51 protein-coding genes (1 of these 51 only partly in view) are annotated in these 56976 nt (G+C 66.8%); 29 read left to right on the forward strand and 22 right to left on the reverse strand.

Annotated elements, in window-relative coordinates; translation table 11 throughout:
- Positions 1-484 precede the first annotated feature (484 nt).
- From ACSFBC_RS15240 to ACSFBC_RS15250, 3 genes are all read right to left on the reverse strand, one after another.
- Positions 485-805, reverse strand: coding sequence for a hypothetical protein (locus ACSFBC_RS15240; protein ID WP_435511189.1), 321 nt, complete (start codon positions 803-805; stop codon positions 485-487).
- Between the two features lie 434 nt (positions 806-1239).
- Positions 1240-1485, reverse strand: a complete 246-nt coding sequence (locus ACSFBC_RS15245; protein ID WP_435511190.1) for a VOC family protein — start codon at positions 1483-1485, stop codon at positions 1240-1242.
- A 231-nt stretch (positions 1486-1716) separates the two neighbouring features.
- Positions 1717-2751 (reverse strand): LysR family transcriptional regulator, encoded by a 1035-nt coding sequence (locus ACSFBC_RS15250; RefSeq protein WP_435511191.1) that lies wholly within the window; start codon positions 2749-2751, stop codon positions 1717-1719.
- On the opposite strand from ACSFBC_RS15250, the gene ACSFBC_RS15255 reads away from it, so the two are divergent.
- A complete protein-coding gene (locus tag ACSFBC_RS15255) occupies positions 2717-3706 on the forward strand; it encodes an NmrA/HSCARG family protein (protein WP_435511192.1) in 990 nt (329 codons plus the stop codon). The genes ACSFBC_RS15250 and ACSFBC_RS15255 overlap by 35 nt on opposite strands.
- A 180-nt stretch (positions 3707-3886) precedes the next feature.
- Here ACSFBC_RS15255 and ACSFBC_RS15260 read toward each other — a convergent pair whose 3' ends face one another.
- From ACSFBC_RS15260 to ACSFBC_RS15275, 4 genes are read right to left on the reverse strand one after another with little or no spacing between them, the layout of a single operon-like run.
- Positions 3887-4885 carry an acrylyl-CoA reductase family protein gene (locus ACSFBC_RS15260; RefSeq protein WP_435511193.1) on the reverse strand — a complete coding sequence of 333 codons (999 nt, stop codon included), beginning with the start codon at positions 4883-4885 and terminating at the stop codon, positions 3887-3889.
- 4 nt (positions 4886-4889) lie between these two features.
- Positions 4890-5873 carry a tripartite tricarboxylate transporter substrate binding protein gene (locus tag ACSFBC_RS15265; protein WP_435511194.1) on the reverse strand — a complete coding sequence of 328 codons (984 nt, stop codon included), beginning with the start codon at positions 5871-5873 and terminating at the stop codon, positions 4890-4892.
- A gap of 59 nt (positions 5874-5932) precedes the next feature.
- Positions 5933-7102 (reverse strand): acyl-CoA dehydrogenase family protein, encoded by a 1170-nt coding sequence (locus tag ACSFBC_RS15270; protein ID WP_435511195.1) that lies wholly within the window; start codon positions 7100-7102, stop codon positions 5933-5935.
- Positions 7103-7115: 13 nt separating this feature from the next.
- Entirely contained in the window at positions 7116-8309 is a 1194-nt protein-coding gene (locus ACSFBC_RS15275; protein ID WP_435511196.1) for a CaiB/BaiF CoA transferase family protein, read from the reverse strand.
- 130 nt (positions 8310-8439) lie between these two features.
- On the opposite strand from ACSFBC_RS15275, the gene ACSFBC_RS15280 reads away from it, so the two are divergent.
- Complete coding sequence (locus ACSFBC_RS15280) at positions 8440-10041, forward strand: IclR family transcriptional regulator (RefSeq protein ID WP_435511197.1); 1602 nt, start codon at positions 8440-8442, stop codon at positions 10039-10041.
- 139 nt (positions 10042-10180) lie between these two features.
- Here the strand turns inward: ACSFBC_RS15280 and ACSFBC_RS15285 are convergent, their stop codons facing one another.
- Positions 10181-10969: an IclR family transcriptional regulator gene (locus ACSFBC_RS15285; protein WP_435511198.1), complete on the reverse strand. Its 789-nt coding sequence runs from the start codon at positions 10967-10969 to the stop codon at positions 10181-10183.
- 166 nt (positions 10970-11135) lie between these two features.
- Here ACSFBC_RS15285 and ACSFBC_RS15290 point away from each other — a divergent pair, with 166 nt between their 5' ends.
- From ACSFBC_RS15290 to ACSFBC_RS15340, 11 genes are all read left to right on the forward strand, one after another.
- Entirely contained in the window at positions 11136-12902 is a 1767-nt protein-coding gene (locus ACSFBC_RS15290) for an FAD-dependent oxidoreductase (RefSeq protein WP_435511199.1), read from the forward strand.
- Between the two features lie 29 nt (positions 12903-12931).
- Positions 12932-13708, forward strand: a complete 777-nt coding sequence (locus ACSFBC_RS15295) for an SDR family NAD(P)-dependent oxidoreductase (RefSeq protein ID WP_435511200.1) — start codon at positions 12932-12934, stop codon at positions 13706-13708.
- A gap of 60 nt (positions 13709-13768) precedes the next feature.
- Positions 13769-14968, forward strand: coding sequence for an ABC transporter substrate-binding protein (locus ACSFBC_RS15300; protein WP_435511201.1), 1200 nt, complete (start codon positions 13769-13771; stop codon positions 14966-14968).
- A 54-nt stretch (positions 14969-15022) separates the two neighbouring features.
- Positions 15023-15946: a branched-chain amino acid ABC transporter permease gene (locus tag ACSFBC_RS15305; protein WP_435511202.1), complete on the forward strand. Its 924-nt coding sequence runs from the start codon at positions 15023-15025 to the stop codon at positions 15944-15946.
- Positions 15943-17709, forward strand: coding sequence for a branched-chain amino acid ABC transporter ATP-binding protein/permease (locus ACSFBC_RS15310; protein WP_435511203.1), 1767 nt, complete (start codon positions 15943-15945; stop codon positions 17707-17709). Before ACSFBC_RS15305 ends, ACSFBC_RS15310 begins: the two co-directional genes overlap by 4 nt.
- Positions 17710-17719: 10 nt before the next feature.
- Complete coding sequence (locus ACSFBC_RS15315) at positions 17720-18430, forward strand: ABC transporter ATP-binding protein (RefSeq protein ID WP_435511204.1); 711 nt, start codon at positions 17720-17722, stop codon at positions 18428-18430.
- Positions 18431-18459: 29 nt separating this feature from the next.
- Positions 18460-19422 carry an MBL fold metallo-hydrolase gene (locus tag ACSFBC_RS15320; RefSeq protein WP_435511205.1) on the forward strand — a complete coding sequence of 321 codons (963 nt, stop codon included), beginning with the start codon at positions 18460-18462 and terminating at the stop codon, positions 19420-19422.
- Between the two features lie 317 nt (positions 19423-19739).
- Complete coding sequence (locus ACSFBC_RS15325; protein WP_435511206.1) at positions 19740-20900, forward strand: MFS transporter; 1161 nt, start codon at positions 19740-19742, stop codon at positions 20898-20900.
- Positions 20897-21823 (forward strand): DMT family transporter, encoded by a 927-nt coding sequence (locus ACSFBC_RS15330; RefSeq protein WP_435511207.1) that lies wholly within the window; start codon positions 20897-20899, stop codon positions 21821-21823. Before ACSFBC_RS15325 ends, ACSFBC_RS15330 begins: the two co-directional genes overlap by 4 nt.
- Before the next feature lie 9 nt (positions 21824-21832).
- Positions 21833-23026 carry an NADH:flavin oxidoreductase/NADH oxidase gene (locus ACSFBC_RS15335; protein ID WP_435511208.1) on the forward strand — a complete coding sequence of 398 codons (1194 nt, stop codon included), beginning with the start codon at positions 21833-21835 and terminating at the stop codon, positions 23024-23026.
- Positions 23027-23034: 8 nt separating this feature from the next.
- A complete protein-coding gene (locus tag ACSFBC_RS15340; RefSeq protein WP_435511209.1) occupies positions 23035-23718 on the forward strand; it encodes an EthD domain-containing protein in 684 nt (227 codons plus the stop codon).
- 112 nt (positions 23719-23830) lie between these two features.
- Here the strand turns inward: ACSFBC_RS15340 and ACSFBC_RS15345 are convergent, their stop codons facing one another.
- Positions 23831-24442, reverse strand: a complete 612-nt coding sequence (locus tag ACSFBC_RS15345; RefSeq protein WP_435511210.1) for a GNAT family N-acetyltransferase — start codon at positions 24440-24442, stop codon at positions 23831-23833.
- A complete protein-coding gene (locus ACSFBC_RS15350; protein ID WP_435511211.1) occupies positions 24439-25329 on the reverse strand; it encodes a LysR family transcriptional regulator in 891 nt (296 codons plus the stop codon). Before ACSFBC_RS15350 ends, ACSFBC_RS15345 begins: the two co-directional genes overlap by 4 nt.
- An 82-nt stretch (positions 25330-25411) precedes the next feature.
- Here ACSFBC_RS15350 and argC point away from each other — a divergent pair, with 82 nt between their 5' ends.
- The gene (gene argC, locus ACSFBC_RS15355) at positions 25412-26341 is read left to right on the forward strand and encodes an N-acetyl-gamma-glutamyl-phosphate reductase (protein WP_435511212.1); all 930 of its coding nucleotides are present in this window, start codon (positions 25412-25414) and stop codon (positions 26339-26341) included.
- Between the two features lie 235 nt (positions 26342-26576).
- Here the strand turns inward: argC and ACSFBC_RS15360 are convergent, their stop codons facing one another.
- The 5 genes from ACSFBC_RS15360 to ACSFBC_RS15380 form a co-directional block, all read right to left on the reverse strand.
- Positions 26577-27425, reverse strand: coding sequence for a CsgG/HfaB family protein (locus ACSFBC_RS15360; RefSeq protein WP_435511735.1), 849 nt, complete (start codon positions 27423-27425; stop codon positions 26577-26579).
- A 77-nt stretch (positions 27426-27502) separates the two neighbouring features.
- Positions 27503-28495 carry a hypothetical protein gene (locus ACSFBC_RS15365; RefSeq protein ID WP_435511213.1) on the reverse strand — a complete coding sequence of 331 codons (993 nt, stop codon included), beginning with the start codon at positions 28493-28495 and terminating at the stop codon, positions 27503-27505.
- Between the two features lie 82 nt (positions 28496-28577).
- A complete protein-coding gene (locus ACSFBC_RS15370; RefSeq protein WP_435511214.1) occupies positions 28578-30335 on the reverse strand; it encodes an ATP-binding response regulator in 1758 nt (585 codons plus the stop codon).
- Positions 30336-30346: 11 nt separating this feature from the next.
- Positions 30347-31057: a response regulator transcription factor gene (locus ACSFBC_RS15375; RefSeq protein ID WP_435511215.1), complete on the reverse strand. Its 711-nt coding sequence runs from the start codon at positions 31055-31057 to the stop codon at positions 30347-30349.
- A gap of 75 nt (positions 31058-31132) precedes the next feature.
- Entirely contained in the window at positions 31133-31348 is a 216-nt protein-coding gene (locus ACSFBC_RS15380; RefSeq protein WP_435511216.1) for a hypothetical protein, read from the reverse strand.
- 352 nt (positions 31349-31700) lie between these two features.
- On the opposite strand from ACSFBC_RS15380, the gene ACSFBC_RS15385 reads away from it, so the two are divergent.
- Entirely contained in the window at positions 31701-32756 is a 1056-nt protein-coding gene (locus tag ACSFBC_RS15385) for a ThuA domain-containing protein (protein WP_435511736.1), read from the forward strand.
- An 82-nt stretch (positions 32757-32838) separates the two neighbouring features.
- The gene (locus ACSFBC_RS15390; RefSeq protein ID WP_435511217.1) at positions 32839-35058 is read left to right on the forward strand and encodes an outer membrane protein assembly factor BamB family protein; all 2220 of its coding nucleotides are present in this window, start codon (positions 32839-32841) and stop codon (positions 35056-35058) included.
- A gap of 58 nt (positions 35059-35116) precedes the next feature.
- Here ACSFBC_RS15390 and ACSFBC_RS15395 read toward each other — a convergent pair whose 3' ends face one another.
- The gene (locus ACSFBC_RS15395) at positions 35117-35902 is read right to left on the reverse strand and encodes an IclR family transcriptional regulator (protein ID WP_435511218.1); all 786 of its coding nucleotides are present in this window, start codon (positions 35900-35902) and stop codon (positions 35117-35119) included.
- A gap of 215 nt (positions 35903-36117) precedes the next feature.
- Between ACSFBC_RS15395 and ACSFBC_RS15400 the strand changes: the two genes are divergently transcribed.
- Genes ACSFBC_RS15400 through ACSFBC_RS15415 form a run of 4 tightly spaced genes read left to right on the forward strand, consistent with a single transcriptional unit; the run spans position 36118 to position 39443 of the window.
- Positions 36118-37098 carry a TRAP transporter substrate-binding protein gene (locus ACSFBC_RS15400; protein ID WP_435511737.1) on the forward strand — a complete coding sequence of 327 codons (981 nt, stop codon included), beginning with the start codon at positions 36118-36120 and terminating at the stop codon, positions 37096-37098.
- A 20-nt stretch (positions 37099-37118) separates the two neighbouring features.
- The gene (locus ACSFBC_RS15405; RefSeq protein ID WP_435511219.1) at positions 37119-37562 is read left to right on the forward strand and encodes a type II 3-dehydroquinate dehydratase; all 444 of its coding nucleotides are present in this window, start codon (positions 37119-37121) and stop codon (positions 37560-37562) included.
- A gap of 19 nt (positions 37563-37581) precedes the next feature.
- Complete coding sequence (locus tag ACSFBC_RS15410) at positions 37582-38166, forward strand: TRAP transporter small permease (protein ID WP_435511220.1); 585 nt, start codon at positions 37582-37584, stop codon at positions 38164-38166.
- Positions 38163-39443, forward strand: coding sequence for a TRAP transporter large permease (locus tag ACSFBC_RS15415; RefSeq protein WP_435511221.1), 1281 nt, complete (start codon positions 38163-38165; stop codon positions 39441-39443). The genes ACSFBC_RS15410 and ACSFBC_RS15415 overlap by 4 nt, the downstream gene beginning before the upstream one ends.
- Positions 39444-39492: 49 nt before the next feature.
- On the opposite strand, the gene ACSFBC_RS15420 is transcribed toward ACSFBC_RS15415, so the two are convergent.
- Positions 39493-40473, reverse strand: coding sequence for a helix-turn-helix transcriptional regulator (locus ACSFBC_RS15420; RefSeq protein WP_435511222.1), 981 nt, complete (start codon positions 40471-40473; stop codon positions 39493-39495).
- 128 nt (positions 40474-40601) lie between these two features.
- Between ACSFBC_RS15420 and fauA the strand changes: the two genes are divergently transcribed.
- Complete coding sequence (gene fauA, locus ACSFBC_RS15425; RefSeq protein WP_435511223.1) at positions 40602-42791, forward strand: TonB-dependent alcaligin siderophore receptor FauA; 2190 nt, start codon at positions 40602-40604, stop codon at positions 42789-42791.
- Positions 42792-42823: 32 nt separating this feature from the next.
- Here fauA and tam read toward each other — a convergent pair whose 3' ends face one another.
- On the reverse strand, positions 42824-43588 hold the full coding sequence (tam, locus tag ACSFBC_RS15430; RefSeq protein WP_435511224.1) for a trans-aconitate 2-methyltransferase: 765 nt from the start codon (positions 43586-43588) through the stop codon (positions 42824-42826).
- Between the two features lie 284 nt (positions 43589-43872).
- Between tam and ACSFBC_RS15435 the strand changes: the two genes are divergently transcribed.
- A complete protein-coding gene (locus ACSFBC_RS15435; protein ID WP_435511225.1) occupies positions 43873-44067 on the forward strand; it encodes a hypothetical protein in 195 nt (64 codons plus the stop codon).
- A gap of 11 nt (positions 44068-44078) precedes the next feature.
- Here ACSFBC_RS15435 and ACSFBC_RS15440 read toward each other — a convergent pair whose 3' ends face one another.
- The 3 genes from ACSFBC_RS15440 to ACSFBC_RS15450 form a co-directional block, all read right to left on the reverse strand.
- A complete protein-coding gene (locus tag ACSFBC_RS15440) occupies positions 44079-44474 on the reverse strand; it encodes a hypothetical protein (RefSeq protein ID WP_435511226.1) in 396 nt (131 codons plus the stop codon).
- A 188-nt stretch (positions 44475-44662) separates the two neighbouring features.
- Entirely contained in the window at positions 44663-47251 is a 2589-nt protein-coding gene (gene cphA / locus ACSFBC_RS15445) for a cyanophycin synthetase (protein WP_435511227.1), read from the reverse strand.
- Between the two features lie 40 nt (positions 47252-47291).
- Entirely contained in the window at positions 47292-49544 is a 2253-nt protein-coding gene (locus ACSFBC_RS15450; protein ID WP_435511228.1) for a cyanophycin synthetase, read from the reverse strand.
- Positions 49545-49671: 127 nt separating this feature from the next.
- Here ACSFBC_RS15450 and ACSFBC_RS15455 point away from each other — a divergent pair, with 127 nt between their 5' ends.
- From ACSFBC_RS15455 to queC, 7 genes are all read left to right on the forward strand, one after another.
- Positions 49672-51951 (forward strand): cyanophycin metabolism-associated ABC transporter, encoded by a 2280-nt coding sequence (locus ACSFBC_RS15455; protein WP_435511229.1) that lies wholly within the window; start codon positions 49672-49674, stop codon positions 51949-51951.
- On the forward strand, positions 51951-52430 hold the full coding sequence (locus ACSFBC_RS15460) for a cyanophycin metabolism-associated DUF1854 family protein (protein ID WP_435511230.1): 480 nt from the start codon (positions 51951-51953) through the stop codon (positions 52428-52430). Before ACSFBC_RS15455 ends, ACSFBC_RS15460 begins: the two co-directional genes overlap by 1 nt.
- 446 nt (positions 52431-52876) lie before the next feature.
- Positions 52877-53563, forward strand: a complete 687-nt coding sequence (locus ACSFBC_RS15465) for a hypothetical protein (protein WP_435511231.1) — start codon at positions 52877-52879, stop codon at positions 53561-53563.
- Positions 53560-54105 (forward strand): GTP-binding protein, encoded by a 546-nt coding sequence (locus ACSFBC_RS15470; protein WP_435511232.1) that lies wholly within the window; start codon positions 53560-53562, stop codon positions 54103-54105. Before ACSFBC_RS15465 ends, ACSFBC_RS15470 begins: the two co-directional genes overlap by 4 nt.
- Positions 54102-54485, forward strand: coding sequence for a roadblock/LC7 domain-containing protein (locus tag ACSFBC_RS15475; protein ID WP_435511233.1), 384 nt, complete (start codon positions 54102-54104; stop codon positions 54483-54485). The genes ACSFBC_RS15470 and ACSFBC_RS15475 overlap by 4 nt, the downstream gene beginning before the upstream one ends.
- A 94-nt stretch (positions 54486-54579) precedes the next feature.
- Entirely contained in the window at positions 54580-54939 is a 360-nt protein-coding gene (locus ACSFBC_RS15480; protein ID WP_435511234.1) for a hypothetical protein, read from the forward strand.
- 85 nt (positions 54940-55024) lie between these two features.
- Positions 55025-55723, forward strand: coding sequence for a 7-cyano-7-deazaguanine synthase QueC (queC, locus tag ACSFBC_RS15485; protein ID WP_435511235.1), 699 nt, complete (start codon positions 55025-55027; stop codon positions 55721-55723).
- On the opposite strand, the gene ACSFBC_RS15490 is transcribed toward queC, so the two are convergent.
- Positions 55705-56976: the 3' portion of an ABC transporter ATP-binding protein/permease gene (locus ACSFBC_RS15490; RefSeq protein ID WP_435511236.1), read on the reverse strand. 519 nt of this gene lie beyond the right edge of the window; 1272 of the gene's 1791 nt are visible here — the last part of the coding sequence; its start codon lies off the right edge, out of view; its stop codon occupies positions 55705-55707. The genes queC and ACSFBC_RS15490 overlap by 19 nt on opposite strands.

The following is a 56976-nucleotide window of genomic DNA, read 5'->3' on the forward strand; positions in this document are numbered from 1 at the left end:
CTGCTGGACGTGGGCGCGATCCTCGTGCTCGGCAGCGGCCTGTACCTGTGGCTGGCGCGGGGCGGCCGGGCGGGGCAGCGAGCGCGTGATGGCTCGAAGGCCCAGTAGCGTCCGTCACCGATGACGATCGCGCGGCGCTTTTCTCCGGAGGGCGCAACGGGCGGCGGGCGGACGGTAGCGCGTCGTCGCGCGCGTTCGAAGCCTAGGCGCTGCAGCAGGATGCTAACGGTCGTCCCGATCGCCCCATGTCTTCCCGCTCTAGCCTGGCGCCGCGCTGTGTGAGGATGCCATGAAACAGGGCCAACCCGAGGCAGGTCACTTTCCATCTTTCCTTGGTCGTGAAGAAGAACCCGCTCGTCGGCATGGATGGCCGCCTCACACGAAGCATCCGTGTGAGTTTCAAACAGCGCGCCTACCCCTATGGCAGTCCACGGACTGCGTCACGCGCTCTGGGCAGCAGGTGAGTAGTGCTGGGTCATTTGGGTCACACGCTTGATGAAAGCGTCAAACCTGAAAGCCCGTCACAAGCGCGCATGTATCCGCAGCATCGACGGTGCCATGTGAGAAAGCTCCAGCCGCGCAACTCGGGCCAGTCCTCGCCAAGCTCAAATACGAATTCGATCGGGGTTCCCGTCGCCTTGGTGCGTTCAGAACACGCCAATCGATTGCTTCGTGCCGCTCGCTGAGAGTCGGTGATGATTGTCTGGTTCTGGCCGATTGCGGCCAGCCATGCATGCCATGCGCTGATCTCGAAGAGCTTGAGAGAAACGTTCAGCCTACCACTGGGCATACATGTCTCAGACATTGATGCGCTGCTTGGCCTTAGACTGTTCAGTAAGTGTCGGTGTCTCTGACTTTTCTTGGGGAAGCACTGCGAAAAGCTAGCTGGCGCCCTCGGAGGGATGTCTCGAACATTAATGGCAAGGAACAGTGGCTGTTCTTCGCCATCAATGTCTGAGACGGCGCATTGAAGTCCGAGACAGGGCATCAGAGCCTGAGACGACCAGCATACAAGCCGCTTCGCTGAAGCAAGCGCGCTCGGTAGCCCGCTTCCGGGCCGGAAGCGGACCTTCGATACGTCCGCCCCAGCTTGATGCTCGCCTCTTCGGCCTCGCCTCGTACTACTCCGCCGAAGACTCCTGCCCAAATTTGATTAGGTTGCCGTCCGGGTCGATAACATAGAGTTCATCCATACCCCATGCCGTGCGAATCACAGCCTGTAGCGCAGGTAGTTTCGGACTAAGCATCCCGATGCACGGCCGCGACGTCCTCCACGCGGAGGTAGCACGAGGTGTTCTCGGCAATGTGCTTGTCATCGCAGGTCCAGAAGTGAAGTTCCGTGTCGCCGCGCACCGCCATGCCGTACGAAAAACCCTCAAAGTGCTGAGTCCGGAAGCCGAGCACGTTCCCGTAGAAATCGAGAGTGCGCTTCATGTCGAGTGAAGCGAGAACAGGGATTGCCTTGCCGAAGCTCGGTCCAGTCATCACGATTTCCGGTTGCTTGAGTCAGCCATTGTGCCGCGGGCCGTCAGATGAATCAGTTAAAAACGTGTTGACTCCCGCCGGACGACCGCTTTCAGGATGATTCTGCTTCCGCTTGGGCCCATCGCAGACATTGCTTGCCCCGATCAATCGCCCGAAAGCGGCCATTCGGACGCTATGGATGGCCTCCAAACGTGGTGAGGATCCAGCCTGGTTCGCCATGGAATTTCGCGATCATCCGCTGATCGTCCTCAGCAGTTCACGCACCCAGCGTTGCCCCGCGTGGCCGTCGCTGCGGTCATGCCACAACATCGCAACCTCGAATCGCTGCACGGACACCGGGCAATCGACGACGCACAAGTCATCCGCGCGACCCCGCACCAGCCGTTGCGGCACCAAAGCGACAAGGTCGGAGTGAGCCACCATGCCGGGAACGAACAGGAACGACGCCGCGGACAGCACCACGTTGCGCCGTATGCCGGCGGCCGCCAGCACGTCGTCCACAGCCGTAGAGAAGTCTCCGCCACGCAAGGACACCACGACATGGTCGAGTTGCGCGAACCGCGTCGCCGTGAGCTTGCGGCGCAGTCGGGGATGATCCTTGCGTCCAATCAGCACATAGCGCTCCTCGAACAGGCGATGGCTGTGCAGCCCGGCGGGAGCGTCACTGGGCGTCATCAACGCAAGGTCGACCTCGCCGCGGGCCATCTGCATCGCCAGTTGAGGGATGTCCAGGATACGCAACGCCACCCGGATACCGGGAGCCCGTCGGCGCAGCTCCAGCACCAGGGGTTGCGCAAGCGCAACTTGAAGGTAGTCGGTGCAGGCGATGCACACGGTCAAGCGGGCCTTCGCCGGATCGAATGCACCGTCCTGGCCGACCGTGGCGCGTACCTGATCCAGTGCACTGCGGAGAGGCGAAAGGAGTTCATCGGCCTTTGATGTGGGCGTCATGCCGCGCTGCGCCGGGATCAGCAGCGGGTCGGCGAACAAGTCGCGCAGTCTCACGAGTTGCGCACTCACTGCCGGCTGGCTCAAGTGCAAACGGCGGGCAGCGCGGGTCACGTTCTGCTCTTCGAGCAAGGCTTCCAGGGTGACCAACAGGTTGAGGTCCAGACGCTTGGTATCCATCCGTTGGATGGTAGGGCAAAAAAAATGCGATTTCACCGATACCAAAGTTCTGCGCAAACTGCAGTGGTTGGCCCGCATGTCGCGTGCCTTTACAGAGAACCGCATGCTCTCTTCTTCCTCATCATTGCCCTTGATCACCGTTGCTGGCGCCTCCAGTAAACAAGGCCGCAGCGTGGCCGGGAGCCTCCTGGCCAGCGGTCGCTATCGCGTGCGCGCTTTGGCACGAAATGCCGACAGCGCGCCGATGCGTGAACTGGCCCAACGCGGCGCCGAGGTCGTCGTTGCCCCACTGGAGGCGGGCCATCAGGCGGCGCTTGCCGCGGCCATGCGTGGCTCGCACGGCGCTTTTCTGATGACACCACCCATGGCACCTGTGCCGCCGCCAGGTCGTCCCGAGCTGGCGCTTGGCGTCGAGTTGGCCGATGCGGCGCTTGCTGCAGGCGTACAGCATGTCGTCTGGAGCAGCCTGGAGAATGTTGAACGTCGCACGGGCGGTACCTTGTGGGCACCGCACTTCACGGAAAAGGCTTTGGTGGAAGCGCATCTACGCACACTGCCGCTGCGCAGTTCCTTTATCCAGCTCGCATTTTTCTACAGCAACTTTCTTGAATACTACGTGCCGCGGCAGCAGCCTGATGGGAGTCTGAGCTTCGCCGTTTATCTGCCGCCGGATGTGCCCATGCCGTTCGTGGACCCTCTGACTGCAACCGGCCCCGCGGTACTTTCGCTTTTCGACAACCCGGATTCGTATGCTGGCCAGACGTTGCCGGTGATCGGTGAGGTACTGACGGCGCGTCAGATCGTGGAGACCTTCGTCAAAGTGACAGGTCGACATGCGTACTACGCGTCGGCCTATGCGCGCAAGGAACTCTTGGCGCATTTTCCCGCGTTCGGGACCGACGAGTTGCTGGTGCGCGAGCTCGTAGGAATGGTGACCTATGCGGTCGACTTCGGGTACTACGCACCGGAAAGAGACTTGGCATGGAGTCGAAGGAACGACCCGAATGCGCTGACGTGGGACCGCTTTCTTCGGCGCAGTGGGTGGAGGGGTGAACCTGCCAGCTTTGGCGTTGCGAACCGCATCGAGCGATGAATGCGTCCCGGCCCACATTCGGCTCCTTGAAGTCGACTGCGCAGATCGCGCCAAGCTGTCACGCGTCGGTTTGCTCGGCCAACGCAAGCCCGCGAATTTCCGGATTTGGATCTGGTGCGCCAACCACCACGCGCTGTAGCTCGCGCCCGATGACCGGAAGATGCCATCGGTGAGAAATCCTCACGACATGCGCAGAACAATCCTCCCACGTGTCGTGCGCTCGCGCATGCGCGCCATGGCATCCGGCAATCGGTCGAACTGCACCACGGATCCGATGCGGTCGAGATGACGCGGTTTGAAGTCGCTTGCCAGGCGGGACCACACCGCCTGCCGGAGCGGCATCGGACTGTTGGCGTTGATGCCAATGAGCCGTATGCCGCGCAGGATCAGTGGCAGCACGGTGGTGTGAAGTTCCACACCGCCCGCATTGCCGAAACTGGTGATCACCGCGTCCGGCGCGGCGCTGCGCAGCAGCCAGGCCAGCATCTCCCCTCCGACGGCGTCCACCGCGCCTGCCCACTGGCCCTTGTCCAGCGCCCGGCCCGACGGCTCGCTCACCGTCGGTGTCAACACGCGGGACGCGCCCAGCGATTGCAGATAGCCGTCCTCGTCTCCTTTGCCGCTGATCGCCACGACCTCGTAGCCGCGTCCCGAAAGAATGTCGATCGCGACGCTGCCTACACCGCCGGTGGCACCGGACACGGCGACCGGCAGCCCGCCGGGCGCCAGGCCGTTGTGTTCCATCCAGTGAACACACAGCGCGGCTGTGAAGCCCGCCACACCGATGGTGGCGGCTTCCTGGAGGCTCAAGCCTTCGGGCAGCGGCAGGACCCAGTCGGCGCGCACGCGGGCGAACTCGGCATGACCCCCGTCGTGGTCCACGCCGACGCCGAAGCCATGCACCATCACAGGATCACCCGGGCGAAAGCGCGCGTCGCTGGAGTCCACGACGCGACCACTGAAGTCGATGCCGCCGATGCGCGGGTACTCGCGCACGATCTGGTTCAGGCCGGCCGCGGCAAGCGCGTCCTTGTAGTTGATGCTGGTGAACGCGACACGCACCACGACCTCGCCGGGCGACAGGTCGTCGACGCCGAGCGTGACGAAGCGGCCCTCGGGCGCGGCATCGGCCGGGCCCTGGTGCAGACGGAAGGCGCGGAAGCGCGTCGGGATTGTCATGGTGTCAGTCCGCCTTGATGCCGGCCGACTTCGCCACGCGGCCCCATTTCTCGGTCTCCGCCTTGATGTGGGCCTTGAACTCCGCTGGCGAGCAGCTCTCCGGCTCGATGCCCAGGCGCGCCAGGTGCTCGCGCATCTGCGGCGTGGCCAATGCGTCGACCATGGCCTTGTTGAGCTTCGTCACGATGGCCGGTGGCGTGCCGGCAGGGGCCAACAGTCCCCACCAGGAAGAGGCTTCCATCGCGACGCCCAGTTCCCCGGTGGTGGGCACGTCGGGCATGAGGGCACTTCGCTTGGCGGCTGCGACGGCCAACGGACGCAGCTTGCCGGCCTTGATCATGCTGTACGTCGGTGGCAGGTTGTCGAAACTCAGGTCGAGCTGCTTGCCGACCAGCGCCGCCACGGCTTCCGAACTGCCCTTGTAGGGGATGTGGAGCAGCCTGGTATCGGTCGTCGCGCGAAAGAGCTCGCCGGCCAGGTGCGGGATGCTCCCGTTGCCCGCCGTGCCGTAGCTCAGCCCGTCCTTGGCGCTGCGCGCCTGCGCGATCAGGCCCTTCAGATCCCTCACCGGCGACTCTGCGTTCACGACCACGTAGACGGGTGCCTTGGTGATCAAAGAGATCGGCGCCAGGTCGCGCTCCGCATCGTAGGGCAGCTTGTCGAACAGGACGGCGTTGGTCGCCAGGTTGGCTGTACCCAACAGAAGGGTGTAGCCATCCGGCGCTGCGCGCGTCACGGCCACGGTGCCGGTCTGGGTCGAAGCGCCCGCGCGGTTCTCGACGATGAAGCTCTGGCCGAAGACTTCGGTCAGACGCTGACCGATGGCGCGCGCCGCGGTGTCGGCGCCACCGCCCGGCGCATAGGGCACGATGATGCGTACGGGCTTGTCAGGGTACTCGGCCGCGTGTGCCAGCGGGGCCAGGCCTGCAACGGCGGCCAACGCGACGAGGGCTGCGGTGAAGAACAGAGGTCTTTTGAAGGGGGTCATCTTGTCTCCTGGTGATGTGCTGTGGCTTGTCGGGATGGCGCGCGAATCACGTTTTCGATCTAGCGGAAGTCGTGCCCTGCGCGCGCCAGCGTGCGTTTCGCGATGTTCAGCTGGTGGATCTGACTGGTGCCTTCGTAAAGGCGGAACAGCCGCACGTCGCGGTAGAAGCGCTCGATGGCGTGCCCGCGGATGAAGCCCGAGCCGCCGAGCATCTGCACGCACCGGTCGGCCACGCGGCCGCACATCTCGGAGGCGAAGTACTTGCAAATCGAGGCTTGCATGGTCACGTCCTGTCCGTCGTCGCGCGCGCGTGCCGTCTCCAGGATCAGCGCGCGCGCGGCGTGGATCTCGGTCTGGCAGTCGGCAATCAGCGCCTGAACCAGTTGGAATTCGGCCACTGCGCGCCCGAATTGGCGGCGCCCGGCCGTGTGGGCGACCGCTTCATCGAGCATGCGAATGGCGGGACCTGTGCACAAGGCGGCCAGGTGGATGCGCTGCTTGTTCAGCACCTTCATCGCCGTCCTGAAGCCCTGACCCAGGTGGCCCACGCCGCCGACGATCTGATCCTCGTGCACCCGACAGTTGTCGAAATGCACCTCCGACACGGGCGATCCCGCCTGGCCCATCTTGTCGTAGGGCGCGCCGGTGCTCAGCCCCGGCGTCGCCCGCTCGACCAGGAACGCGGTGATGCCGCGGGCGGACGGGTCGTTGGCATCGGTGCGCGCCAGCACCGTGAAGAGTCCGGCGATCGGCGCGTTGGTGATGAAACACTTGCTGCCGTTGAGCACGAAGTGGTCTCCGTCGCGAACGGCGGCGGTCTGGAGCGCCAGGGCGTCGGAGCCCGCGTCGGGCTCGGTCAACGCGAAGCAGCCGGTCAGCTCGCCACGCGCCATGCGCGGCAGATAGCGGTCCTTCTGTGCCGGCGTGCCATCGGCGACCAGTGCCTCCGAGCCGATCCCGGTGTTCGTGCCGACGCGGGCGCGAAAGGCCACCGACGCCTGCGACAAGGTCATGGCCGCCAGCGCCAGTTCCTCGGTCGTCATGCCGGCGCCGCCGTAGGCCTCCGGGATGGACCAGCCGAAAAAGCCGTTGCGGGCCAGGTCGTCCACCAGGTCGGCAGGCACTTCGTCGAGGCGCTCGACCTCGCTCTCGCGCGGGATCATCTTCTCCCGCACCTGTTGGTGCACGCTTGCCAGCAGTTCGTCGAAAGCCTTGGGATCGCGGATCATGGTGTGTGTCTCCTCAGATGACGTGGGCTGCACGCAGCGCTGCCAGGTCGGCGGCCGTCAGGCCCAGGGCGCCGTAGATCGAAGCGTTGTGCTCGCCGGTGGCAGGACCGGTGCGCGGGGGAGGGGGCTCGTAGCCGCCGAATCGCGGCACCGATGCCGGTGCGGGCAATGAGCCCAGCTCGGGATCCGGCAGGCGCACGAAGGCCTGCCGAGCGCGAAAGTGCGGGTCGTCCAGCGCGTCGGCGATCGAGTAGATCTTGCTGAACGGCACGCCGTGCGCTTCCAGCAGCACGCTCAGCGTCTCGTAGCCGTTCGCGGCAAACCAGCGCGCGATGATCCCGTCGATCTCGTCGAGGTGGCGCAGGCGCTGCGGGTTGGTCGCGAATCGAGGTTCCTCGCACAGCGCGGGCGTGCCCATGGCAGCGCACAGGCGGCGGAAGATCGCATCCGAGGAGCCCACCAGCGTGATCCACAGGTCGTCACGGGTGCGGTAGATGTTGGAAGGCGCCGTGTAGCTCGCGCGTGCGCCGGTGCGGCCGCGGGCCTCGTCCGACTGCTCATATTCCGCGGCGAGCGGCTCCAGCACACGCAGCAGTGCTTCGGTGGCCGACAGGTCCACCTCGCGGCCGGGGGCGTTCGGTTCGCGCGCCCGCTCGGCCGCCAGGCTCGCGATCGCGAAGGCGCCGAAGAGGCCGGCAATCGAATCGCCGATCGGGAAGTTGATGTGCAGCGGGTGGCGCCCCGCCTCGCCGGTGAGATGGGCCAAGCCGCTCATCGCTTCGAAGATGCGCGCGAACCCAGGCCTGCCGGCATAGGGCCCGGTCTGGCCGAAGCCCGTCAGGCGAAGCACAGACAGGCGTGGGTTGCTGCGTTGCAGCGTCGCCCAATCCAGGCCCCAGCGATCCATCGTGCCGGGGCGGAAGTTCTCCACCAGCACGTCGAAGCCGGTGATCAGCTGCAGAAACAGGGCGCGCCCTGCGGGCTGTCGCACGTCCAGCGAAATCCCGGCCTTTCCACGGTTGAGCACCTTCCAGTACAGCTCGGTAGGGGCGAGACCGCGCAATGGGTCGTTGCCATCGGGCAGCTCGAGCTTCACGACTTCAGCGCCGGCGTCGGCGCACAACGTCGCGCCGAACGGCGCCGCCACCACGGTGGCCATGTCCAGAATGCGCAGCCCGGACAGGGGGCCGCCCGCTGCGCTCGTCATGACGCCTTCCCGCATCGACTGCATCGATCCGGCACGAGGAATTTCTTGACCATCTCGGTGTCTCCAATCTGGCGCAGAGATTAGGGCTCCGCCCGGAGGTGCACCATCGTTGTTTCGGTATATTGAACGCATGTCCGACCCTCGATTCGCGACCAGCCTGGCGCATGGGCTCGCTTTGCTCGATGCATTCGCGGACCGACCTCTGGGCCTGAACAACAAGCAACTCGCGGAGCGCACAGGGTTGTCCAAGGCCAGCATCACGCGCCTGAGCCTCGCTCTCACGACACGCGGGCTCCTGATGTTCGACGCCGATTCCGGACGCTATCGACTGGGCAGCAGTGCGTTGACGCTGGGCTACCCGTTGCTGGCCAGCCTGGGATTGCGCCGCCTCGCGCGCCTGCCGATGACGCAGCTTGCCGACGCGGTCGGCGGCACGGTGTCGCTCGCCATGCACGACCGCCGTCGCATGGTGTATGTGGAAACCTGCCGTGGCCACCTGCGGCTGGGTTTTCGCCCCGATGTGGGGGCCGCACTTCCGATCCTGACGACGGCTGCGGGGCGCGCCTGGCTCGCCAGTGCATCGGCGTCCGAGCGGCAGGAGGTTCTCGAGGCGCTGCGGCGGCACGAGCCTGTCCAGCATGCGACCTGGACGCCGGCGCTGGCACAGGCCATGCGAGACCTCGATCGCAGCGGCTTCTGCCTGTCGCCCGGACATTGGCAGCCGGATGTGCATGCGGTGGCGGTGCCACTTGGCGTTCGTCTCAACGGCGAGCGACTGGTTCTCAACTGTGGCTTGCCGGCGCGCGGACTGGACCGCGAAGCGCTGGCGATGCGCATCGGTCCAAGGCTGGTGACGCTGGCGCGTCGGATAGAGCGCGATTGGCGTGCCGAGCCTGCCGGCACCCCGGCGCCGGTGTTTGGATCGGCCGCCAGGCCGGCGCCGTCAGCCGGTGCGCGTGCGGGCGTCCGGCCTCGTGCGGGCGATGCGGCCGCGCAGACGCTCGCGCATGGACTCGACCTGCTGGCCTGTTTCCAGCCCGGCGAGGACGTGCTGGGCAACGCCGCGCTGGCGCGTCGCCTCGGCCTTTCGCCCCAGACGGTGGTGCGGCTGACCCATACCTTGGCCTGCCTGGGCCTGTTGAAGCGCGACGCGCCGCGCACGGGCTATCGGCTCGGCGCCGGCACCGTGGCCATCGCCTATCCGATGCTCAATGGCTTGCGTCTGCGCAGCCTCGCACGGCCGGCAATGCTTGCGCTTTCGCAGCGGCTTGGCGCGGCAGTGTCCTTGGGCCTGCGGCATCAACTGGGCATGGTCTACGTGGAGACCGCCTGGCGAACAGACGGGCGCTTGTTGCCGCCGGACACGGGCGCCGTGATGCCGATGCTCGCCACCGCCATCGGCCGTGCCTGGCTTTGCAGCGCGACCCCGAGCGAGCGCACGTCGGTACTCAACCAGATCCGTGTGCTCGACCGCGAAGCGGCGGCCCGCGATGCGAACACGATCGATCGCGCCATGGCGCAGTTCGCCCGCCATGGCCACTGCAGCTCGCGTGATTTCCGGCCGGAGATCGAAGCCGTGGCCGTGCCGTTCCCTCGGCCGGTCGACGGGATCCGTTTCGTCATGAACTGCGGCGTGCTGGCGAGCAGGCCACTGGCGGCACGCCGGATTCATGAACTCGGCAGCGCTCTCTCCGAAGTCGTGCAGGCCCTGAGTGCGACGTTGGAACGGTGACCGGGTTCTGTTCACGAGCCTGTGACGCCGACCTCGTGGCCCGCAGGTCGGCCACCGTGGAACCTCTCAGACGCCGAGGCGGTGTGCGCCTCGGCCCCCAGATCCCGATGCCAGCGGCGTCCGCGCTCGCGCCGGCTTGTCAGGCGGACGGGGTCTGGTCGCGCCCGATCCGGTGCGAAATCTCGAGGGCGCATCGGCGCAGCGGCTGGGCGACAGCGCCATCCCACGCACTGTCGAAGGTCGCCGCCGGGCCCATCACGAGGATGCCGAGCACCAGATGACCCGATGAATCGAACACGGGCGCACACAGCGCGTCGATGCCAGGGATCGGCTGACCTTGCGTGCGAGCCATGCCGTTCCTGCGAATTTCGGCAAGCGATGCGTCCAAGGCTTCGGGACTCAGCGGATTCCCCTGTGCGGTGCCATAGCTGAGTCTCGAAATCTCTGCAGAGAGAAGCCGTTCGACGACCTTGGGCGGCATGTAGGCCGCAAAAAGCCGTCCCGTCGCGGTGTTCGCAAGCGACATCACCGTGCCCACCCGCAGGTTGACATGCAGAGGCTGCGTCGGCTCCTCCAGGCGGACGATCGTCGGCCCGAGATTGCCCCACACCGCTACGGCAACGCTTTGCTCGGTCTCGTCGGCCAGCGCCTCGATGAGCGCCGAGGCTTCCTTCACAGGATCGAGCCGCTGCAAGCGGGAGAGCCCTAGCTGCAGCGCAAGGGGGCCGAGTTCGTAATGCCCGGCGCCGGTCTGCGTCACGAAACCCACCTTGAGAAAACTCACCAGATAGGGATGCGCTTTTCCCGCCGTCATGCCAGCGGCCTTGGCGAGGTCTTTCAACGCCACCGGACGGACATGACGCGCCAACTGGAGAAGAAGCGCGCTGCCGATCTCGATGGATTGAATGCCGCGTCGGTTTTTTTCCATTGACGATCTTGGTGTACGGGGAGTACCGAGTGTATCCATGCGGGTTTACCCTGATTATTTCGAATGTGTCTGTCCTAATCGTAGTATCTGATATTAACGAAAGCATTGACAATGATCGAACGACTTTTATACTTCGGGCCCACAAGCACAGCTCAGGAAACAGTCGATGGAACAGGAAGTGATGAACGTGGATGTCCTCGTGATCGGCACGGGCGCATCAGGAATGTCTACAGCGATCACTGCAGCCGCTCAGGGCTTGAAGGTGTTGGTCGTGGAGAAGGAGGCGCGATACGGCGGGACGACCGCGCGTTCGGGCGGGTGGTTGTGGATTCCCGGCACCCGGCTGGCGACCGAGCAGGGCATCAGCGAGCCACCTGGTGCCGCGAAGGACTACCTGCGGCACGAGACGACGACGCATTTCGACGAGAAGCGCATCGATGCGTTTCTCGAGAACGGGCCGAAGGCCATCGACTTCTTCACCCAGAACACCTGCGTGCAATTCGATATGCCAGCGGTGTTTCCCGACTATCACGCCGAGGCCACCGGCGGGCAGCCCGGCGGCCGCTCGATGGTGACGCGGCCCTTCGATGGACACGCGCTAGGCAAGCGCATCAAGGACCTCGCGCCGCCGCTGCCCGAGCTGACCGTCTTCGGAATGATGTTGGGCTCGGGGCCCGAGATCAAGCATTTCATGCGGGCATTCAAGTCACCGACCTCCTTCGTCTACGTGACGAAACGCCTGACGAAACACTTCATCGATGTCGTGAGGAACGGGCGGGGAATGACGCTGACCAATGGCAATGCGCTGGCCGGACGACTGGCGAAAGCGGGCATGGATCTCGACATTCCCGTCTGGCTGTCGTCTCCGGTGACGAAGCTTGTCGCCGAATACGACGGCGTGGCGGGTGCACTGGTCCAGCATGAAGGCAAGACCATCCGTGTCAATGCAGCGCGCGGGGTCGTTCTGGCCTGCGGCGGCTTCCCGTTCGATGTCGAGCGCCGCAAGCAGCTCTTTCCGCATGCGCCCACGGGCAAGGAGCACTACTCGCCGTCCCCCGAGACCAACACCGGTGACGGCCTCCGGCTGGCGGAGGCGGTGGGTGGACGCGTCGACGGCACGATCCCTCATGCGGCGGCATGGGTGCCCACCTCGGTCACCACGCGCAAGGACGGGACGAAAGGAGCCATGCCGCATTTCATCGACCGTGCCAAGCCCGGTGTGATTGCCGTCACCACGAAAGGCGAACGCTTCACCAACGAGGGCAACTCGTACCACGACTTCGTGCAGGCGATGGTCAAGGCGTGTGCCGGTGAGCCGGAGGTTGCTGCATGGCTGATCTGCGACCACAAGGCGCTGCGGAACTACGGTCTCGGCTGTGTCGCGCCTTCGCCGCTCCCGATCGGGAGGCACCTCAGGAGCGGCTACCTGAAGCGCGGCGCGACCGTGAATGAACTGGCGAAGGCCATCGACGTGCCTGCCGCTTCTCTGGAAGCGACCGTTCGCGCGTTCAATGCGGCTGCGTCACGCGGCGAAGATCCTGAATTCGGCAAGGGCAGCAAGGCCTACAACCGCTACCAGGGCGATGCACTGATCGAACCCAATCCATGTCTTGCACCGTTGGAAACCGGTCCGTACTACGCGATCAAGCTGGTCGTCGGTGACATCGGAACCTTCGCGGGGCTCGTCACGGATGCACAGACGCGCGTGCTGGATTCCGACGGGAAACCGATCAAGGGCCTGTATGCGGTGGGCAACGACGCGGCCAGCATCATGGGCGGCAACTACCCCGGCGCCGGCATCACGCTGGGTCCGGCCCTGACGTTCGGCTACGTCGCCGGAATGGCCCTCGCCCAACCTCCGCGCGAGGCGGCAGTCGAGGTCGCGGCACCGATCGAGCGCCGCGAGCCCGTGGCCGTGCAGCAGCGCCCCTGAGCGCGCCTTATTCCATCCAAGGAGTTCCCGTGGCATTTCCCCAAACCATCGCACCCCGACTGCTCGTCGGCCGCCTGGCGCTCGTGACCGGAGCCGGTCAAGGCAACGGACGCACGCTTGCGCTCGGCCTGGCGCAGGCTGGAGCGCGCGTGATCGTCACGGACGTCAACGCCGCAACCGTCGAAGAAACAGCACAGGCCGTTCGCCAAGAGGGCGGCGAGGCGTGGTCGTTCGTGCTGGACGTGACATCCACCGAAGACTGCAATGCGCTCGCCGCGCGTGTCGGACGGGAGATCGGAGAGGTCGACCTCCTGGTCAACAACGCGGGCATCATCATTCGCGAAAACATGTCGTCGCCGAATGCTGCCGCCAATTGGCGCAAGACGATCGACGTGAACGTTCACGGCACCTTCAACGTCACGCACGCATGGCTTTCGGCAATCAAGGCCAAAAAAGGCAGCGTGATCAACATCGCATCGATCGCAGCCTACGCAGGTCAGGCAGCAAGTCTCGGCTACGCCCCCAGCAAGGGCGCGATCAAGATGCTGACGCAGTCCTTGGCGCAGGAACTCGCGCCGTCCGGCGTGCGAGTCAACGCGCTGGCACCGGGCGTCATCGCCACGCCCATGACGGCAGCCACGCGCGAGAACCCGACGCGCCTCGCGTCCTTCATGACGCGCATCCCGATGGGCCGCGTCGGTGAAACCGAGGACCTGGTGGGCCCGGTCATCTTCCTGGCTTCCGACATGTCGCGCTATGTCACCGGCATCACGCTGGCCGTCGACGGCGGATTCCTCGCAGTGTAAGAAACCGAACAGGGCACGGTATTGCCCCAAGAAGACTCGATTTTTCCCAGGAGACAAACCATGAAACTGACTCGTCTTTATGCAGCCACTCTTGCGGCTGCAACCTTCGCCGCCAGCTCTTTCGGCGCTTCGGCGCAGGACATCAAGGTGGGGTACAACGGCGATCTTTCCGCATCGCCTTCGGCACAAAGCGGGCAGGCCGCGGTGCTGGGCATGGAGGCCGCCATCGCCGACATCAATGCCGGCGGAGGAGTCCTCGGGCGAAAGCTTGCACTCGTGACGCGGGACGACACGTCTGCCCCTCCGAAGTCGATCCAGAACATGAGCGACCTGATCGACAACGAGAAGGTCACCGCGGTCTTCGGTCCCACGAATTCCGGTAACGCGATGGCGTGGAAGCACATCGCCAATCAGAAGAAGATCCCTGTCCTCGGCAACGTCGGCTCCGGCACCGACATCACGAAGCCGATGAGCCCGGGCGCTGACAACTACATGTTCCGGGTGTCGATGGTGGACCGCGAGCAGGTCGCTGCCCTGATGGCCTACGTGAAGAAGAACGCGGCCAACTCGAAGGTGATCGGCCTGATGGCCGAGACCACCGGCTACGGCCAGGGGGGCCTGAAGGACATGCAGGAGATCGCCGAGGTCCAGGGCATCAAGCCGGCAGCCACGGAGCGCTTCGGCGTCGGCGACACCGACATGACGTCGCAGTTGAACAAGATGAAGGCGGCGAAGGTCGACACCATCGTCGTGTGGGCGCAGGGCACACCGATCGCCCAACTCGTGCGCAGCATGGAGAAGACGAACTACTTCCCTCTCATGCTGACGTCCTGGGCTGCGGACAACATCACTTTCTACGACGCCGCTGGCAAGGGTCTGGCCGAGAAGCCGTTGTTCATGCGAACGGTCAGCGAGACGCGCACGCCTTCACAGCAGAAGCTGTTCGATCGCATCGGCACGAAGCTGAAGGCCCCCGGTTCGTTCTCGTTTGCCCTGCACGGCTACGACTCGGTGCTGCTCTATGCGGAGGCTGTGAAGCAGGCCAAGACGACTGAAGGATCGGCCGTGCGTGCGGCGCTGGAAGACCTTGGCGCTCCGGTTCAGGGTGTCCTCAAGACTTACAACAAGCCCTTCAGCAAGACGAACCATGAAGCGCTCACGGCCAAGGATCTGGTCTGGATCAAGTGGAAGGATGGAAAGCTCTTGCCTTACACGGACTCCCTGATCGATTCCCTCAGCGTCGCCGACTTCAAACAATAAGTTCAGAACCGCGTCGAGCCGCAGGGGCGGAAGACGCGAAAGTGGAGACATACCATGGCCGAAGCCATCTTGCAGGCGATCCTCAGCGGACTCGCCGTCGGGGGAGCGTACGCGTTGGTTGCGCTGGGGTTCAGCATTACCTTCACGACGACGAAGACACTCAACTTCTCGCACGGGGAGTTCGTTTCGGCCGGAGCCTTCATTGGAATGAGTGCGCTCTTCCTGATGCTCGGCTTGCCCGTGACGTCCACCACATTCGGAGAGGCGTTGCCGTCCGCGGGAGCGCAGCTGATTGCGCTTGCGGCCGCACTGGGCATCATGGGCTTGCTCGGCTGGCTGCTCTACGTGATCGGTGTTCGGCCGTTTGCAGGCCGACCGGGTATGGCCTGGGTCATGAGCACGCTCGGTTTCGGCGTCATCCTGCAGAGCATCGGTCTGGCTGTATGGGGCCCGAAGCCTGTCGTGGTACCTGCGCCCGTCGGGGACGCGGTGATCCGGTTCGCGGGCGTGGGGGTGCGTCCGCAGGAGCTGCTGACGCTTGGCGTGGCGGTCGTCGTCATGATCGGCTTCGACTGGGTGATGAACCGCACGATGGTCGGAAAAGCGATGCGCGCCGTCGCCGCGAATGGCAACGTGGCCAGCCTGATGGGCATCAACACCAACGCCGTGATGATCGGCGCGTTCGTGGTGAGCTCCGCGCTCGCAGGCCTGTCAGGTTTCCTCCTGGCACCGATCGCCCAGGCTTCGCTGTTCATGGGGCTGACAGTGGGTCTCAAGGGATTCTCCGGCGCCATGATCGGCGGACTGAGCAATCCTCGCGGTTGCGTCATCGGCGGATTCGTCCTCGGCGTCTTCGAATCGCTGGTCAATCTTTGGCAAGCGCAGTGGCGTGAGGTCGCGGTCTTCGGCCTCGTGATCCTGGTGCTGGCCTTCCGCCCGACCGGCCTCTTCGGAAAGCCCATGGTGGAGAAGGTATGAAGCAGGTCCAGCATCCGCTCGGTGTCCTGATCGTGGCGGCAGGGCTGATCGGGCTCACCTCCCTCCTCGGAAATGACTACTACCTGCGCATCGTGTTCATGATGTGCGTGTACTACCTGTGCGCCGCCGGCATGAACGTGCTGGTCGGGTACGCAGGTCAGAAGTCGTTGGGTCAGGCAGGTCTCTTCGCTGCGGGCGCGTATGCCGTCGCGTTGCTGACGACGCGAACGGACATGAATCCATGGCTCGCGCTCGTCGCCGCCGCTGCGATTTCCGGTGTGTGCGGCGTTCTGATCGCACTGCCATCCTTGCGGGTCAAGGGGCCGTACCTTGCGATGGTGACCCTTGCGTTCGGCATCGTCGTGGAAAAACTGGTCGGGGAGTGGACCGACGTCTTCGGCGGCGCGCAAGGCATCTACGGCATCAAGCCGCTGACCTGGAACGGCCAGCCGCTCAGCGCCGAGCAGTGGGTCTGGCTTGGAATCGCCCTTTGCGCGCTCACGCATCTTCTGCTGCGCAACCTGCTGAATGGACGGTTCGGTCGTGCCTTGCTGTCGCTGCAAGCCGATGAGATCGCGTCGTCCTCCGTGGGAGTGCGTGTCTACCGCGCCAAGGTCATCGCCTTCGTCGTTGCCGCAGTGACCTGCGGCATCGCGGGATCGCTCGTGGCTCAGCAGAACCAGTACATCAATTCAGATTTCATCACCTTCCACCTGTCCGTCTTCATCCTGCTGCTGGTCCTGTTCGGCGGCGCTGGCTCGATGTATGGCCCTCTGGTGGGCACGATCGTGCTGACGGTGATCGATGCGTTCCTGGCGCGCTGGCCCTCGGCGCAGCATTTCCTTTACGGCTTCCTGCTCCTGTTCGCGCTGTATTTCATGCCGTGCGGCGTCGTGGGCCTGTTCTCCAAGCGCTTCCACAAGACCGACCGTGCACCGGAATCGACGGGCGACGTCCCCCGGCACATCGGCCCGCCGGGCAGCGGGGATCTGCTGGTCGTCCAAAACGTCACGAAGCGATTCGGCGGCGTGAAGCCGGCCCAGGACGTCTCTTTCCGTCTGCAACGAGGACACATCCATGCCCTGATCGGTCCGAATGGCGCCGGTAAGAGCACCATGATCAACATGCTGACTGGGCTGATCGATCCGAGCGAGGGATCGATCCGATTCAAGGGCGAGGAAACGGTGGGGAAGCCCCCGCACGAGATCTGCTGCATGGGCGTGGGACGCACGTTCCAGAACTTGCGGCTTTTCTCGGATCTCTCCGTTCTCGACAACGTGATGCTGGGCCGTCACAGCCGCATGAAGAACGGCTTCCTGTCGTCTCTGCTGGCTTGGCCTGGCGCGCGGAGGGAAGAGGCCGCCACGCGCAGGCGCGCCCTTCAGATGCTCGAACTGGTCGACCTTCTGCATCTTGCGCATCAGCCGGCCGGAAGCCTGCCGTATGGGCTTCAGCGCCGTGTGGAACTGGCGCGTGCCTTGGCCACCGAGCCGGAACTCCTCTTGCTCGACGAACCTGCAGCAGGGCTCAATCCGCAGGAGACCGCCGAGCTTGGCCGGCTTCTGGTGAAGATCGGAAAGTGCGGCGTCAGCATCCTGATGGTCGAGCACCACATGGACCTCGTGATGTCTGTCTCGGATCACGTGATCGTCCTGGACTACGGCATCAAGATCGCAGAAGGAAAGCCGGCCGAAGTCCAGTCGAACCCACGCGTGATCGAGGCCTACCTCGGCGTCGACGACGAAGAAGCGGCCACGGCCTGAGGAGACAAGAATGCTGAAACTTGAAGCAGTGAAGGTCTCCTACGGAGCCATCGAGGCCGTGAAGGGCGTCAGCCTGGAAGTGAGAGCGGGGGAGGTCGTCACGATCATCGGTGCGAACGGTGCCGGCAAGAGCACCTTGCTCAAGAGCATCGTCGGCCTGGAGCCGGTTGCCGCGGGCAAGGTGTTCATCGGCGGGAAAGACGCGACGCACGTGCGTGCGCACGAGCGGGTCGCACTTGGCGTGGCGATGTCGCCGGAGGGCCGCGGTGTCTTCGCGGACCAGACGGTCCGAGAGAACCTGATGCTTGGCGCCTACTCGCGCCGGAAAGATACGGCCGCCATCGAGTCCGTCATCGAACGCGAGTTCCAGCGCTTCCCGCGGTTGCGTGAACGGCAAGACCAGCTGTCGGGGACGCTGTCAGGCGGCGAACAGCAGATGCTTGCCATCGCACGCGCGCTCATGAGCGATCCCAAGCTCCTGTTGCTCGACGAGCCTTCTCTGGGGTTGGCCCCGTTGATCATCAAGGACATCTTCAGCGCCATTCGCCAGCTGCACGAGTCCGGTCTGACGATCCTGTTGGTCGAACAGATGGCCAAGCAGGCGCTCGGTGTTGCCGACCGTGCCTACGTATTGGAAACCGGCCACATCACCCTGGAGGGCTCGGGCCGCGAGCTTCTCAACGATCCCAAGGTCAAGGCCGCCTATCTCGGCACGCATTGATCTCCCACCACCCATCGAAGAGGACACCCATGACTGCAACCAAGAAATTTGCCTCCCAAGCCGACCTGGAGGAGAAGAAGGTCACATTCAGCCAGATCTCCGAGCATGCCTGGGCCTACACGGCAGAGGGCGACCCCAACACGGGCATCATCATCGGCGACGACGCCGTCCTGGTGGCGGATACGCAGGCGACGCCAGCGATGGCCGCCGACGTCATACGCCGGATCCGCGAGGTGACGGACAAGCCGATCAAGTACGTCGTGCTGACCCACTATCACGCCGTGCGCGTCCTGGGCGCCAGCGCTTACCAGCCGCAGCAGATTCTTGCCAGCCAGGATACTTATGACCTGATCGTGGAACGCGGTGAACAGGACAAGGCCAGCGAGATCGGCCGCTTCCCGCGCTTGTTCCAGAACGTCGAGAGCGTGCCGCCAGGGATGACGTGGCCGACCATGACCTTCACGGGAAAAATGACGCTCTGGCTCGGCAAGCTCGAGGTCCAGCTGCTGCAGGTCGGTCGTGGCCATACGAAGGGCGACACGATCGTCTGGCTTCCGCAAGAGCGTGCGCTTCTCAGCGGGGACCTCGTGGAGTTCGGCGCGACACCGTATGCCGGTGATGCGTATTTCAAGGACTGGCCGCAAACGCTCGACAACCTCGCCGCCCTCGAGCCGAAGGTATTGGTGCCCGGGCGCGGCGCCGCACTGACCACCCCCGACGAGGTGGCCAAGGGCTTGAGCGAGACCCGCGACTTCATCGCCGATGTCTATTCCAACGTCCAAAAGGGCGTCGCTGCCGGCCAGGACCTGAACACGGTCTACAAGGACACCTTCTCGGCGATGAAGCCGAAGTACGGGCATTGGGTGATCTTCGATCACTGCATGCCATTCGACGTGACGCGGTGCTACGACGAAGCGACGGGGTACACCGATCCGCGCATCTGGACGGCGGAGCGGGATATCGAGATGTGGAGAACGCTCGAGGGCCAATAGCACTTGGCCGTGCGGCGTTCCGCTTGAGCGCCGCGGTGTGCTGCCGCATTGCGTCCTGCCGCCGGTAGCTGACGGACTGTCCGCCGCACGGGGCGCCCGGTCCGCCTGCTGGCCGGCGTGCCGTCTCTTTCCCATCTCCTGCGCTTCCTGCCTGACCATGCCCCACGCCCTTCCCCAGGTCCGCTTCGCACCGTCGTCAGACGTCGGTGCCGCATCGGCGTGGGCTGGCTGTGCGACGCCAGGTGTCGCACCGAGGCCCTCATCCGCCGGGCCGGCTCTGTATGAATGAGCAGAGGCTGCAGGTCGGACGTCCCGCGATGCTGCTGCTCGGCGCGTGTGCCTTCTGCAGCATGGCGTCGTTGCGCATTTGCGATGCCATGCTGCCGCACCTTGCCGTCCAGTTCTCGGAAAATCTCGGACAGGTGGCCGGCGCCATCTCGAGCTTCGCGCTGGCTTACGGCCTTCTTCAGATTTTTTATGGCCCGATGGGCGATCGGTTCGGAAAGGTCCGAGTCATTGGCTGGGCCACCCTGCTTTGCACCGTCGGCAGCGCTGGCGCCGCGATGGCGCCGACGCTCGACTGGCTGATCGCGTGGCGCGCCGCTTCAGGCGCCGCCGCCGCGGGAATCATCCCGTTGGCCATGGCCTGGGTCGGCGACAACGTCGACTACGGGCAACGACAGGAGGTGCTGGCGCGATTCCTGGGTGCGACGGTTCTTGGCATGATCTGCGGGCAGTGGCTCGGCGGGCTGATCGCCGCGACCCTCGGATGGCGCGCAGCCTTCGGTCTCATGGCGATGATCTTCCTGTCTGCCGGCATGTATGCCGTCACGCAGGCGCGCCATGATGGGGCGGCGGCGGTGCGCCAGCAGGCCAGCGCATGGTCTCGGATGTCGACGGTGCTAAGGGCGCGATGGTCGCGAGTGATCCTGGTCACGGCCCTTCTCGAGGGTGCACTGGTGTTCGGGGTGATCGCCTTTCTTCCGACCTTCCTTCATGCGCAACATGAACTCTCGACATCCACCGCGGGTGCGATCACAGCCATGTTCGGCGTCGGTGGGCTGGTCTACAGCCGGTTCGCCGGATCGATGCTGAAGCGCCTTGGCGAGACGGGCCTTGCGAAGGGCGGCGGTGCCTGTCTGGCAGCGGCGTTCATCACGGCGGCGATTGCCCCGCACTGGCCCTGGACCATCCCCGCCTGTTTCCTCGCTGGCTTGGGGTTCTACGCGTTGCACAACACACTGCAGGTCCATGCCACGCAGATGGCGCCCGCATTCAGAGGTACGGCAGTGTCGTTGTTCGCGTGCGTCCTGTTCATCGGCCAGTCGATGGGTGTGGCGTTGGCTTCGTCCCTCTCGCGGCGCATCCCTCTGGCAACCGTGATCGCGATTGCCGGGTTCGGGCTCGGCATGCTCGGATGGTGGCTCGCCGGCCAGATCAGCTCGCGCGAGCGCGAGTTCGGAACCCTCACCCCATGACGGAGCCTACCTCGCGTGATGCGCTTCGCGTCCAAGGCGTCCTGATCGGCGCTATGGCGATCTGGGGTCTGAACGTGTCCGCGGTCAAGGAGCTGACCCATGTATTCGACCCCGTGGTGCTGGCAGCGCTGCGCATGGTCGTGGCCTGTGCGGCACTGACGTTCATCGTGTGCTTCAGGAAATGCAGTGCGCGTGGCCTGGCGTGGAGGCAGGTCGGCGCATTGGCCGTTTGCGCCATCCTGATGGTTTACGCCAACCAGATCCTCTTCGCCGAAGGCCTTCTTCGCTCGACCGCGACCAACGGTGCCTTGATCATGGCGCTCAGCCCGCTCGTGTCGGCTTTGCTGGGTGCGCTGCTCTTCAAGGAGCGACTCACGTCTTCGAGGATTCTCGGAGTCGCACTGGGTTTTGCGGGCGTTGCTGCGGTGGTCCTGAGCCATCCGGGTGCGGGCTTGTCCTCGGCAGGAAGGGGTGACCTCATGCTTGTCCTTTCCGTCGTCAGCTTCGCGGCTGGCGGTGCTGTCGTTCAGCGCCTGGCGCGACGGATGCATCCGCTGACCATCAGCTGGGTGATCTACCTCATTGGGTCGTCGCTCTTGGCGGGGCATGCGCTCATTGCGGAGGGCGCTTCCGTCGGCAGCAGTCTTCTTGCTGCCGGATGGTGGCCCTGGACTCTCGTCCTGTTCTCTGCCGTGTTGGCCACAGCGCTTTCCAACCTCGCGTGGAACGATGCAATCTCCCGCATCGGGGTTGCGCGCACGGCGGTGTTTCTCTACTGGGTGCCGATCTTTGGCGTTGCCTTCGCGGCGCTACTCCTCGGGGAGCGCTTGACGCTCTGGCACCTCGGCGGCTTTCTCGCCGTCATGGCCGGAACCTACCTCGGAACGCGCAAAGCTTCCGTCAAGCCAGTCCTCAAACCTTAGGAACAGCCCATGACCAAGGCCAAACCGATGATGTTTCAAGCCCTTCGTTTGCGCGAACTGGTGCTCAAGAATCGCATCGTCATCTCTCCGATGTGCCAGCATGCCGCTGTGGCCGGACGCGCCACGCCATGGCACATGGTGCACCTGGGAAAATTCGCCCTGGGTGGCGCTGGCCTGATCCTCACAGAGAGCACAGCTGTGGATCCCAGGGGAAGAATCGGAACCGCCGACCTGGGTCTCTGGAACGACGAACAGATCGCTCCCCTGAAAGCCGTCGTCGACTTTGTGCATGAGAACGGCTCGGCGATCGGCGTTCAATTGGCGCACGCCGGTCGAAAGGCTGGAAGTCAGCCCCTCTGGGAAGGTGGCGCGGCACTCAGCGACACGCAGCTCTCCGCCGATGCCGAGCCATGGCAGCGTGTGGGCCCGAGTGCGCTACCGGCCGGGCCGGAATGGTCGACTCCTGTGGTTCTCGACGAAGTGGGCATCGCGGATGTGGTGGATCGATTCGTCCAGGCGACCGAACGGGCGAACGCCGCCGGCTTTGACGTCATCGAGCTGCATTTCGGACACGGCTACCTTGTCGCCAGTTTTCTTTCGCCGGTCGCGAACCGTCGGACCGACAGATGGGGTGGAGACCTTCAGGGACGTATGCGCCTCGCCCTGGAAATCGCAACGAAAGTGCGCGCCGCTTGGCCCGTCGAGAAGCCGATCTTCTGCCGGCTGTCGGCCGTGGACGGCACGCTCGACGGCTGGAGCCTCAACGACTCGGTACTTCTCTCCAAAGAACTCGTGCGGTGCGGCGTCGATGTCATCGACTGTTCGTCGGGTGGGCTGACCGAAGAGACGCGCGCCCTGCCGGTGCCTCGCGGGCTTGGCTTCCAGGTGCCGTTTTCAGAACACATTCGTCGGGATGCACAAGTGATCACCCAGGCGGTCGGAATGATCGTGGACCCACGACAAGCGGAAGACGTGCTTCTGGAAGGCAAGGCCGATCTGATCGCAGTGGGTCGCGAAGCGCTTTTCGATCCCTACTGGGCGCATCACGCGGCCCAGGCGCTGGGCGCGGATCCAACGTATGCGCTGTGGCCGGAGCGACATGGCATCTGGCTGGCCAAAAGGGCACCTGGCCTTGCCCGGGCTCGCGCACAGGCGGCCGAACACCTCTCGACTCAACCGCAACCGAACGGAGACCGGGGATGAACGTACGAATGGGCTTGATCAAGAAGAGGGCTGATTGGACCGGTGATGATTTTCGGGCCTACTGGCGAGAGCGCCATGGGGCTCTCGCCGCGCAGGCACCGAACCTTCGTGGGTACTGGCAGAACGCGGTGACCGACCGCCTTCAACGCGGTATTGATTTCACACGTGGCCCTTGGGAATTCGACGGATTCTCCCAACTTTGGTTTGACGATGCTGCTCAGGCGAATCAGGCTTTCGGCCAAAGCGCCATCGCAGCGGACCTGATCAAGGATGAGGCCCATTTTCTGGACGGCCTTCATGTCGTCACAGCCGAGCAGCGTGTGGTCATTCCTGCACCAGCCGCCGCTGAGCGCCAAAAGCTCCTGAAGAGAATGTCCACGTTGAAGCGTCGCGAGGATGTATCCGAAGACGACTTTCGACGGGAATGGATCGTTCACGGTGAAAGGGTGAAGCGGATGCCCGGTGTGTCCGCCTACAGGCAAAACGTCATCATCGGCCGAGAGGCGAAAAAAGGGACGGAGTGCACCTACGACGAGTTGCCCATCGACGGGATCGTCGAACTCTGGTTCGAGAGCTCCGAAGCGCTTGGCGCCGCGTTTGCGTCTCGAGCCGGGCAACAAACGATGGCACACGCCAGGACTTTCCTGTCCGAGATCACGGCATTCGTCGTAGAGGAACACTGCATCAAGTAAGCAGCCCATCTTCGAACCCTGCTTCCTGACCCGGGTCCGGTTCGGTTCGAGCCGCCCACGCCGGCGCTGGCCAGTTGGACCGCCGCTCGATGGAAGGGCTGAAAGCCCACGTCTATCTGGACACCCATTTGAAATAGACAAGCTCTGGATCTCCAACGTCGAGATTCTCGATGGTGCCGCTCGGTGCAAAACCGGCCTTTGTGAAAAGACGCTGCGCCACCGTGTTCGAGCTGTTCGTCGATGCGAAGAGTTTTTTCGTTCGACAGTGCTGCTCTGCGGCGACCAAGAGCTGCAGACCAAAACCGTGACCTCGACGGTGGCCCGGTACGCAGACGAGCGGAATGAAGCCATTGCCGAAGAAGCTGTATTGCAGGAGGACGAACCCCACGGCTTCCGATGCCACTTCCGCGACAAGGCAAGACTGTGTTTCCAGAGCGAATCGGAGCTCCTCTACACGGCTTTCGTTCGACTGGGCGTAGCTATCGCATTGGAGCAGGACGTCGAGCTCGGATCTCAGAGCCGGGCGGACCACGATCGAGGATGGTTGCATGAATGAAATTTTGCATCGAGAGGTCACCATCCCGTCGTTCTCGGGACTGTGATACCCGTCGGCCGCCTGCTTGAGCGGTGCGGGTCGATCCGACAGGGCCGAAACTGGCGATTTCGCCGCCGAGAAACAAGGCCTGCGCGCGTCGGCACGCGCAGGTGCCTGGTATCGACTCAAGGCGTCGAAGCCTTTGCAGGCTGCAACGCCTCCAGCACGAAACGCGTCGGCCCGCTGGCGCCGCGTTCGGTGACCGCCAGACCCAGTTGCCGCCAGAGCGCCGGGCTGAGCGGGCGGACGGCGATGCGGGGATCGCGCGCGGGCTCGTGCGATTCCTGCGGCAGCAGGGCCGCGCCATAGCCGGCGGCGACCAGGGTCCTGATCGCGTCGTTGTAGTTGAGCTCGATGCGCGGCCGGCAGTGGACGCCGGCCGCGGAGAACCATTCCGCGGTCAGCCGGTAAAGACTGGTGGAGGCGTCGTTCATGATCAGCGGGCGCTGGGCCAGCCACTGCGGCGTCAGCCGCCGGGGGGCCTGCCAGGCGGCCGGCAGAAAGGCGACGACCGCCTCTCGTCGCAGGGGCGTGACATGGACGCCGCGCGCCGGCGCCTGCGGCAGCGCCACGATCGCCAGGTCCAGGCTGCCTGCCGCGAGCCGGGCCATGCTGTCGCTGGAGGTCAGCACCTGCACGTTCACGTCGATGCCGGGATGGTCCCGGGCCAGACGTTCGAGCGCAGGCGGCAGCAGGTGCGCCATGGCACCGGTCGAGGCCCCCACGCGCACGCGGCCCGTCTGGCCGGCGAGCTGGCGCCGCACGTCCTCCACGGCATCGTCCGCATCCGCCAGCAGCCTGCGGGCACGCGCGATGAAGCCCTCGCCCAGGGCGGTCGCTTGCGCGGGGCCTCGCCCGCGCACGAGCAACTGGCCACCCAGGCGCGACTCCAGTTCCGCGATCTGAACGGTGACGGTCGGGGCCGCCAAATGAAGGGCGCGCGCGGCATTGGCCAGGGACCCGAGGTCGGCGATGGCGACGAGGGTGCGCAGATGGTCGAGGCTCAGTTCTCGCATGGCGCTAATTTAACTTTTCTTAATCTCGACTTCCATATATTTAGCTGGAGCCATCGCGGTCCTGTCCCTACGATTGCACGCCATGGACCTCAATATCTTCATCGACGGCGACCAGGGCACCACCGGCCTGGACCTGCAGAACCGGCTTCAGGGTGGGGAATTCCGCATCCGCACCTTGCCGACAAACCTGCGCAAGGATGCGTCTGCCCGCCGGGCCGCGCTCAACGCGTGCGACATCGCCATCCTCTGCCTGCCCGATGCCGCGGCGCGCGATGCGGTGGCGATGATCGAGAACCCGTCGGTGCGCGTCATCGACGCCAGCTCGGCGCACCGCACCAGCCCGGGCTGGGTCTACGGCCTGCCGGAGCTCGATGCGCAGCAAGGCGAGCGCATCGCCTCGGCCCTGCGTGTCACCAATCCGGGCTGCTACCCCACGGCCGCCATCGCCCTGCTGCGGCCGCTGACGGACGCGGGCCTGCTGCCCGTCGACTATCCCTTGGTCATCCATGCGGTCTCGGGCTATTCGGGTCAGGGCAGGGCGGGGGCGGAAGCGCACGAAGCCGGGGCCGGGGCGCATTCGCTGACGGTCTATGGGCTGGCACTCGAGCACAAGCACGTGCCGGAGATCGAGGCCTATGCCGGCCTCGCGCAACGGCCTCTTTTCGTGCCTGCCTATGGCAGCTACCGGCAGGGCATCGTGCTCACCATCGGACTGCACGCGCGAATGCTGCCCGCCAATGCGTCCGGTACGCGCATCCACGAATGCCTCGTAGAGAGGTACCGCGATGCGGCGCATGTGCGCGTGCTGTCGATGTCTTCTGCCGCGCCGATGACCGAGCGCGATCCGCAGGTCCACAACGGCAGCAACGACATGAGCCTGGCCGTCGCCTGCAACGAACGCACGGGTCAGATCGTCCTGAGCGCGGTTCTGGACAACCTGGGCAAGGGGGCCGCGGGTGCGGCCGTGCAGAACCTGCGCCTGATGGCGAGGGCTTCGCAGCCCGCGTCTTGAATCCGACGCACGGGCGCAAGGCGTGCGGTCGGGTGAGCCGTTGAACACGGCGCCACTCGACGCCCGAGCGTGACCGGCCACCCTGGCGCGGCGGCGGCAGCGTCGCCATGGCCTTGCGCGCTTCGGCCTGAGACTTCTGCTCACTGCCGGCACACGGTCGGTGACGATCGACCCCGAAAAAAAGCCCGGCGCTCCTGAGAGCGGCCGGGCTCGGCGCGTCAGCGTCGAACGCCGATCACCTCTTCTTGCGTGTCGACGCGCGCGTGGCGCCCGGTGCCGAAGTCTGCGACGGTGCCGCGGCGCCGTCCACGCCCAGCCGGCCGCCGCCGCCCAGGCCCTGGCCCCTGACCGACTGCGCCTTGTAGTTGCGCAGCGCCACGACCATCTGGTTGAACGCATCCATGAACGCGGCGCTGATCACCTTGCCCTGCGCGGTGTTGGTGTAGCCGCCCAGGCCGCCCGCGGCGGTGCCGCCGAAGACCTGGCCGAAGCCGCCGAAGTCGGTCTTGGACGCGCTGCCTTCCGAGGCCGCGACCTGCACGCCCGAGCGGTTGTCGATCAGCGTCAGCAGCGTGCTGGCTTCCTTGGTCTGCAGGTTGCCGCCCACGGCCGCGAGCACGCCGCCGTAGCGGCCGCCGACCAGGCCGCCGAGCGACGCACCCATGCCGCCGGCATTGCTGTTGTTGAACACGATCTCGGGCGACAGGCCGTAGTCGGATGCGACCATCTGGCCGCCGCCGAAGTTGCTGCCGCGGCGGATCTCGCCGGACTGCATCAGCGCGCGTTCGCGCGTCATCGCGTTCATGCCGGCCGCGCCGCGCTCGACCACCACGAAGCAGTTCGATTGCTGGATCAGCAGGCGAAGCAGGTTCGCCGTTGGTGGCAGCTTGTACTCGTTGCGCAGGATCGTGTACCAGCCCGCCGACTGGTTCTCGATCAGCGAGACGGTGCCCAGCGGCGAATCGCATTTCTCGAGCGCGCTGTGGGTGTTGGCCGTGGCATCGCCCGCGGCCGCGCCGGTGGCAACGGTCTTGGCGCCCTGGGCGCCCATCTGCATGTCGGTGGTCTGGCAGGCGGCGAGCATCGCCAGGCCGGCCAGCACCGCGGCGGTCCGCGTGAAGCGCTTCAGGTGCGCAGGATGTCGCGAAACAGTGGGCATGCTCAGAACCCGAAAGCGCTGCGCACGCCGCACAGCAGCCCGCTGCAGGCGGTCGGCGTGACGTAGAGCGTCTTGATCGCGCCGCTCGGCAGACCCAGGTCTCCGATCAGCACCGCGCCGTTCGCCCCCTGGGCGTTGGCCTGCGTGACCAGATCGTTCGCGTTCGCCGCGCTCGTCAATGCGGCGTAGCTGAAGGTGGCGGATTGCGTCGTGTCCTTTTCATAGAGGGCGCGCATGCCTTCGTTGCCGAAGATGTAGTCGCTCTTGAAGCGGAAGCCGCGCGCGCCCTGGGCTTCGAGCTGTGCCATGAATTCGGCATCGGTCGTGGCGCTGGGCAGCACTTCGACGTCGTACGTCGCGGTGCTCTGCGAGTCCTTCTGGAAGATGCGCACCGTCTCGTTGCCGACGATCAGCGAGCTGCCGAGGTGGTAGTAGCCCTCTGCGCCCTGCGCCTTGTCCTGCGCCAGCAGCCCGGCGATGGTGTTCCCGGCCGGTTCCGGCAGCACGCGGTAGCTGTAGGTCGAGCTGCTGCCGTTGTCCTTGCGGTAGATGGCGCCCCGGGTGTCGGGACCGGCATAGCTGAAGCCGCGCGCGCCCTGCGCATTGAGCTGCTGCTGCAGATCGGCAGCAGTGCCCGCGTTGGACGGCAGTTCGAAGCTGTAGGTGGTGGTGTGGCTCTTGGCGAACAGCACCGAGAGGTCGTAGTTCGTCGTGCCGGTGCTGTAGATGATGCCGCTGACGTAGTTCCAGCCGTTGGCACCTTCGGCGCTCAGCTGCGAGAGGAAGGACGGGTTGGCCGGCAGGGCCTGGTAGCTGATGGTTTGCACGGCCGGAGCCGGCGCCGGTGCTGGCGCAGGGGCCGGTGCGGGGGCCGGTGCCGGCGCGGGGGCTGGGGCTGGAGGAGGCGTCAGTCCGATGCCGTCGCCACCACCGCCGCCGCCACCGCACGCGCTCAAAACGACGGCGGTTGCCGCGATCCACAGACTGCTTTTCATGGAGAACTTTCAGGAGAGAGATGCCCTTGCCGGGCGGGCCCGAAAGTTAAGCGGTGCGCGCTGGATTCGCCAGTGCCGAAAGTCATGTTTCGGCGGTGAGCGCACGCCGCAGCGCCGCGACGTTGACCGGTTTGAACAGCATCGGGACGCCCGATTCGCGCGCATGCCGCAAGGGCTCCGGTGCGGTCTCGCCGGTGATGAGCAGCAGGGGGCGTTCGATGCCGAAGCGCCGGTGCAGGCGAAGGCCGACGTCGAGCCCGTTGACGCCGTCGGGCAGGCGGTAGTCGCAGATCAGCATGTCGGCCTGCTGCGCAGGCACCTGGGCGCGGCTGAGTGCGTCCACGGCGCCCTGCTCGTCGCAGACCGCCACCACCTCGATCGACCAGGCGCGCAGCAGCACGGTCATGGCTTCGCGGATGTCGGCCTCGTCGTCGATCAGCAGCACGCGCCGGGGCAGGCGGCCGGCCGGACGCGCGGCCAGCGCGACCCGGGCGCGGGCTTCGGCCAGCGGCAGCGAGATGCGGAATCGGCTGCCGCGCCCGGGCCGCGAATGCAGTTCGACCGGATGACCGAGCAGGCGCGACAGGCGCTGCACGATCGACAGGCCGATGCCCAGGCCGCGCGCACGGTCCCGGCCCGTGTTGCCGACCTGGTAGAACTCCTCGAAGATCCGGTCGCGCTGGTCGGGTGCGATGCCCGCGCCGGTGTCCAGCACGTCGATGCGCACCGTGCGGCCGTGCGCGCGCGCCGTCACCGTGACGCCGCCGCGCTGGGTGTACTTGATGGCGTTGTCGATCAGGTTCGACAGCATGCGCGCCAGCAGCTGCGGATCGCTGTGCACCCAGAGGCCGCTGGCGCGCAGGCGCAACTGCAGATCCTTCTGCTCGGCTTGCGCCGAGAACACGTGGTTGAGCGACAGCAGCAGCGCATCGATCTGCACGGGCTGGAATGCGGGCGTGACCACGCCGGCGTCGAGGCGCGACACGTCGAGCATGGTGTCGAGCGACTTGCCCAGCGCGTTGACCGCGCGCATCAGGCGCTCGGCGTTGCGCCCTTCGGGGCGGTTCTGGAGCGCGCTCTCGAGGGCAGCGCCGAACAGCGCGACGGCGTGCAGCGGCTGGCGCAGGTCGTGGCTGGCGGTCGTCAGGAAGCGTGTCTTCTCGGCGCTCGCGCGCTCGGTGGCCGCGACCTGTTCGCTCAGGCGCGCGGCCAGGGCCTCGTTCTCGAAGCGCAGCAGCAGCGCGTCGGTCAGCTGCCGGTGCTCCTGCACACCGACCCGCAGCATCAGCGTGAGGTTGATCGTCGCGAAGGCGGCAAGGAACCAGTGCACCCCGCCGCCGTGCACGATCAGTGCGGCGATGAGCCCGGCCAGCATCGGCAGCGTGTGGCCGTACATTGCGGCCGTGAGCGGTCGCAGCGACTGCACGGCGCGCGCGCAGTTGCCGAGCATCACCACCATCAGCACCGCGGTCACGGCGATGTTGCCTGCGGGCACGAAGAGCCAGGGTGCCATGGCGTCGGCCAGGCCCATGAGCGTGACCGCGACCGTGATGCGCCGCACCCATTGCGGGCTGTCGGCGGCCGGCGCCGCCGGCGTCCAGCGCGGTGCGAGCGCCAGGTAGCCGTAGAGCGCGAGGTGCAGGCCGACGAAGGCGATCACCGCGGGATCGCGCAGCTGCAGGTACAGGAAGCCGCCAAGCACCAGGATGAACACCACCCTGGAAATCAGCGTGGCGTTGTAGATGTAGTAGACCGAGGCGACGTGCTCGCGCAGCACGCGCTGGTCGAGCGCATCGTCGTCGGCGTTGCCCGCACTGCGGGCAGGGAGAGGCTTGCCCACGGGCCGCGGCCTCAGCGCAGCTGGCTGATCAGCTGCGCCCGCGAACGCACGCCGAACAGCAGCAGCAAGGTCGAAACATGGTTTTTCACCGTGCCTTCGCTCAGATGGGCGAGCTGCGCTATCTCGCGGTTGGCCTTGCCTTCGAGCAGCCATTGCAGCACCTCGAGCTGCCGCGGCGTGAGTTGCTCCAGGGCCTCGGGCCGTTCGGCCGGCGGCGTGGGCGACACCGGCCCCGCTGCCGCCGCCAGCCCGATGGCGGCGCTCTGCACGTCGAGCAGGCCGCAGGCGCGGATGAAGCTCACCACCTCGTTGAGGTCGGCCGATTTGGGCAGGAAGGCGACCGCGCCATGGTCCAGCGCGCCGCGCGACTGCGTCGTGTCGACGGTACCGGAAAGCACCACGATGCGAGCCGAGGGAAAGCGCGTGCGAAACGCGATCAGGCCTTCGAGGCCTTGCGTGTCGGGCAAGGCGAGGTCGAGCAGCACGAGGCCGATCGCGTCCTCCGCGGCCGCATAGAGGGACAGCGCGTTGGCCAGGGTGTCGGCTTCGAAGACCTCGGTGGCCGATGCCGGATCGGTGGCCTGCGACTGCACCAGCGCGCGCACGCCCAGGCGAACCAGGTCGTGGTCGTCGACGACCAGGATCGCGCGCGGCCGTGCCGGGGGTGGAAAGTTGTCGGCGTGCGGGGCCGCAAGGGGAGACGGGATCGTTTCGGTTCGCATTGCGAACCATGTTAGCGAAGCACCCGGCACGCGGAAGTGCCGGAAGTCATCTCCGGTGCGCGGACTTTCGCGCCTTCACGCGTGGTCGTCGTCGCCGACAGGGTCGGCGTCCTCGTCCTCGACGGCGGGCGCGGGCTTCACGAATCCGGCCGCGTTCTCGTCCGCGCCGGGCTGTCCCGCGCCTTCCGCTTCTTCCTTGTCGACCTGCGCCGCGCGGCGCTGCGCTTCGGTACGGGCCTGTTCGATCTGCTGCGCACTCTGCGCGAGGTCGTCGGTCGTGGAGGACTGCATGGCTGGCTCCTTGGTTGTCGCTCAGTGAAGCCGGCCCCTCGGTTCGCCGGTGTAGGCGCTGGCGCATTCACCGGGTAGCCCGCGCAGGCCTCGATGCCTCGGCTTCGTGACGACAACCCCTCCAAGACGGCCGGCTGCTGAGGTCAAAAGTAGGAAGGGATTTCCATAATGAAAAGATATTCCACTTCTCATACGATGCCGCATCAGGTTCTTCCAGGCATCCCACGAGGGCGATGGAGGTTTCCGGGTGTTCTTTCGCCGCCTGCGTTGCCCGGCAGGCGGCGAAACCTTCTGGCCACTCGCTTCCGGGCGACTGCATCGTCATCGAAAAAAGGAGACTCTCTTGAAACCCATGGACTCGTTGAGCTTCAGGCTCGCATTCACGGCCGCCGCGGCGCTGGCCATCGCGGCATGCGGCGGGGGCAGCGGTGGCGACGCGCCGATCACCGTCGCGCCACCCGTCGCCGTGGGACCCACCGATCCGGCTGGCCCGACCGATCCGGGAGGCACGCCGCCGGTCACGCCGACCGACCCGGTGGCCGAGGCCGAGGACAAGAGCTTCGACCCCTACTACAACGTCTGTCGCGGCACCGACGCCAAGTGCTACAACAACTGGGGTGCATTTGCCACGACCCCGGACCGCGTGCTGATCTACTCGCGCACCGCCGGTCCGCGCCACGCCAATCTGGGCACGCCCATGGGCACGGGGATGAATCCGACGATGAACCCCGACAACGTGATGCAGGCCGGGCTCGTGCGGATGCTGGCCGAGGCGGGCATCACCGCGGACTGGACCGAAGACGTCGCGATCCTCGGCAGCCGCATCAACAACTACAAGGCGATCATCTTCGCGAGCTCGAACCGCGACACCTTGTGGAACGGCGCGGTGACGACGAGCAACGATGCGGCGCGCACCGCATTGCGCAACTACATGCGCCGCGGTGGTGGCTTCGTGGGCCTGCACAACGCGTTCGGCGCGGAATACAACTGGCCCTACTACGAAGGCCTGCTGGGCAATGCCAACTTCTACAACCACGGACCCAACCGGGCGGGCGATGTGGAGATCGTCGCGCAGGACCCCTCGACCGACGGCGTTCCGGCGCGCTTCACCTTCCAGGACGAGTGGTACAACCTCGCGCCTTTCCCGACGAACGTGAAGTTCCTGGCCAAGGTGGACACCTCCACATTGCTGCCGCTGACCTCGGCGCCGCATCCGGGACATGCGGGCTTCCATCCGGTCGCCTGGTGCCAGTACTACGACGGCGGTCGCGCCTGGCTCTCCACGCTGGGCCACAACGCCCACTCGTTCACCGCGAACTCGACCGGCCCTGGCGCGGACGCGTTCCAGAAGCTCGTCGTGCAGGGCGTCAAGTCGGCCATGGGCCTGACGCCTTTCTGCACCGACTAGCCGCCCCATCGCTGCCGTCGCATGGAGCGCGGCAGCGGGGTTCCACCCATTCGAGCGGCGCTCGTCGCGTGAAGAGACATCCATGAAACTCAAATCTCTGGCAGCCCTGCTGCTGTCGTGCGGCGTCATCGCATCGCCGCTGCTGCTCCACGGCTGCGGGGGCGACGACAACGCCACTGTCGGTGTGGGCGCGGGACCCGGCACCGGCAGCGGACCCGGTCCCGATGGCGGCACCGCGCCCGTCGAGCCCACGCCGACGCCTGCGATCGCGGCAGCGCTCGACGACTGCTGCACCCCGGGCGACAAGGACTTCCCCAAGGTCGGCGGCAACCTGGGCAACCAGAACTACTCGATGCTGCAGAAGGTCGGCAAGGCGGAGGTCGCGCAACTGGGCGGCGCCTGGGTGAACCGCATCGAAGGCGGGCTGACCACCGGCACCAACCAGAGCACCACGGTGGTGGTCGATGGCGTGATCTACATCGAATCGGCGCTGGGCAACGTGATCGCGGTGGACGGCAAGACCGGCGTCACCAAGTGGAAATGGAGCACGCCGCATGGCACGGTCACGCGCCGCGGCGTGGCCGTGGCCAAGGACCTGGGCCTGGTCTACACGCTCGCAGCGGGCAACCGCCTGGTGGCGTTGCGCAGGGAGACCGGCGAGGTGGCCTGGACCAAGCAGTACCCGGGCAGCACCGACAGCGGCTTCGTCGGCGCGGTGCAGAAGGTGGCGCTTGTCTACCACGACAAGCGCCTCTACATCGGCACCAACGACGGCAACCGCGGCGCCGCCTTCTCGGCCGACGCGACCACCGGCGACGTGCTGACGGCGTTCTGGGGCGTGCCCCGTGTCGGCGAGCCCGGCTACGAGACCTGGGGCAATGCGCCCGAGACCGACCGCACCGGCGCCACGCCGTGGATCCATCCGGCGATCGATCCCGAACTCGGCCTGGTGTACTGGACCTTCGGCAACACGCGGGGCGGTTCGTCGCAGAACGGCTCGACGCGGCCCGGCCTCAACCTCTTCGCCAACTCGATCGTCGCGCTCGATCTCAAGACCGGCGACTACAAGTGGCACTTCCAGTCGGTGCACCACGACATCTGGGACATGGACAACGTCATGGCGCCGGTGCTGGCCGACGTGCAGATCGAAGGCCGCCCGCGCAAGGTCGTGATCTACGGCAGCAAGACCGGCATGTACTACATCCTCGACCGCAAGGACGGCAGCGCGCCGCTGGGCATCGACGAGGTCCCGGTCAAGCAGGACGTGCGCCAGGCCACCTGGCCCACCCAGCCCATCCCGCGGCAGGGCGCCTGGACCGAGACCTGCGTGGTCGACCAACCGCTGGGCACGGCCATCCCCGGCGACCCGAACCGCGCGGTGCCCAACTACGCGATCGGCTGCCTCTACGACCCGCACTGGGACGTGCCGACGCTGTCCGCGCCAGGCCACGGCGGTGGCGCCAATTGGAACCACCAGTCCTTCAGCCCGACCACCGGCCTGGTCTACACCGGCACCGGCTACGTGGCGGCCGCCCACTCGCTGACCGAGGCGTCCAACGGCCTGCGTCCGCCCGGCGAGTACATGACCGGGGGCATCGTCGCGGTCGACCCGGGCACCAATCTGGTCAAGTGGAAGAAGCACATGCCGTACTCGCTCGCGCATGGCAACGGCATCCTGACCACGGCCTCGCGACTGCTCTTCATCGGCCAGCCCGACGGCAACCTGCTCGCGATGGACGGCGACAACGGCAACGAGCTGTGGCGTTTCCAGACCGGCGCGGCCATCAGCGCGAGCCCGGTGACCTACGAGATCGACGGCGAGCAGTATGTCGCGGTGTATGCGGGAGGCACCGGCATCCCCTACGGCGATTCGGCGGCGCGCGGCGACTTCCTGTGGGCCTTCAAGGTCGGCGGGCAGGTGCCGCCGGCGCCGACGCCGACGGCGCCGACCGTGCGCCGTCCGGTGTCGGGCAGCGCGGTGGAGGGGACGGCACTGCCATCGCCCAACACGGTCTTCCTGGGACGCGTGCCGACCCCTGCCAACGCACCGGGCGCGACCGAGTCGACGGCAGTGAATGCGATGACGCCGACCTGGATGCGCGTGCCCGTCAACACCGCGGTGACCTTCACCAACCCCGCCGGCAATGTGCACACGCACTGCGCGACCCAGTTCTTCGAAGGCCGATTCAACTTCAAGCTGGCACCGGGCGTGTCGGCGGTCCACACCTTCGACACGCCGGGCGAGTACTTCTACAACGACTGCCACAGCCCGCGGCCCACCGGCAAGATCGTCGTGTATTGAGGCGTGTCGCCTCCGCGTAATCGTTCCCGCGGCCTCGGTTCACCGAGGCCGTGTGCGTTCAGGCCGCGCGTTTCCTGAGCAAGGCCGAAGCGCCGCTGGCGCCTGTGAGTTGCCGGGTGGTGCTGAGCAGCGCAGGCGCGAGCTCGAGCATGCGCTTCTCGGTGAGCCGCACCAGCGGCCCGGCGATGGTGACCACGCCGATCACCGTGCCCGCGTTGTCGCGGATCGGTGCGGCCATGGCGGTCATCGCGGGTGCGAACACCTCCACGATCATGCTGAAGCCGCGCTGGCGCGTGGCCTTCAGATGGCTCAGCAACGACTTCACCGAGGTGACGGCGCGCGGCCCGAAATCTTCCGGCTTGCCGAAGCCCTGGCGGGCGACGAGTTCGAGCGCGCGCTCGTCGCTCATCGTCGACAGCCAGGCGTGGCCGGCCGAGCTGCAGGACAGGTTCACCGAGAGCCCCATGTCCGGGTCGTAGCGCAGTCCGCGCGTGGCACCCTGCGCCTTCGCCACGAAGATCAGTTCGTCGCCATCGACCACGCCCAGGCGCACCAGTTCGCCCGATTCGGAGGCCAGGCGATCGAGCAGCGGCTGCGCGATGTCGACCACGCCGCTGGCACTCAGGAAGCCGAGGCCGAGCGACACCAGCTTGATCGTCAGCACGTAGTCGCCGTGGCTCTGGTCCTGGCGCACATAACCGCAGCGGATCAGCTCGGACAGCAGCCGGTGCGTGGCGCTCAACGGCATTTCGAGTTCGGAGGCCAGCGTCGACAGCGCCTTGCCGTCGGGGTGGGCAGCGAGGTGCTCCAGGACTTTCAAACTTCGCTCGAGGATGCTGCTCATCAGGGTTCTTTCTGTCGGTGTCTCGCCAGCCGCCGTGCGCTGCCGAGATGGCTCGTCGCAAGGGGTCGCCGCCACTGTATCAAAAGGCCAGGCAAAAGGGTTTTCACTGTGGAAAACATTTCCGTTTACTTCTAGCATCGGACCGTCCCGACCTTCCGCAGGTCGCATCCATCCGATCTCACCAGGAGCATCCCTTGAGAAAAACCGCCAGCCTGATGGCCGCCGCCGTCCTGACCACTTTGTTGGCCCTGCCCGCCGTTGCGCAGCAGGAGCGCGTGATCCGCTTCGGTCACCTCAACAACGCCGATCATCCGGTGAGCTTCGGCGTGAAGCGCTTCGCAGAAATCCTCGCCGCGAAGAGCGGCGGCAAGATGAAGGTGCAGGAGTTTCCGGCTTCGCAACTCGGCAACGAGATGCAGCAGCAGTCCGCGTTGCAAGGCGGCGTACAGCAGATGTCCGCGCCCGCGACGACCTCGCTGGCGGGCATCGTCAAGGAGTTCGGCCTGGTCGACTTCCCGTTCGCGGTGAGCACGTTCGCGCAGGCCGATGCGCTGCTCGATGGCCCGCTCGGCCAGGCGCTGATCGCGAAGCTGCCCGAGAAGGGTCTGGTCGCGCTGGGCTACTGGGACCTGGGCTTTCGCAACGTGACCAACAGCAAGCGCGCGATCACCAAGCCCGAGGATCTCGACGGCCTGAAGATTCGCGTGATTCCCAACCCGGTGTTCCTCGAGACCTTCAAGGCCTTCAAGGCGAACCCGGTGCCGATGCCCTTCGCCGAGCTCTACGGCGCGCTCGAAGCCAAGGCCGTCGACGGTCAGGAGAACCCCTACGCGGTGATCCTGTCGAACAAGTTCTTCGAAGTGCAGAAGTTCGTGAGCGCGACGAACCACGTGTACGCCGCGAACATCGTGCTGGTGAGCAAGAAGTTCTGGGACTCCCTCACGCCCGCGGAGCAGAAGATGATGAACGACTCGGCCAACGAGTCACGCGGCTACCAGCGGCAAGTGAGCCGGGCCGCGGCGCATCGCGCAGTCGGCGATCTGCAGGCCAAGGGGCTGCAGTACAACGAGCTCGCACCGGCCGAACAGGCGCGCATGCGCCAGATCGCCAAGCCGGTGATCGACAAGTTCTCGGCGAGCTACGACGCCTCGATCGTGAAGCTCTACAACGACGAGCTGGCGCGGATCCGCAAGTGATGCCGACTGCAGAGCGCCCCATGAAAATACTTGTTCTCCACGGCCCCAACCTCAACCTCTTCGGTCGGCGAGAGCCGCACATCTACGGCCGCACGACGCTGGCCGAGATCAACGAGCGACTTCAGCAGCTCGCGGCCGAGTTGCATGTCGAACTGGCCATCCTGCAGTCCAACCACGAGGGCGCGCTGATCGATTTCCTGCATGCGCACATCGACACCGCGCAAGGCGCGCTGGTCAATCCGGCCGGCCTCACGCAACACGGCGTGCCGCTGCACGACGCGATCAAGGCGATGCCCTTTCCTACGATCGAGGTCCACATGTCGAACATCGCTGCGCGGGAGGCCTGGCGCGCGCATTCGATCATCTCGCCCGCGGTCAAGGCGACGATCCAGGGCCTCGGTCCGATCTCCTATCTGGCCGCGTTGCGCGCGCTGGTGCAGACCGTCAACGAAACCGCGGTGTGAGCGGATCGAAGGGCAGGACATGAACCGATGGGTCGATGGCGTCTGCAAAGGAATCGATGGGCTCATCGCTTTCATGCTCGCGTTGATGGTGGTGCTGGTGTTCGGCAACGTGGTGTTGCGCTACGGCTTCAACTCGGGCATCACGGTGTCCGAGGAACTGTCGCGATGGCTCTTCATCTGGATGACCTTCCTGGGCGCGGTCGTTGCGCTCAAGGAGCACGGCCATCTGGGCGTGGACATGGTGGTGCAGAAGCTCTCGCCGCGCGGCAAGAAGATCTGCCTGGCGCTCGGGCATCTGGTGATGCTCTACATCGTCTGGCTGCTGTTCCTGGGCAGCGTGGCACAGGCGCGCATCAACTGGGACGTGACCGCTCCGACCACCGGTGCGCCGATGGCGATCGTCTATGCAGCCAGCATCGTGTTCTCGGTGCTGGCGGCCATCGTTCTCGCGCTGGACCTGTACCGGATGCTCACCGGCCAGCTCAGCGATGCCGAGCTGGTGATGGTGCAGGAGTCGGAAGAGGCGGTGCAGCTGCAGCAGATCCTCGGTGAGGCGGCCCGCTCCCACGCGCCATCGGCTCCCCGTTCCGGACCTCGTTCATGACCCTCTTCATTTTCGTCGGCTCGCTGCTCGCCGCCATGGCGCTCGGCATCCCGATCGCCTTTTCGCTCCTGGCCAGCGGCGTCGCGCTGATGTGGTACCTGGACCTGTTCGATGCGCAGATCCTCGCGCAGAACCTGATCGGCGGAGCCGACAGTTTTCCGCTGCTGGCGGTGCCCTTCTTCATGCTCGCCGGCGAGATCATGAATGTCGGCGGCCTGTCCAGGCGCATCGTCGACTTCGCGCTTGCGCTGGTCGGGCACGTCAAGGGCGGCCTGGGCTACGTGACCATCATGGCGGGTTGCCTGCTGTCGGCGCTGTCGGGTTCGGCGGTGGCCGATGCCGCGGCGCTCACGGCCTTGCTGCTGCCGATGATGGTGACGGCCGGCCACGACAAGCCGCGCGCGGCCGGCCTGATCGCGGCCACGGGCGTCATCGGCCCGGTGATCCCGCCGAGCATCGGCCTGGTGATCTTCGGCGTGGCGGCCAACGTGTCGATCTCCAAGCTCTTCCTCGCGGCCATCGTGCCGGGCCTGCTCATCGGCGGTGCGCTGTGGGTCACCTGGGCGTGGCTGGTGCGGCGCGAAAAGCTCGTGCCGCCGCCGCGCAAGTCGGGCGCGGAGATCGCGCTCGCGTTCCGCAAGGCACTCTGGGCGCTGATGCTGCCGGTCATCATCCTGGTCGCCCTGCGCATGGGCGTCTTCACGCCGACCGAGGCCGCGGTGGTGGCCGCGGCCTATGCGCTGTTCGTCTCGACGGCCGTCTACCGCGAGCTCAGCTGGCGCGACCTGTACGGGATCTTCGTGAGCGCGGCCAAGACCAGCGCGATCGTGATGTTCCTGATCGCCGCGGCGATGGTCAGCGCCTGGCTCATCACGGTGGCGGACCTGCCGTCGAAGGTGATCGCCTTGCTGCAGCCTTTCATGGACAACAAGATCCTGCTGATGTTCGCGATCATGGTGCTGGTCATGGTGGTCGGCACGGCGATGGACATGACGCCCACCATCCTGATCCTCACGCCGGTGCTGATGCCGGTGGTGAACGCGGCCGGCATCGACCCGGTCTATTTCGGCGTGATGTTCATCATCAACAACTCGATCGGCCTCGTGACACCGCCGGTCGGCACGGTCCTCAACGTGGTGGCCGGCGTCGGCAAGATCTCGATGGACGACGTGACGCGCGGCGTGATCCCGTTCATGCTGGCCGAGTTCGCCATGATGTTCCTCATGGTGCTGTTCCCGGTGCTGGTGACCTGGCCCGCGAAGCTGTTCGCGGGTTGACGGCGTGGCGCCGGGCCGACCCTTCGGATGCCGACCCCCGTCCGCAACCTCAGGCCCGGCCCCGCTCGCTGGGCGAGAGGCCGAAGCGCTTGCGGTAGGCGGTCGCGAAGTTCGTCGCATGGCGGTAGCCCACGAGCCGGGCCGCCGCCTGGACGCTCAGGCCTTGCGCCAGCTGCGCGTGGGCGAGTGCCATGCGCCGCTCGTGCAGCCACTCGAATACCGAGCATTGGTAGGCCGCGCGGAACTTGATCCGCAGCGTGCTCGGACTCATGCAGGCGAGGCGCGCGAGTGCCTCGAGCGTGTGAGGCGCTTCCGGCGTCTCGTGCAGGCGTTCGCGCACCCGCTCCAGCAGCCGACGGTCGCGCGCTGAGAGTGGCGATCTGCCGCTGCCGGGCGCCACGGACGCCGCCGGCGCCAGCGCATGGGCGAGCAGTTGCAGGCCGACGCCTTTGCACAGCAGCGTTTGCAGCGGGCCGTCCCATTGACCCGCCACCACCTGCTCGATGGCCTGTACCAGGTGCGGGGGAACCGGCCAGTGCCCGAAGCGCCGGCTCGGGGCGCGGATCGCAGCCGTGATCAGTTCGGCCAGTTGCGGCTCGTCCGTGAACAGCACGCCGCTCGCGGACGCGGAGACGTTGATGCTGCGCAGCCGCTGGCGCGCCGGGTGGATGCCGGTCATCGAGACGGCATCGCCATAAGCGGCACTCGTGCCCCCCTGCGCGAGCATCGGCACGCGGTCGCCACTGCCGAGCGCGGCCTGCGCCTGGCCCTGGAGCATGACGATGGCCGAGAACTGCGGGCGCGCGACCGAGATGGCCTCGTAGTGGTGGTGCGCCACCACGTCCGAGGCCACCAGCGTCAGGCCCGGGCCGAGCGTGTGTGCCTCGACCCGGCCTTCGGCGATGCACAGGGCCGCCGGATCGCGGGGCGCGCCAGACAGGAAGGGCAGGCGGTAGCGGAAACCGGCGTCGTCGCCCAGGCGGTCGAAGTCCGCGGCGCTGAAGCGCTGCGGCGGGGCGGGGCTGCTCATGCGGCGGCCATCGGGGGCGCCGCACTTTCGGTGTCCGGCATAGCTTTGCTGCGTTTCGGCATAGATCGGCACATCCGCGAATGGTAACAATTCTCATTTGCCGCCAAACCATTCACACCCGCCGTTCCATGTCGCCTGTTCTTCGTGCTCCATCGCCGTCTCGTCGGTCCTCCCTTGCCCTTCTGTTCGGCATGGCCCTGCCTTTTGCGGCACAGGCGGAGGCGGAGGCGCAGGCCCCGGCTGCGACGCTGTCCGAAGTCCGGGTGACCGACACGGCCGTCGCGCCCACGACCGAGGGCACGCGCTCCTACACGACGGGAGCCGCGCGCACCGCCACCGGCCTGCAGCTCTCGCCACGCGAGACGCCCCAGTCGGTGAGCGTGGTCACGCGGCAGATCGTCGAGGACCAGGGGCTGCGGACCACCGGCGACATGCTCGACAGCGCGACCGGCATCTCGATCACGCGCAGCGACGCCAACCGGCTGTCGGTGTCCGCGCGCGGCTTCGCGATCGACAACTACCAGTTCGACGGCCTCACCAGTCCGGTGCTGTCGCCCTGGACCTTTGGCGAGAGCAACCTCGACACGGCCCTCTACGACCGGCTCGAGGTGGTGCGCGGCGCCACCGGGCTGATGACCGGCGCCGGCAATCCTTCGGCTGCGATCAATTTCGTGCGCAAGCGGCCATTGCGCAGCTTCGCTGCATCGGCCGGACTGGCCGTGGGCAGCTGGAACTACCGGCGCGCCGAGGCGGATCTGTCGGTGCCGCTCACGCAGGACGGGCGAATCCGTTCGCGCGTGGTGGCTGCGCAGGCGGACGGCGACAGCCACACCACCTTTCTCGGCAACCGCGCCAGCACCTTCTACGGCGTGCTGAGCGCCGACCTGACGGCCCGTACCGAACTCACCGTGGGCCTGAGCCGGCAGGACAACCTCACGCGTGGCTTCGGGTCGGGCTTCCCGCTTTTCTACACCGACGGCCGCCGTACCGACTTCGACCGCTCGGTGGCCAGCAACACGAAATGGGCGCGCGCCGAGACCGATGCCTCGACCGCCTTCCTCGATCTGACGCATCGCTTCGCCAACAGCTGGACGGCCCGCCTGGCCTACAGCCAAGCCACCACCGACATGCTGATGAAGCATCTGTACCGCGGTGGCGCGGTCGACGCGGCCACCGGCGCGATGAGCGCGGCGCCTTCGTACATCCAATACGAAGGCGAACTGCGGCGCCGTGCCGCCCACGCCACGTTGGGCGGCCCGCTGCGCCTTTGGGGGCGCGAGCATGAGCTGTCGTTCGGGTGGATGGCTTTCGACGATCGCCTCGACCTGCCGCAGTACCGCGCGCTGACGCAGCCTGCCGTCGGCAGCTTCTTCGACTGGCGCCAGGACCGCATCGCGGAGCCGCTCTGGTCGCCCTTGCCGTCGCAGGCGGACACGCTCCGCGCGCGCCAAAGCGGCACCTATGCGGTAGGGCGCTTTTCGCTGGCCGACCCGCTGCATCTGATCCTGGGCGTGCGCGTGAGCAACTGGCGCACCGACCAGAACTACTTCGGCGCGATCCGCAAGTACGCGCATCGCCACCGCGTCACGCCGTATGCGGGGCTGCTCTACGACATCGACGACACCTACACCGTCTACGCCAGCTACACCGGCATCTTCAAGCCGCAGAACAACCGCGACACGGCCGGTGAGATCCTGGATCCGGTGATGGGCAAGAGCGTCGAACTCGGTCTCAAGGCCGCCTACGCGGGCGGCCGCCTCAACGGCGCGTTCGCACTGTTCCAGACCCGGCAGGACAACCTGGCCCAGGCCGTTGCCGGGCAGACCGCGGGCGGTGTGCCCAACACCCAGGCCTATCGCGCGGTGGCCGGTGCGAGGGTCGAAGGCGTCGACATGGAACTGAGTGGCGAGCTTGCGCGCGGCTGGAACCTGGCCGCCGGCTACACCCATTTCCGCGCGCGCGATGCGAGCGGCGAGGCCATCAACACCGGCCACCCGCGCAGCCAGTTCAAGATCTTCAGCACCTACCGGCTCACCGGGGCATGGCATCGGCTGACGTTGGGCGCTGGCGTGAACTGGCAGGGGCGGACTTACGAAAGCGTCATGGCGCCGCCGGGCAACCGACGTACCGTGGTCGAGCAATCGGGCCATGCGCTGGTCGACCTGATGGCGCGCTACGAGGTCAGCAAGAACGTCACGGCCACGCTGAACATCCACAACCTGTTCGACCGCAAGTACTTTTCGCAAATCGGTTTCTACAACCAGGGCTGGTACGGGGCGCCGCGCAATGCGCTGCTGTCGCTGCGCGTGCAGTACTGATGCGCAAGCGGCATCGCCAGCGCGTGGATCAGCTAGCGGAGCGCGACGATGAACAGCCGCGGGAAGGGCAGCAACACCGTGCCGTCTGGCAGCGGCGGGTAGGCCTCGGTAACCGCCGTCAGATAGCGGGCCAGGAAGGCCGACTTCTCGTTTGCATCCAGCGGCCCCAGGTAGGGGCGCAGGGCCGAGCCCTCGAACCACTCGACCACCGCCGACGGGCCGCCCGCCAGGGGGTGGAAGTAAGTGGTGCGCCAGACGTCGACATGGCTGCAGTGCGGCCGCAGCAGCTGGTAGTAGAAATCCGCGCTGTGCCGCGCGGGATGTTTGATCGCGCCGATCTTGCCGGCCCAGGGGCCGTCCGCCGCCGTCTGGCGCGCGAGCCGGTGCGCGGGCTCCTCCAGGTTGTCGGGCGTCTGGATGGCCAGGCTGCCGCCGGGCGCCAGCTGCTTCGCCAGGTGCGGGTACAGCGTCGCATGGTCGGGCAGCCACTGGAGCGAGGCGTTGGCCAGGATCACGTCGAAGGGCTCGGTCGGACGCCAGTCGCCGATGTCTGCCAGCGCGAAGTCCAGGCCCGGCAGCCGTTGGCGCGCGGCCGCCACCATGTCGTCGGAACTGTCGACGCCGCTCACCCGCGCCTGTGGAAAGCGCGCGGCCAGCACTTCGGTGGAATTGCCCGGGCCGCAGCCCAGGTCGATGGCGCGATGCACCGCCTGCGTGGGGATGGCGGCGACCAGGTCGCGGACCGGGCGGGTGCGCTCCTGTTCAAAGGTCGCGTACTTCTTGGCAGACCAGGTCATCGTGGGTTCCTTCGGGTGGATTGACTTGGGCTGCAGCGTAAGTCGGCCGAGCGATGATTTCAATTGCCAGGAATGACGAGCTGCCATACCGAATGGGGTGGTGCAAGAGGCGGCGGCCGAGGCCGTCCCTGCGGGGGCGGGATCAGGGTGCTTCACGGGAGCCGAAGACCGCAGTCCCTACGGCGGCTCACGCCGAATCGCAATCCGTGAAAACCTTGGCAGCTGTTGGTTGTAGAACTTTTAACGACTGTCACCAAACGTGCATTGGGCACTACGATGACTGCATGTCTTTCCCGAACCCCGACTCCTCCGAATTCGCAGCCCTGATGGACTTTGTCGCCACGGGCGGCCGCGAGCGAAAGGAACTCGAGGCCTACCGCGATCCCGAGGCCCTGAGTGCGGAAATGCTGGCACCGCGCGCCCGCGCCATGACCGTGAGCCTGGTGACCATCGCCAAGGCCGTGATCGGCCGGCCCTAGATCGGCCGGTCCTAGCGTGTCGGCGCCGGAATCGGCGTCACCGTCTCACGGATCACCCCCCCGCCCATCACGCTGCCTTCGGTCGCAGAAGCGCCCGTTCCCTTGATTCGCGCTTCGCAATCGGCGCGGTCCGCCACCGGCTGCAATTGGCAACGCTCGAGCGCGTTCTGGTCATAGATGCTGGGCGAGGCGCTGGTCAGCCCGTTGCGCTGGGCCTCCTGCTTCGCCGCGCCGGCTTCCCTCAGACAGGCCGCACGGTCCTGCTGCACGCCGTCGCAGGTCGCGCGCTCGCGTTGCATGCGGGCATCGGTGCCGGGCGCTGCGGCCTGGGCGAAGGCGGCCGGTGCGCCGGCGAGCGCGCCAGTGGCGCAGAGGGCGAGAGCCAGGGAACGGACAGAGATCGTCATGATTGCAACTCCTGAATGAAAGGGCCGCGCCGGTGAATCCGGGTGGCCGAGCATGCCACTGTGGGTGCCAGGCGCCTGGGCGCTGCGGGACGACGTGGCGAAGCACCGGGCATGGCGGCGCCAATCGCTGTCGGACAGGTCTTTCATCCAGCGGCTTGGCCGTCGTTGCCCGACAGCGCCTCTTTCGCCTATGCCGGCGTGGCCGCGACCCGCTCAGCGGCGATGCGCTGCGCCAGGTGCGCGAGGGCCTCGTCGACCTGGTCGACCAGGATCAGCGAGAGGTCGCCCGGCTGCAGCATGGCCAGCGCGCGGTCGATGGCCACGAACTCCCCGCGGATCTCCTCGACATGTTGGGTGCGCCGTGCGCCCTGCAGGCCCTGGCGCAGCAGCGCCATCACCTCGCCGTCGGCGCGGCCGCGCTGGGCCGCGTCCTGGTAGAGGATCACGTCGTCGAAGGCTTCGCCGAGGATGGCGGTCTGGTCGCGGATGTCGCAGTCGCGCCGGTCGCCCGCACCGCTGATCACCACCGAGCGGCGCTTGGCCGGCAGGGTGTCGACCGCCGCCACCAACGCCTTCATGGCGTCGGTGTTGTGGCCGTAATCGGCAATCACGGTCGCGCCCCTGTACTCCATCACGTTGAAGCGGCCCGGCACGCCGGCCGCGTCGCTCATGAAGCTCGACAGCCCGCTGCGGATGGTGTCCCAGTCCAGGCCCACGGCCCAGGCCGCGGCCGTGGCGGCCATCACGTTCTCGACCTGGAAGGGCAGCGTGCCGTTACGCGTGATCGGCACGTCGCGCAGCGGCACGCGCTCGCGCCACGAGCCTTCGGCCGCGACCAGCGCATCGCCGTCGATGTGCACGGTGCGCTTGCCCTGCGCGCGGTGCGTGGCCATCACCGGGTGCTGGCGATCGATGCTGAAGAAGATCACGCCGCCGGGGCAGCCGGCCGCCATCGCGGCCACGTTCGGGTCGCTGGCGTTGAGCACCGCGTAGCCGGCATCGGCCACGTTGCGCACGATCACGCGCTTGAGCACCGCCAGGTCCTCGACCGTGGTGATGTAGTTCAGACCCAGGTGGTCGCCGCTGCCGATGTTGGTCACCACCGCCACCTGGCAGCGGTCGAAGCCCAGGCCCTCGCGCAGCACACCGCCGCGCGCGACCTCGAACACGGCCGCGTCGACTTCGGGGTGCAGCAGCACGTTGCGTGCGCTCTTGGGGCCGCTGCAGTCACCGCTGTCGGTCTGGCGGCCGTCGACCCACACGCCGTCGGTGTTGGTCATGCCGGTGCGCAGGCCGCTCGAGGCAAGGATGTGGTTGATCAGCCGCGCGGTGGTGGTCTTGCCGTTGGTGCCGGTGACGGCCACGACCGGGATGCGGCCGTCGTCGCCCGGCGCGAACAGCGTGTCCATCACGGCCTCGCCGACCGCGCGGCCGCGGCCGAAGGAGGGCGAGATGTGCATGCGCAGGCCGGGGGCGGCGTTGACCTCGACCACGCCGCCGTGTTGTTCTTCCAGCGGGCGAAGCACGTTCTCGCAGACCATGTCGACGCCGCAGATGTGCAGGCCGACCATTTGCGCCGCGTCGACCGCGCGCGCGGCAATCTCGGGGTGCACGGTGTCGGTCACGTCGGTCGCGGTGCCGCCGGTCGAGAGGTTCGCGTTGTTGCGCAGCACCACGCGCTGGCCGCGCGCGGGCACGCTGCCGGGCGTCAGGCCCTGGGCTTCGAGGCGGCCGACGGCGATGTCGTCGAGCCGGATCTTTGTCAGCGAGGTCGCATGGCCTTCGCCGCGGCGCGGGTCGAGGTTGACGGTGTCGACCAGTTGCCGGACCGTGGCGCGGCCGTCGCCGATCACCTGCGGCGGATCGCGCCGCGCGGCGGCCACGAGCCGGTCGCCCACCACCAGCAGGCGGTAGTCGAAGCCGGGCAGGAATTTCTCCACCATCACCTCGCCGTAGGTCGCGGCCGATGCGAAGGCCGCATCGAGCTGTTCGCGCGTGACGATGTTGACGGTCACGCCCTTGCCCTGGTTGCCGTCCTGCGGCTTCACCACCACCGGCAGGCCGATCTCGAGCGCGGCGGCCCAGCCGTCGGCGGCATCGCTGACCGGGCGGCCCAGCGGCACCGGCACGCCGGCCGCGTTGAGCAGCTGCTTGGTGAGTTCCTTGTCCTGCGCGATGGCTTCGGCCACGCCGCTGGTGCTGTCGATCTCGGCGGCCTGGATGCGGCGCTGGCGCGAGCCCCAGCCGAACTGCACCAGGCTGCCGCGCGTGAGCCGGCGGTAGGGGATGCCGCGTGCCACGGCCGCATCGACGATCGAGCCGGTGCTCGGGCCGAGGCGCTCGGATTCGTCGAGGTCGCGCAGCTCGGCGATCGCGGCCTGGAGGTCGAAGCTGCCGTCGTGGAGTGCGGCCTCGATCAGCTCTTCACCCAGCTTCACGGCGCGCCGGCCGACGGCCTCTTCGCAGTACTGCATCACGACCTGGTAGACGCCGTCTTCGGTGGTGCGTGTGGTGCGTCCGAACGCGACGCTGCAGCCGGACTGCGCCTGCAGCGCCATCACGGCGTTCTCCAGCACGTGGGCCAGCGACAGCGGCTGGCCCAGCACCATCGGGTGCAGTTCGCCGATGGTCGGGAACAGCGCACGCAGGCGGGCCTCGAAGCCGGGCAATTGTTCGATCGCATTCTCGGTGCCATGGCAGGCGACGATGGCTTCGATGGCCATGTGGCGGCTCCAGAGATTGGGGCCGCGCAGGGCGCGGGTACGGGTGACTTGCATGGCGGTGAAACCTTTGCGGCCATCGAAGGCCGTCGATTCATCAGGCGAGTTGGGGTTCGGACTGCGGTGCGCTTTGCGACAGCTGCAACGAGGCGAGGGCGGCTTGCAGGTCGGCTTCGAAAGCCTCGGCGCCGGCGCCGATCAGGTTGAGCGGAATGCCCAGGGCCCAGCCGGCGGCGACCGCGGCCAGCAGCACGTCGAGGCTGACGCCCGCGTGCGTGGCGCGCCAGGCCGTGAGCCGGCCGAGGCCGGGCAGGAAGGATTCGCTGCTGCCGTTGGCCAGCACCACGCGGTCCTGGCGCACCAGCACGGCCCTGCCGCCTTCGGCGCGGTGCGGCGCCAACGCGGCGGCCTGCGGGTCGGCCGCATAGAGGATCACGGCGCCGTCGCACAGCGGTGCCAGCGCGGCCACGCGCGGGTCGACCGCGTTCAGCACGGCGGTGCCCTGGGGCAGCACCACGTCGACCTGCGTGCGCAGCACCCGCACCATCTGGTCGCTCTCGGTGATGTCGAACTCGGCCAGCGTCTCGGCGCCGTCGAGGTCGGTCACGATGCCGACCTGGCAACGGTCGTAGGCCAGGCCGTCGCGCAGGATCGAGCCCGCGCCGTTCTCGATCACCACGGCTTGCACCGAGCGGTTCACCAGCAGCCGGTGGCCGGCTTCCCAGTTGGCGCTGGGGCGTGCATCGACGCGGCGGCGCTCGAGGAACAGGCCGTCGCCGCAGGCCAGGCCGGTGTAGCGGCCGCCCAGCCCGGTGAGCCAGGCCAGCAGGCGCGCCAGCACGGCGGTGTCGCGCGAGCCGGCCACGCCGACCACGGGGATGCGGCCCGGCAGTTCGGCGTCGTCGCTGTCGGGGAACAGGTGTTCGCAGATCGCGCGGCCCACGGGGCGCGGCGAGCCGACGGCCGGCTTCAGGTGCATCAGCAGGCCGGGCCCGGCGTTGACTTCGACGATCGCACCGCGTTGGGCCGCCAGCGGCCGGGAGATGTCCTCGGCCACCAGGTCGATGCCGGCGATGTCCAGGCCGACCACGCGCGCAGCCAGCACGGCGGCATGGGCCACCTCGGGATGGACCTGGTCGGTGCAGTCCACGCCCAGGTTGCCGCTGCGCTGGATCGTGACGACCCGGCCCTTGGCCGGCACGGCGTCGCCGTCGAGCGCCTGGCGCTGCAGTTCGAGCTGCAGCTTGGCGTCGGTCGCGACGTCGATCACGTCGAGCGGGAATTCTTCCTCGGCACCGCGCCGCGGATCGCTGTTGAGCTGGCTGTCGATCAGCGCGGCCACGGTCGAGACGCCGTCGCCGGTCACGGTGATGACGTCGCCGCGCGCCGCCGCGACCACCTGGCCGCCGACCACCAGCAGCCGGTGCTCATGGCCGCGCACGAAGCGCTCGACCATCACGTCGCTGCCTTCGGGCTCGGCCACCGCGAAGGCGGCCATCACTTCTTCGCGCGTGGTGAGTTCGAGCGAGACGCCGCGGCCGTGGTTGGCGTCGGAGGGCTTGACCACCACCGGCAGGCTGATGTCCTCGGCCGCTTCCCAGGCTTCCTCGGCGCTCTCGACGACCTGGCCTTCGGGCACCGGCACGCCGCAGCTCTGCAGCAGCGACTTGGTGAGTTCCTTGTCGCTGGCGATCGATTCGCCGATGGCGCTGGTGTGGTCGGTCTCGGCGGTCCAGATGCGCTGCTGGCTCGCGCCGTAGCCCAATTGCACCAGGTTGCCGCCGTTCAGGCGCAGGTGCGGGATGCCGCGGTCGGTGGCGGCCCCGACGATGCAGGCGGTGCTCGGGCCGAGATAGCAGTCCTCGACCTTGGCCTTGACCACGTCGACCGCACGCTGCACGTCGGCCGCGTCGAAGGGCGTGTCGTTGATGGCGGCCATCAGCAGGCGATGGCCTTCGGCCAGCGCGACGCGGGCGACCTGCTCGTCGCGAGCCCGGAACACCATCCGGTACACCGCGTGCTGCGAGGTGCTGCGGGTCTGGCCGAAGCCGGTCGGCATGCCGGCCAGGTTCAGCAGCTCGATCACCACATGCTCGAGCACGTGGCCTGCCCAGGTGCCTTCGTTGAGGCGCTGGATGAAACCGCCGCGCTCGCCCACGCCGCAGTGGTGCTCGATCAGCGCCGGCAACAAGGTGGTCAGGCGCTCGGTGAAGCCGGGCACCAGGTTGGAGGGGAAATCCTCGAGCCGGCCCAGGTCGAGCCAGACCTCGAGCACCGGACGGTAGGTCCAGAGGTTGGGCCCGCGCAAATAACGGGTACGGAGCAGTCGGATGTCGTCGAAACAGGTCATGGAAACGTTCGTTGTGCTTGGGCCGAGCACGCGGGCGCCTTCAGGCGCGCCCATGGCGATCGATCAGAATCGGCGCCCGGCGGGCCCCTTGGCGTGGTTCGGCGTGGACCAGAGACACAGAAAGACAATGCAACATCACGATCCAATCGGCACCCCGGAGGGCGAAGCGGGGCCGGTTTCAGAAGCACTGAAAAGCCGGCTCTCCGTCGCGGAAAACGTTCTGGCGACGCTCACGGTTGACCTCGACGGCGAACTTCGGTTTGCACAGGGGCTGCTGGCGCTCACAGATCGGCGCCTGCTGGCCCGATCGGCACAGGGTGCTTGGAGTGAGTGGGCGCTCACAACCCCAGGGCTTTCCCTGCAACTGACCGATCATGCGGGCGTCGGCACGATCGACCTGCAGGGCGATGACGGGCATCTGGCCCGCTGGCACTACACGCTGGCCCAGCAGCCGGACGCGCTGCGCCTGTTCAAGCTGCTGGGGCAGCGGGCGGGATCTGTCGCGTCCGCGACATCACCAGCCGATGCGGAAGAGTTGCCCGCGGAAGCCGTGTCCTCCGCGCCGCCGTCGACCTGGGTGCTGCTGCGCCTGGCGCGCTTCGCCAAGCCCTACCGCAAGCAGCTGATCGCCGGCTTCCTGCTGACGCTGGCCTCGACCGCCGCCACGCTGGTGCCGCCCTACCTGACCATCCCGCTGATGGACGACATCCTGATCCCGTTCCAGAACGGCCATCAGATCGCCATGAGCAAGGTCGCGACCTTCCTCGGCGCGCTGCTGGCGGCCGCGCTGGCCGGCTGGGGCCTGGGCTGGGCGCGCACCTACCTGCTGGCGCTGGTGTCCGAGCGCATCGGCGCCGACCTGCGCACCACCACCTACGAGCACCTGCTGACCTTGCCGCTCGACTACTTCGGCGGCAAGCGCACCGGCGACCTGATGGCGCGCATCGGCTCCGAGACCGACCGCATCAACGTCTTCCTGTCGCTGCACGCGCTCGATTTCCTGACCGACGTGCTGATGATCGTGATGACGGCGGTCATCCTGTTCTCGATCAACCCGCTGCTGGCCGTGGTCACGCTGGTGCCGCTGCCCTTCATCGCCTGGATGATCCACGTGGTGCGCGACCGGCTACGCACCGGCTTCGAGAAGATCGACCGCGTGTGGAGCGAGGTCACCAACGTGCTGGCCGACACCATCCCCGGCATCCGCGTGGTCAAGGCCTTCGCGCAGGAAAAGCGCGAGGCCGACCGCTTCCACGCCGCCAACGCCTACAACCTGCAGGTCAACGACAAGCTCAACAAGACCTGGTCGCTGTTCACGCCCAGCGTGTCGCTGCTGACCGAGATCGGACTGCTCGTGGTCTGGGGCTTCGGCATCTGGCAGGTGGCACGCGGCCGCATCACGGTCGGCGTGCTGACCGCCTTCATCGCCTACATCGGACGCTTCTACACACGGCTCGATTCGATGAGCCGCATCGTCTCGGTCACGCAGAAGGCCGCGGCCGGCGCCAAGCGCATCTTCGACATCCTCGACCACGTGAGCAACGTGCCGGAGCCGCTCCACCCGGTCAAGGTCGACCGGCTCTCGGGCCGCATCGAACTGGCCGACGTGGGCTTCCGCTACGGCTCGCGCGCGGTGATCCGCGACCTCGATCTGGTCATCCAGCCCGGCGAGATGATCGGCCTGGTCGGCCACAGCGGCTCGGGCAAGAGCACGCTGGTCAACCTGATCTGCCGCTTCTACGACGTGACCGACGGCGCGATCAAGGTCGATGGCACCGACATCCGCCGCTTCGCGGTGGCCGACTACCGGCGCCATGTCGGGCTGGTGCTGCAGGAGCCCTTCCTGTTCTTCGGCACCATCGCGCAGAACATCGCCTACGGCAAGCCCGAGGCCACGCGCGAGGAGATCGTCGCGGCCGCGCGCGCCGCCCATGCGCACGACTTCATCCTGCGCCTGCCGCACGGCTACGACTCGCTGGTGGGCGAGCGCGGCCAGGGCCTGTCGGGCGGCGAGCGCCAGCGCATCAGCATCGCGCGCGCACTCTTGATCGACCCGCGCATCCTGATCCTTGACGAGGCCACCTCGGCGGTCGACACCGAGACCGAGAAGGAGATCCAGAAGGCGCTCGACAACCTGGTGAAGGGCCGCACCACCATCGCCATCGCGCACCGGCTGTCGACGCTGCGCAAGGCCGACCGGCTGGTGGTGATGGACCGCGGCGAAGTGGTCGAGGTCGGCCCGCACGACGTGCTGATGGAAAAGCAGGGCGCTTATTGGCGGCTCTACCAGGCGCAACTGCGCCAGGCCGACGAGGAGGCCAGCGACGGCGCCGTGGCCGAGCGCACCGCGGTGGCCGCGGCCCTGTTGAACCACGACCATGCGGCCCATCCCGCGGGAGACGCGTGATGAGCCTGATGAACGCCCCCGACTTCCAACTCGCGCGCGACGCCTTCGGCCGCCTGCTGCTGACCGATGCCGACGGTCAGCGCCACGAAGGCATCGTGCCGGTGCGCGCCTTCCCGCTCAGCGCGCCGCAGGCCGGCCTGTCGCTGGTCGGTTCGGACGGCCGCGAGCGGCGGTGGATCGACCGCCTCGACGCCTTGCCGCCCGCGATGCGCGCACTGCTCGACGAGGACCTCGCTGCCCGCGATTTCGCACCGGCACTGCTGAAACTGCATGCGGTGTCGAGCTTCGGCGTGCCCAGCACCTGGCGCGTGAACACCGACCGCGGCCCGACGAGCTTCGTGCTCAAGGCCGAGGAAGACATCCGCCGGCTGGCCGACGGCTCGCTGCTGATCGCCAGTGCCCACGGCGTGCAGTTCCGGATTGCCGACCCCAAGGCGCTGGACCGGGCCTCGCGCAAGCTCCTGGAACGTTTTCTCTGATGCGTGACGGGCCGGTCGCGCCTGGCGACCGGCCCGTACGGAAAGCCATTCGGCGAGCAGACCGTGCGCGGTCGCTCGCCGATTTGTTTTGGGCAGGAAATTAAAACTTTTCAATTCTTTCGGATGTCGATTTAGGCATTCGAAATGCGCGCGGCGTATTTCTTCGGAGTGCATTTATTTGCGTCCCGTACGAGGGGAAATCGCCCTTTTCGGCATGAATTGAAGGCGTCGAATTCGAGCTTTGGGCTGTAATCAAAAGATATTAATTTGGTGCAGTAGGTGCGGGCTTTTGAAGAGAAGAAAAAGCTGCAAAAAATCACATGGAAATGGACGCAAAATGTAACCAAAGGCTCATAATTGTTTCTAGCCGTTATGAATTCATTCCTGATATCCATTGAAATCCGCACGTCGATCGACCGGTTGATCGGCAAGGATGGGTGCCCGAGTTGACGGACGCAACCACCACGGCCGTGCGCAGGCCTTCGCTGGGCCTCTGCGTCGAAGGGCTGGCCCCGCGCGAGGTGCTGCTGCTGAAATCCCTGGTGCGCCTGCTCGATCACCGCACGCAGCATCAATGGACTTTCCATGCGGAGCGATGCGACCTCCTGATTGCGGGCGACGGCCTCAGCCGCCTTGCGGCGGTGTCGGGCGAGGTCGCGAGGGATGAACCGCCGTCGGCCGTCCTGCGGGCCGGTCGCGCCGGCGCGGGCGTCCATGAACTGAACCTGCCATTGAATCCCGACGCGCTCGAACAGGCGCTCAACCGCGCCGGCACAGCCATCGTCGACGCGCGCCGGCTGGCCGAAGCGCGTGCGGCGGTGCCGATCTCGGACGACGAGCGGGCATTCCAGCTGACGCGCTGGCCGCCGTCGGATCTGCTGCGCGGACCGGGCCGCCTGGCGCTGGCGACCTTGCTGGTCAGCCGGCCTTGCACCGTGACGCAATTGCATTTGCGTGGCTGTGCCGAGCGATCGGTGTGCGTCGCCTTCCTGAACGAGCTCCAGCGCGCGCAGTTGTTGCGCAGCGACGAGCCCCGCGCTGCCGAACCATCGAGCGCGCCGGCCCCTGCGTTGCCCGGACTGTTCGCGCGCATCCGCCGCCGCCTCGGCCTGCTGCCAGGCCTTGCCTCATGATCGAACACAAGATTCTCTTTTCCGGAACCATGGGCGCCGGAAAGACCACCGCCATCGCCGCGGTCAGCGAGATCGGCCCATTGAGCACCGACGTGCGCAACACCGACGAATCGATGACCAAGCCCACCACCACCGTCGGCCTCGACTACGGCGAACTGACGCTGGACAACGGCGAGCGCCTGCGCCTCTACGGCACCCCGGGCCAGCAGCGCTTCGCGTTCATGTGGGACATCCTGGCCCGCGGCGCGCTCGGCCTGGTGATCCTGATCGACAACAGCCGCCCCGACCCGCTGGCCGATCTCGACATGTACCTCGACGGCTTTGCCGAACTGATCGGCCGCTCGGCCTGCGTGGTCGGCATCGGTCGCACCGAGACCCATGCCTTGCCCGACATCGATGCGCACAGCCGCCACATGGCCGCGCGCGGCGTGCTGTGCCCGGTGCTGCCGGTCGACGTGCGCGAGCGCGCGCAGGTGCTGCAACTGCTCGACCTCCTTCTTCTCCAGCTTGAATCCCGGTCCCTGTCGGACCTGCGCGCATGAACATTTCTCCCCATCTCCATGCGGCGGCGCAGGCCACCGTCGACAGTCTCATGCGCGAGGTCAAGGGCGTCAGGGCCGTGGTGGTGTCCACCGAGGACGGCTTCGAGGTCACGGGCCGCATCGAGAACACCGCCAAGGTGGCACAGCTGTCGGCGGTGGCCAGTTCGCTGGCGGCACTGGGCTCGCTGTCGGGCGAGGAAAGCAATCTCGGCGCCTGCTCGAGCGTCACGGTCGAGGCCGCCAACGGCCATGTGGTGATGGTGCAGGCCCGCCACCGCGAGGTGGACCTGATCCTGAGCGTCGTCGCCGGGCGCGATGCGGTCATCGGCCAGGTCCTGTACTTCGCCAAACAGGCGGCGCGGACGCTGGCGCAGGCCTGAACACGGCGTCACACGAACACATCGATTGCCGACGCCCCTCTCTCGCCCGGGCGGCGGCTTTTTCAACGGGCGATGAACTCAACGAGGAAATGAAATGGCAACCATCAAGCAATCCATGGACGACCTGATGACCAGCGACGGCGCCATGTGCGCCGCCCTGGTCGACTCGGAAAGCGGGATGATCCTGGGCCAGATCGGCTCGGGCCTCGACCTCGAGGTGGCTGCCGCGGGCAACACCGAAGTCGTGCGCGCCAAGCTCAAGACGATGCGCTCGCTGGGCATCAACGACACGATCGAGGACATCCTGATCACGCTGGGCAAGCAGTACCACATCCTGCGCCCGATGGTGAAGCAGGAAGGCCTGTTCCTCTACGTGGTGCTCGACAAGGCCAAGTCGAACCTGGCGCTGGCCCGCCGCAAGGTGCTGAGCGTCGAGCAGGACCTGGTGATCTGATTTCATCGGGGCAGGTGCACGGCGGGGCCTGCGAAAATCGCGGCTTTGTCTGGATGCGACGGCCTGGCCGTCGAAGGAAACCCCCGTGCACACCACCGCCCTCGTCCTGTTCTCCGGCGGCCAGGACTCGACCACCTGCCTGGCCGACGCACTGGCGAAGTACCAACGCGTCGAGACCCTGGGCTTCGACTACGGCCAACGCCACCGCGTGGAGCTCGACGTGCGCCGCACGGTGCGCGAGCGCATCGTCGAACGCTTCCCGAAGTGGGCGCCGCGCCTGGGCGAGGACCACCTGCTGACCGTCGACGCGCTGTCGCAGCTCGGCGGTTCCTCGCTGACCGAGGAGGTGGCTTTCGCGATGCAGGCCGACGGCCTGCCCAACACCTTCGTGCCAGGGCGCAACCTGCTGTTCCTCGCGCTCGCGGGCGCGCTGGCCTACCGCCGCGGCCTGCAGGTGATCGTCACCGGTGTCTGCGAGACCGACTACTCGGGCTATCCCGATTGCCGCGACGACACGATGAAGGCGATGCAGCTGGCGCTCACGCTCGGGCTCGACCGCCGGCTGGTGATCGAGACGCCGCTGATGTGGATCGACAAGGCCCAGACCTGGGCCATGGCGCACCGGCTCGGCGGCGATGCGCTGGTCGCGCTGATCGTCGAAGAGACCCACACCTGCTACCAGGGCGATCGCAGCCATCGCCACCCGTGGGGCTACGGCTGCGGCAGCTGCCCGGCCTGCGAGCTGCGCGCCCGGGGCTGGGAAGGCTACGCCGCCGCGGGCTGAATGGCCGAAGCGTTCAGTCGGTAGCGCGCGCTGCCGGCTTCGCCCTCCTTCTGCGGCACCAGCGTCCAGCGCTGGTTGTGGAAATCGCCCACCGCTGCGCGGTGCGCAATCGACACCATCGCGCCGCCCGCGGTCTTCACCGTGTCCGACAGGCGCTGGTAGAGCACGCCTTCGGCCTCTGCATCGAGGGCGCTAGTGATCTCGTCGGCGAACAGCCAGGCCGGCTTCTTCAGCAGCACCCGCGCGATGGCCAGGCGCTGCTGCTCGCCGCCCGAAAGCTTCTGGCTCCAGGCGTCGCTGTCGTCCAGGCGCGCGGCGAGGTCGGGCAGCAGGGCCTCGCTCAGGGCCTGGCGCAACTGGTCGTCGCTGAAGTCGGCGGCCGGGTGGGGATAGGTCAGCGCGTCGCGCAGCCTGCCGTCGGGCACGTAGGGGCGCTGCGGCATGAAGACCACGTTGCCGGGCACTTCGATCCGGCCCTTCGAGAAGGGCCAGATGCCGGCGAACGAGCGGAACAGCGTGGACTTGCCGCTGCCCGAGGGCCCCTGCAGCAGCACGCTGTCGCCGGGCTTCACCGCCAGCACGGCGCCGGTCAGCAGCGGCGTGCCGTTGGGCAGCGCGACCGAGAGGTCGTCGGCGTGCAGCCCGGTCGCAGGGCTGCGCTGCAGGCCGTCATCGCGTTGCGCATGGGCGCGCATGCCGTCGTCGAAGCTGGTCAGGCGGTCGGTGGTGGCGCGCCACACGGCCACGCTGTCGTAGTTGTCGACGAACCAGCTGAGCGACTCCTGTACCTTGCCGAAGGCCGAGCCGATCTGCATCAGGTGGCCGAGATGGAAGGCCCCGCCGAAGTACTGCTGCCCTGCCACCAGGAACGGAAAAATCACTGCAGCCTGCCCGAAGAACGAGGTGAAGGTGACCAGGTTCTTCTGCTGCCTGATCAATTGCAGATAGTTGCGCAGCACGTCGCCGAAGCGGAGATCGAGCCGCGCGCGCTCGACCTTCTCGCCCTTGTCCAGTGCGATGGCTTCGCTGTACTCGCGCACCCGCACCAGGTGATGGCGGAAGTCGGCCTCGTAGCGTTGCTGCCTGAAGTTCAACCCGATCAGCGGGCGGCCGATGAAGTGCGTGATGGCGGTGCCGACGATGGAATACCCGAGCGCCACCCAGACCATCGCGCCGACGACCTGGTGGGTGGTGCCGTGGAAGGTGAATGAGAAATTGCCCGACAGCGCCCACAGCAGGCCGATGAAGCTCAT

Origin of the sequence: Variovorax frigidus, from assembly GCF_051216515.1 — a bacterium.
GTDB lineage: Bacteria > Pseudomonadota > Gammaproteobacteria > Burkholderiales > Burkholderiaceae_C > Variovorax.

Coding starts and splice junctions, on each gene's coding strand:
- ACSFBC_RS15240 (WP_435511189.1), bottom strand. CDS start 805: ATGTCTGAGACATGTATGCCCAGTGGTAGGCTGAACGTTTCTCTCAAG.
- ACSFBC_RS15245 (WP_435511190.1), bottom strand. CDS start 1,485: ATGACTGGACCGAGCTTCGGCAAGGCAATCCCTGTTCTCGCTTCACTC.
- ACSFBC_RS15255 (WP_435511192.1), top strand. CDS start 2,717: ATGCTCTCTTCTTCCTCATCATTGCCCTTGATCACCGTTGCTGGCGCC.
- ACSFBC_RS15260 (WP_435511193.1), bottom strand. CDS start 4,885: ATGACAATCCCGACGCGCTTCCGCGCCTTCCGTCTGCACCAGGGCCCG.
- ACSFBC_RS15265 (WP_435511194.1), bottom strand. CDS start 5,873: ATGACCCCCTTCAAAAGACCTCTGTTCTTCACCGCAGCCCTCGTCGCG.
- ACSFBC_RS15270 (WP_435511195.1), bottom strand. CDS start 7,102: ATGATCCGCGATCCCAAGGCTTTCGACGAACTGCTGGCAAGCGTGCAC.
- ACSFBC_RS15275 (WP_435511196.1), bottom strand. CDS start 8,309: ATGACGAGCGCAGCGGGCGGCCCCCTGTCCGGGCTGCGCATTCTGGAC.
- ACSFBC_RS15280 (WP_435511197.1), top strand. CDS start 8,440: ATGTCCGACCCTCGATTCGCGACCAGCCTGGCGCATGGGCTCGCTTTG.
- ACSFBC_RS15285 (WP_435511198.1), bottom strand. CDS start 10,969: ATGGAAAAAAACCGACGCGGCATTCAATCCATCGAGATCGGCAGCGCG.
- ACSFBC_RS15290 (WP_435511199.1), top strand. CDS start 11,136: ATGGAACAGGAAGTGATGAACGTGGATGTCCTCGTGATCGGCACGGGC.
- ACSFBC_RS15300 (WP_435511201.1), top strand. CDS start 13,769: ATGAAACTGACTCGTCTTTATGCAGCCACTCTTGCGGCTGCAACCTTC.
- ACSFBC_RS15305 (WP_435511202.1), top strand. CDS start 15,023: ATGGCCGAAGCCATCTTGCAGGCGATCCTCAGCGGACTCGCCGTCGGG.
- ACSFBC_RS15310 (WP_435511203.1), top strand. CDS start 15,943: ATGAAGCAGGTCCAGCATCCGCTCGGTGTCCTGATCGTGGCGGCAGGG.
- ACSFBC_RS15315 (WP_435511204.1), top strand. CDS start 17,720: ATGCTGAAACTTGAAGCAGTGAAGGTCTCCTACGGAGCCATCGAGGCC.
- ACSFBC_RS15320 (WP_435511205.1), top strand. CDS start 18,460: ATGACTGCAACCAAGAAATTTGCCTCCCAAGCCGACCTGGAGGAGAAG.
- ACSFBC_RS15325 (WP_435511206.1), top strand. CDS start 19,740: ATGCTGCTGCTCGGCGCGTGTGCCTTCTGCAGCATGGCGTCGTTGCGC.
- ACSFBC_RS15330 (WP_435511207.1), top strand. CDS start 20,897: ATGACGGAGCCTACCTCGCGTGATGCGCTTCGCGTCCAAGGCGTCCTG.
- ACSFBC_RS15335 (WP_435511208.1), top strand. CDS start 21,833: ATGACCAAGGCCAAACCGATGATGTTTCAAGCCCTTCGTTTGCGCGAA.
- ACSFBC_RS15340 (WP_435511209.1), top strand. CDS start 23,035: ATGGGCTTGATCAAGAAGAGGGCTGATTGGACCGGTGATGATTTTCGG.
- ACSFBC_RS15350 (WP_435511211.1), bottom strand. CDS start 25,329: ATGCGAGAACTGAGCCTCGACCATCTGCGCACCCTCGTCGCCATCGCC.
- argC (WP_435511212.1), top strand. CDS start 25,412: ATGGACCTCAATATCTTCATCGACGGCGACCAGGGCACCACCGGCCTG.
- ACSFBC_RS15360 (WP_435511735.1), bottom strand. CDS start 27,425: ATGCTCGCCGCCTGCCAGACCACCGACATGCAGATGGGCGCCCAGGGC.
- ACSFBC_RS15365 (WP_435511213.1), bottom strand. CDS start 28,495: ATGAAAAGCAGTCTGTGGATCGCGGCAACCGCCGTCGTTTTGAGCGCG.
- ACSFBC_RS15375 (WP_435511215.1), bottom strand. CDS start 31,057: ATGCGAACCGAAACGATCCCGTCTCCCCTTGCGGCCCCGCACGCCGAC.
- ACSFBC_RS15380 (WP_435511216.1), bottom strand. CDS start 31,348: ATGCAGTCCTCCACGACCGACGACCTCGCGCAGAGTGCGCAGCAGATC.
- ACSFBC_RS15385 (WP_435511736.1), top strand. CDS start 31,701: ATGGACTCGTTGAGCTTCAGGCTCGCATTCACGGCCGCCGCGGCGCTG.
- ACSFBC_RS15390 (WP_435511217.1), top strand. CDS start 32,839: ATGAAACTCAAATCTCTGGCAGCCCTGCTGCTGTCGTGCGGCGTCATC.
- ACSFBC_RS15395 (WP_435511218.1), bottom strand. CDS start 35,902: ATGAGCAGCATCCTCGAGCGAAGTTTGAAAGTCCTGGAGCACCTCGCT.
- ACSFBC_RS15400 (WP_435511737.1), top strand. CDS start 36,118: ATGGCCGCCGCCGTCCTGACCACTTTGTTGGCCCTGCCCGCCGTTGCG.
- ACSFBC_RS15405 (WP_435511219.1), top strand. CDS start 37,119: ATGAAAATACTTGTTCTCCACGGCCCCAACCTCAACCTCTTCGGTCGG.
- ACSFBC_RS15410 (WP_435511220.1), top strand. CDS start 37,582: ATGAACCGATGGGTCGATGGCGTCTGCAAAGGAATCGATGGGCTCATC.
- ACSFBC_RS15415 (WP_435511221.1), top strand. CDS start 38,163: ATGACCCTCTTCATTTTCGTCGGCTCGCTGCTCGCCGCCATGGCGCTC.
- ACSFBC_RS15420 (WP_435511222.1), bottom strand. CDS start 40,473: ATGAGCAGCCCCGCCCCGCCGCAGCGCTTCAGCGCCGCGGACTTCGAC.
- fauA (WP_435511223.1), top strand. CDS start 40,602: ATGTCGCCTGTTCTTCGTGCTCCATCGCCGTCTCGTCGGTCCTCCCTT.
- tam (WP_435511224.1), bottom strand. CDS start 43,588: ATGACCTGGTCTGCCAAGAAGTACGCGACCTTTGAACAGGAGCGCACC.
- ACSFBC_RS15435 (WP_435511225.1), top strand. CDS start 43,873: ATGTCTTTCCCGAACCCCGACTCCTCCGAATTCGCAGCCCTGATGGAC.
- ACSFBC_RS15440 (WP_435511226.1), bottom strand. CDS start 44,474: ATGACGATCTCTGTCCGTTCCCTGGCTCTCGCCCTCTGCGCCACTGGC.
- cphA (WP_435511227.1), bottom strand. CDS start 47,251: ATGCAAGTCACCCGTACCCGCGCCCTGCGCGGCCCCAATCTCTGGAGC.
- ACSFBC_RS15450 (WP_435511228.1), bottom strand. CDS start 49,544: ATGACCTGTTTCGACGACATCCGACTGCTCCGTACCCGTTATTTGCGC.
- ACSFBC_RS15455 (WP_435511229.1), top strand. CDS start 49,672: ATGCAACATCACGATCCAATCGGCACCCCGGAGGGCGAAGCGGGGCCG.
- ACSFBC_RS15460 (WP_435511230.1), top strand. CDS start 51,951: ATGAGCCTGATGAACGCCCCCGACTTCCAACTCGCGCGCGACGCCTTC.
- ACSFBC_RS15470 (WP_435511232.1), top strand. CDS start 53,560: ATGATCGAACACAAGATTCTCTTTTCCGGAACCATGGGCGCCGGAAAG.
- ACSFBC_RS15475 (WP_435511233.1), top strand. CDS start 54,102: ATGAACATTTCTCCCCATCTCCATGCGGCGGCGCAGGCCACCGTCGAC.
- ACSFBC_RS15480 (WP_435511234.1), top strand. CDS start 54,580: ATGGCAACCATCAAGCAATCCATGGACGACCTGATGACCAGCGACGGC.